Source organism: Rhodobacter sp. CZR27, assembly GCF_002407205.1.
In the GTDB taxonomy this organism is placed as follows: Bacteria; Pseudomonadota; Alphaproteobacteria; order Rhodobacterales; family Rhodobacteraceae; genus Cereibacter_A.
The window spans coordinates 3,212,427-3,266,374 of record NZ_CP023548.1 but is presented as its reverse complement, the minus strand read 5'-3'; the positions used below and the strand labels follow the sequence as shown (position 1 = coordinate 3,266,374).

General features: G+C 67.6%; 59 protein-coding genes (2 of these 59 cut by a window edge). 32 read left to right on the top strand and 27 right to left on the bottom strand.

Features of this window, described 5'->3' with window-relative positions:
• Positions 1 to 204 carry the 3' portion of a hypothetical protein gene (locus tag CK951_RS15860; protein WP_096787041.1) on the top strand. Its footprint begins 156 nt before the window's first position, so 204 of the gene's 360 nt are visible here — the last part of the coding sequence; the start codon falls outside the window, past its left edge; its stop codon occupies positions 202 to 204.
• 8 nt (positions 205 to 212) lie between these two features.
• On the opposite strand, the gene CK951_RS15855 is transcribed toward CK951_RS15860, so the two are convergent.
• Positions 213 to 1,022 carry a response regulator gene (locus CK951_RS15855; protein ID WP_096787040.1) on the bottom strand — a complete coding sequence of 270 codons (810 nt, stop codon included), beginning with the start codon at positions 1,020 to 1,022 and terminating at the stop codon, positions 213 to 215.
• A gap of 101 nt (positions 1,023 to 1,123) precedes the next feature.
• Here CK951_RS15855 and CK951_RS15850 point away from each other — a divergent pair, with 101 nt between their 5' ends.
• The 4 genes from CK951_RS15850 to CK951_RS15835 all read left to right on the top strand — a co-directional run bounded on the left by CK951_RS15850 (position 1,124) and on the right by CK951_RS15835 (position 4,011).
• Positions 1,124 to 1,330, top strand: coding sequence for a NepR family anti-sigma factor (locus tag CK951_RS15850; RefSeq protein WP_198402371.1), 207 nt, complete (start codon positions 1,124 to 1,126; stop codon positions 1,328 to 1,330).
• On the top strand, positions 1,327 to 1,911 hold the full coding sequence (locus CK951_RS15845; protein WP_096787039.1) for an RNA polymerase sigma factor: 585 nt from the start codon (positions 1,327 to 1,329) through the stop codon (positions 1,909 to 1,911). The genes CK951_RS15850 and CK951_RS15845 overlap by 4 nt, the downstream gene beginning before the upstream one ends.
• On the top strand, positions 1,908 to 3,701 hold the full coding sequence (locus CK951_RS15840; RefSeq protein WP_096787038.1) for a sensor histidine kinase: 1,794 nt from the start codon (positions 1,908 to 1,910) through the stop codon (positions 3,699 to 3,701). Before CK951_RS15845 ends, CK951_RS15840 begins: the two co-directional genes overlap by 4 nt.
• A 112-nt stretch (positions 3,702 to 3,813) precedes the next feature.
• The gene (locus CK951_RS15835) at positions 3,814 to 4,011 is read left to right on the top strand and encodes a CsbD family protein (RefSeq protein WP_096787037.1); all 198 of its coding nucleotides are present in this window, start codon (positions 3,814 to 3,816) and stop codon (positions 4,009 to 4,011) included.
• Positions 4,012 to 4,098: 87 nt separating this feature from the next.
• Here CK951_RS15835 and CK951_RS15830 read toward each other — a convergent pair whose 3' ends face one another.
• From CK951_RS15830 to CK951_RS15820, 3 genes are all read right to left on the bottom strand, one after another.
• A complete protein-coding gene (locus CK951_RS15830; RefSeq protein WP_096787036.1) occupies positions 4,099 to 4,557 on the bottom strand; it encodes a PA2169 family four-helix-bundle protein in 459 nt (152 codons plus the stop codon).
• Between the two features lie 44 nt (positions 4,558 to 4,601).
• Positions 4,602 to 4,805, bottom strand: a complete 204-nt coding sequence (locus CK951_RS15825; RefSeq protein WP_096787035.1) for a PLD nuclease N-terminal domain-containing protein — start codon at positions 4,803 to 4,805, stop codon at positions 4,602 to 4,604.
• 78 nt (positions 4,806 to 4,883) lie between these two features.
• Positions 4,884 to 5,822: an alpha/beta fold hydrolase gene (locus tag CK951_RS15820; RefSeq protein WP_096787034.1), complete on the bottom strand. Its 939-nt coding sequence runs from the start codon at positions 5,820 to 5,822 to the stop codon at positions 4,884 to 4,886.
• Positions 5,823 to 6,133: 311 nt separating this feature from the next.
• On the opposite strand from CK951_RS15820, the gene CK951_RS15815 reads away from it, so the two are divergent.
• From CK951_RS15815 to CK951_RS15785, 7 genes are all read left to right on the top strand, one after another.
• Positions 6,134 to 7,855 carry an alpha/beta hydrolase gene (locus CK951_RS15815; RefSeq protein ID WP_096787033.1) on the top strand — a complete coding sequence of 574 codons (1,722 nt, stop codon included), beginning with the start codon at positions 6,134 to 6,136 and terminating at the stop codon, positions 7,853 to 7,855.
• A 12-nt stretch (positions 7,856 to 7,867) separates the two neighbouring features.
• Positions 7,868 to 8,626: an enoyl-ACP reductase FabI gene (fabI, locus tag CK951_RS15810; protein WP_096787299.1), complete on the top strand. Its 759-nt coding sequence runs from the start codon at positions 7,868 to 7,870 to the stop codon at positions 8,624 to 8,626.
• Positions 8,613 to 10,034 (top strand): bifunctional enoyl-CoA hydratase/phosphate acetyltransferase, encoded by a 1,422-nt coding sequence (locus CK951_RS15805; protein ID WP_096787032.1) that lies wholly within the window; start codon positions 8,613 to 8,615, stop codon positions 10,032 to 10,034. Before fabI ends, CK951_RS15805 begins: the two co-directional genes overlap by 14 nt.
• Complete coding sequence (locus tag CK951_RS15800; RefSeq protein WP_096787031.1) at positions 10,031 to 11,221, top strand: acetate/propionate family kinase; 1,191 nt, start codon at positions 10,031 to 10,033, stop codon at positions 11,219 to 11,221. The genes CK951_RS15805 and CK951_RS15800 overlap by 4 nt, the downstream gene beginning before the upstream one ends.
• Before the next feature lie 117 nt (positions 11,222 to 11,338).
• The gene (locus CK951_RS15795; RefSeq protein ID WP_096787030.1) at positions 11,339 to 11,524 is read left to right on the top strand and encodes a hypothetical protein; all 186 of its coding nucleotides are present in this window, start codon (positions 11,339 to 11,341) and stop codon (positions 11,522 to 11,524) included.
• 163 nt (positions 11,525 to 11,687) lie between these two features.
• Positions 11,688 to 12,662, top strand: coding sequence for a nitronate monooxygenase family protein (locus tag CK951_RS15790; RefSeq protein ID WP_096787029.1), 975 nt, complete (start codon positions 11,688 to 11,690; stop codon positions 12,660 to 12,662).
• Positions 12,663 to 12,947: 285 nt separating this feature from the next.
• Positions 12,948 to 13,574, top strand: coding sequence for a response regulator transcription factor (locus CK951_RS15785; protein WP_096787028.1), 627 nt, complete (start codon positions 12,948 to 12,950; stop codon positions 13,572 to 13,574).
• A gap of 24 nt (positions 13,575 to 13,598) precedes the next feature.
• Here the strand turns inward: CK951_RS15785 and CK951_RS15780 are convergent, their stop codons facing one another.
• Both CK951_RS15780 and CK951_RS15775 read right to left on the bottom strand, forming a co-directional pair.
• Complete coding sequence (locus tag CK951_RS15780) at positions 13,599 to 13,889, bottom strand: H-NS family nucleoid-associated regulatory protein (protein WP_096787027.1); 291 nt, start codon at positions 13,887 to 13,889, stop codon at positions 13,599 to 13,601.
• Positions 13,890 to 14,238: 349 nt separating this feature from the next.
• On the bottom strand, positions 14,239 to 14,640 hold the full coding sequence (locus CK951_RS15775; RefSeq protein WP_096787026.1) for a hypothetical protein: 402 nt from the start codon (positions 14,638 to 14,640) through the stop codon (positions 14,239 to 14,241).
• A gap of 290 nt (positions 14,641 to 14,930) precedes the next feature.
• Here CK951_RS15775 and CK951_RS15770 point away from each other — a divergent pair, with 290 nt between their 5' ends.
• Positions 14,931 to 15,365, top strand: a complete 435-nt coding sequence (locus CK951_RS15770; protein WP_096787025.1) for a pseudoazurin — start codon at positions 14,931 to 14,933, stop codon at positions 15,363 to 15,365.
• 46 nt (positions 15,366 to 15,411) lie between these two features.
• Here CK951_RS15770 and CK951_RS15765 read toward each other — a convergent pair whose 3' ends face one another.
• Genes CK951_RS15765 through CK951_RS15745 form a run of 5 tightly spaced genes read right to left on the bottom strand, consistent with a single transcriptional unit; the run spans position 15,412 to position 21,076 of the window.
• Complete coding sequence (locus CK951_RS15765) at positions 15,412 to 16,371, bottom strand: ABC transporter substrate-binding protein (RefSeq protein ID WP_096787024.1); 960 nt, start codon at positions 16,369 to 16,371, stop codon at positions 15,412 to 15,414.
• Positions 16,372 to 16,390: 19 nt separating this feature from the next.
• Positions 16,391 to 17,383: an ABC transporter permease gene (locus tag CK951_RS15760; protein WP_096787023.1), complete on the bottom strand. Its 993-nt coding sequence runs from the start codon at positions 17,381 to 17,383 to the stop codon at positions 16,391 to 16,393.
• Entirely contained in the window at positions 17,380 to 18,879 is a 1,500-nt protein-coding gene (locus tag CK951_RS15755) for a sugar ABC transporter ATP-binding protein (RefSeq protein ID WP_096787022.1), read from the bottom strand. The genes CK951_RS15760 and CK951_RS15755 overlap by 4 nt, the downstream gene beginning before the upstream one ends.
• Positions 18,876 to 20,021 carry a Gfo/Idh/MocA family protein gene (locus CK951_RS15750; protein WP_096787021.1) on the bottom strand — a complete coding sequence of 382 codons (1,146 nt, stop codon included), beginning with the start codon at positions 20,019 to 20,021 and terminating at the stop codon, positions 18,876 to 18,878. The genes CK951_RS15755 and CK951_RS15750 overlap by 4 nt, the downstream gene beginning before the upstream one ends.
• Positions 20,018 to 21,076, bottom strand: a complete 1,059-nt coding sequence (locus tag CK951_RS15745) for a sugar phosphate isomerase/epimerase (protein WP_096787020.1) — start codon at positions 21,074 to 21,076, stop codon at positions 20,018 to 20,020. Before CK951_RS15745 ends, CK951_RS15750 begins: the two co-directional genes overlap by 4 nt.
• 160 nt (positions 21,077 to 21,236) lie before the next feature.
• On the opposite strand from CK951_RS15745, the gene CK951_RS15740 reads away from it, so the two are divergent.
• On the top strand, positions 21,237 to 22,253 hold the full coding sequence (locus CK951_RS15740; protein WP_096787019.1) for a LacI family DNA-binding transcriptional regulator: 1,017 nt from the start codon (positions 21,237 to 21,239) through the stop codon (positions 22,251 to 22,253).
• On the top strand, positions 22,250 to 22,663 hold the full coding sequence (locus CK951_RS15735; protein ID WP_096787018.1) for a VOC family protein: 414 nt from the start codon (positions 22,250 to 22,252) through the stop codon (positions 22,661 to 22,663). The genes CK951_RS15740 and CK951_RS15735 overlap by 4 nt, the downstream gene beginning before the upstream one ends.
• A gap of 24 nt (positions 22,664 to 22,687) precedes the next feature.
• Here the strand turns inward: CK951_RS15735 and CK951_RS15730 are convergent, their stop codons facing one another.
• Genes CK951_RS15730 through CK951_RS15720 form a run of 3 tightly spaced genes read right to left on the bottom strand, consistent with a single transcriptional unit; the run spans position 22,688 to position 24,975 of the window.
• A complete protein-coding gene (locus CK951_RS15730; protein WP_096787017.1) occupies positions 22,688 to 23,287 on the bottom strand; it encodes a Smr/MutS family protein in 600 nt (199 codons plus the stop codon).
• 3 nt (positions 23,288 to 23,290) lie between these two features.
• Positions 23,291 to 24,316 carry a murein transglycosylase A gene (locus CK951_RS15725; RefSeq protein ID WP_096787016.1) on the bottom strand — a complete coding sequence of 342 codons (1,026 nt, stop codon included), beginning with the start codon at positions 24,314 to 24,316 and terminating at the stop codon, positions 23,291 to 23,293.
• Positions 24,316 to 24,975, bottom strand: a complete 660-nt coding sequence (locus CK951_RS15720; RefSeq protein ID WP_096787015.1) for a Tim44/TimA family putative adaptor protein — start codon at positions 24,973 to 24,975, stop codon at positions 24,316 to 24,318. Before CK951_RS15720 ends, CK951_RS15725 begins: the two co-directional genes overlap by 1 nt.
• Positions 24,976 to 25,120: 145 nt before the next feature.
• Between CK951_RS15720 and CK951_RS15715 the strand changes: the two genes are divergently transcribed.
• On the top strand, positions 25,121 to 25,588 hold the full coding sequence (locus tag CK951_RS15715; RefSeq protein WP_096787014.1) for an FxsA family protein: 468 nt from the start codon (positions 25,121 to 25,123) through the stop codon (positions 25,586 to 25,588).
• A gap of 60 nt (positions 25,589 to 25,648) precedes the next feature.
• Positions 25,649 to 26,146 (top strand): protein-export chaperone SecB, encoded by a 498-nt coding sequence (gene secB, locus CK951_RS15710; RefSeq protein WP_096787013.1) that lies wholly within the window; start codon positions 25,649 to 25,651, stop codon positions 26,144 to 26,146.
• Here secB and dnaQ read toward each other — a convergent pair whose 3' ends face one another.
• From dnaQ to CK951_RS15690, 4 genes are read right to left on the bottom strand one after another with little or no spacing between them, the layout of a single operon-like run.
• Entirely contained in the window at positions 26,147 to 26,836 is a 690-nt protein-coding gene (gene dnaQ / locus CK951_RS15705; protein ID WP_096787012.1) for a DNA polymerase III subunit epsilon, read from the bottom strand.
• Entirely contained in the window at positions 26,829 to 27,422 is a 594-nt protein-coding gene (gene coaE, locus CK951_RS15700) for a dephospho-CoA kinase (RefSeq protein ID WP_096787011.1), read from the bottom strand. Before coaE ends, dnaQ begins: the two co-directional genes overlap by 8 nt.
• On the bottom strand, positions 27,419 to 28,258 hold the full coding sequence (locus CK951_RS15695; RefSeq protein ID WP_096787010.1) for a shikimate dehydrogenase: 840 nt from the start codon (positions 28,256 to 28,258) through the stop codon (positions 27,419 to 27,421). Before CK951_RS15695 ends, coaE begins: the two co-directional genes overlap by 4 nt.
• Positions 28,255 to 28,848: a nucleoside triphosphate pyrophosphatase gene (locus CK951_RS15690; protein ID WP_096787009.1), complete on the bottom strand. Its 594-nt coding sequence runs from the start codon at positions 28,846 to 28,848 to the stop codon at positions 28,255 to 28,257. Before CK951_RS15690 ends, CK951_RS15695 begins: the two co-directional genes overlap by 4 nt.
• 383 nt (positions 28,849 to 29,231) lie before the next feature.
• Between CK951_RS15690 and hemJ the strand changes: the two genes are divergently transcribed.
• The 7 genes from hemJ (at position 29,232) to CK951_RS15655 (ending at position 36,658) form a co-directional block, all read left to right on the top strand.
• Positions 29,232 to 29,729 carry a protoporphyrinogen oxidase HemJ gene (gene hemJ, locus CK951_RS15685; RefSeq protein ID WP_198402370.1) on the top strand — a complete coding sequence of 166 codons (498 nt, stop codon included), beginning with the start codon at positions 29,232 to 29,234 and terminating at the stop codon, positions 29,727 to 29,729.
• 126 nt (positions 29,730 to 29,855) lie between these two features.
• On the top strand, positions 29,856 to 31,124 hold the full coding sequence (rho, locus tag CK951_RS15680; RefSeq protein WP_096787008.1) for a transcription termination factor Rho: 1,269 nt from the start codon (positions 29,856 to 29,858) through the stop codon (positions 31,122 to 31,124).
• Positions 31,125 to 31,149: 25 nt separating this feature from the next.
• On the top strand, positions 31,150 to 32,436 hold the full coding sequence (gene mnmE / locus CK951_RS15675) for a tRNA uridine-5-carboxymethylaminomethyl(34) synthesis GTPase MnmE (RefSeq protein WP_096787007.1): 1,287 nt from the start codon (positions 31,150 to 31,152) through the stop codon (positions 32,434 to 32,436).
• A gap of 11 nt (positions 32,437 to 32,447) precedes the next feature.
• Positions 32,448 to 34,313: a tRNA uridine-5-carboxymethylaminomethyl(34) synthesis enzyme MnmG gene (gene mnmG, locus CK951_RS15670; protein ID WP_198402369.1), complete on the top strand. Its 1,866-nt coding sequence runs from the start codon at positions 32,448 to 32,450 to the stop codon at positions 34,311 to 34,313.
• A 2-nt stretch (positions 34,314 to 34,315) separates the two neighbouring features.
• On the top strand, positions 34,316 to 34,936 hold the full coding sequence (gene rsmG / locus CK951_RS15665) for a 16S rRNA (guanine(527)-N(7))-methyltransferase RsmG (protein ID WP_198402463.1): 621 nt from the start codon (positions 34,316 to 34,318) through the stop codon (positions 34,934 to 34,936).
• Positions 34,929 to 35,753, top strand: coding sequence for a ParA family protein (locus tag CK951_RS15660; RefSeq protein ID WP_096787004.1), 825 nt, complete (start codon positions 34,929 to 34,931; stop codon positions 35,751 to 35,753). The genes rsmG and CK951_RS15660 overlap by 8 nt, the downstream gene beginning before the upstream one ends.
• Entirely contained in the window at positions 35,753 to 36,658 is a 906-nt protein-coding gene (locus CK951_RS15655; protein ID WP_198402368.1) for a ParB/RepB/Spo0J family partition protein, read from the top strand. Before CK951_RS15660 ends, CK951_RS15655 begins: the two co-directional genes overlap by 1 nt.
• On the opposite strand, the gene CK951_RS15650 is transcribed toward CK951_RS15655, so the two are convergent.
• The 5 genes from CK951_RS15650 to rph are packed head-to-tail and all read right to left on the bottom strand — an operon-like array spanning position 36,633 to position 39,840.
• Positions 36,633 to 36,986, bottom strand: coding sequence for a YbaN family protein (locus tag CK951_RS15650; RefSeq protein ID WP_096787003.1), 354 nt, complete (start codon positions 36,984 to 36,986; stop codon positions 36,633 to 36,635). The two genes, CK951_RS15655 and CK951_RS15650, sit on opposite strands and share 26 nt — an antisense overlap.
• 1 nt (position 36,987) lies before the next feature.
• Complete coding sequence (hemW, locus tag CK951_RS15645) at positions 36,988 to 38,145, bottom strand: radical SAM family heme chaperone HemW (protein ID WP_096787002.1); 1,158 nt, start codon at positions 38,143 to 38,145, stop codon at positions 36,988 to 36,990.
• Positions 38,146 to 38,147: 2 nt separating this feature from the next.
• Positions 38,148 to 38,522 (bottom strand): RidA family protein, encoded by a 375-nt coding sequence (locus CK951_RS15640; protein ID WP_096787001.1) that lies wholly within the window; start codon positions 38,520 to 38,522, stop codon positions 38,148 to 38,150.
• Complete coding sequence (gene rdgB / locus CK951_RS15635) at positions 38,519 to 39,130, bottom strand: RdgB/HAM1 family non-canonical purine NTP pyrophosphatase (protein ID WP_096787000.1); 612 nt, start codon at positions 39,128 to 39,130, stop codon at positions 38,519 to 38,521. The genes CK951_RS15640 and rdgB overlap by 4 nt, the downstream gene beginning before the upstream one ends.
• Positions 39,127 to 39,840 carry a ribonuclease PH gene (gene rph / locus CK951_RS15630; RefSeq protein ID WP_096786999.1) on the bottom strand — a complete coding sequence of 238 codons (714 nt, stop codon included), beginning with the start codon at positions 39,838 to 39,840 and terminating at the stop codon, positions 39,127 to 39,129. The genes rdgB and rph overlap by 4 nt, the downstream gene beginning before the upstream one ends.
• A gap of 133 nt (positions 39,841 to 39,973) precedes the next feature.
• On the opposite strand from rph, the gene hrcA reads away from it, so the two are divergent.
• On the top strand, positions 39,974 to 41,044 hold the full coding sequence (gene hrcA / locus CK951_RS15625) for a heat-inducible transcriptional repressor HrcA (RefSeq protein WP_096786998.1): 1,071 nt from the start codon (positions 39,974 to 39,976) through the stop codon (positions 41,042 to 41,044).
• A gap of 5 nt (positions 41,045 to 41,049) precedes the next feature.
• Positions 41,050 to 41,619 (top strand): nucleotide exchange factor GrpE, encoded by a 570-nt coding sequence (locus tag CK951_RS15620; protein WP_198402367.1) that lies wholly within the window; start codon positions 41,050 to 41,052, stop codon positions 41,617 to 41,619.
• A 48-nt stretch (positions 41,620 to 41,667) separates the two neighbouring features.
• Here the strand turns inward: CK951_RS15620 and mutS are convergent, their stop codons facing one another.
• Entirely contained in the window at positions 41,668 to 44,313 is a 2,646-nt protein-coding gene (gene mutS / locus CK951_RS15615; protein ID WP_096786997.1) for a DNA mismatch repair protein MutS, read from the bottom strand.
• 129 nt (positions 44,314 to 44,442) lie between these two features.
• Between mutS and CK951_RS15610 the strand changes: the two genes are divergently transcribed.
• The 4 genes from CK951_RS15610 (at position 44,443) to CK951_RS15595 (ending at position 49,238) form a co-directional block, all read left to right on the top strand.
• On the top strand, positions 44,443 to 46,698 hold the full coding sequence (locus CK951_RS15610) for an NADP-dependent malic enzyme (RefSeq protein ID WP_096786996.1): 2,256 nt from the start codon (positions 44,443 to 44,445) through the stop codon (positions 46,696 to 46,698).
• Complete coding sequence (locus tag CK951_RS15605) at positions 46,698 to 47,552, top strand: ribokinase (RefSeq protein ID WP_096786995.1); 855 nt, start codon at positions 46,698 to 46,700, stop codon at positions 47,550 to 47,552. The genes CK951_RS15610 and CK951_RS15605 overlap by 1 nt, the downstream gene beginning before the upstream one ends.
• A gap of 67 nt (positions 47,553 to 47,619) precedes the next feature.
• Positions 47,620 to 48,519, top strand: a complete 900-nt coding sequence (locus CK951_RS15600) for a D-amino acid aminotransferase (protein ID WP_096786994.1) — start codon at positions 47,620 to 47,622, stop codon at positions 48,517 to 48,519.
• Positions 48,520 to 48,527: 8 nt separating this feature from the next.
• Positions 48,528 to 49,238, top strand: coding sequence for an HAD family hydrolase (locus tag CK951_RS15595; protein ID WP_198402461.1), 711 nt, complete (start codon positions 48,528 to 48,530; stop codon positions 49,236 to 49,238).
• Here CK951_RS15595 and CK951_RS15590 read toward each other — a convergent pair.
• Together CK951_RS15590 and CK951_RS15585 are read right to left on the bottom strand one after the other, a co-directional pair.
• Positions 49,228 to 49,914, bottom strand: a complete 687-nt coding sequence (locus CK951_RS15590) for a tellurite resistance TerB family protein (protein ID WP_096786992.1) — start codon at positions 49,912 to 49,914, stop codon at positions 49,228 to 49,230. The genes CK951_RS15595 and CK951_RS15590 overlap by 11 nt on opposite strands.
• Positions 49,915 to 49,984: 70 nt before the next feature.
• The gene (locus CK951_RS15585) at positions 49,985 to 51,211 is read right to left on the bottom strand and encodes an argininosuccinate synthase (protein ID WP_096786991.1); all 1,227 of its coding nucleotides are present in this window, start codon (positions 51,209 to 51,211) and stop codon (positions 49,985 to 49,987) included.
• A 108-nt stretch (positions 51,212 to 51,319) separates the two neighbouring features.
• Here CK951_RS15585 and ilvA point away from each other — a divergent pair, with 108 nt between their 5' ends.
• A complete protein-coding gene (ilvA, locus tag CK951_RS15580) occupies positions 51,320 to 52,567 on the top strand; it encodes a threonine ammonia-lyase IlvA (RefSeq protein ID WP_096786990.1) in 1,248 nt (415 codons plus the stop codon).
• A gap of 54 nt (positions 52,568 to 52,621) precedes the next feature.
• Here ilvA and CK951_RS15575 read toward each other — a convergent pair whose 3' ends face one another.
• Positions 52,622 to 52,954 (bottom strand): Hpt domain-containing protein, encoded by a 333-nt coding sequence (locus tag CK951_RS15575; protein ID WP_096786989.1) that lies wholly within the window; start codon positions 52,952 to 52,954, stop codon positions 52,622 to 52,624.
• A gap of 216 nt (positions 52,955 to 53,170) precedes the next feature.
• Between CK951_RS15575 and CK951_RS15570 the strand changes: the two genes are divergently transcribed.
• Positions 53,171 to 53,948: the 5' portion of a PP2C family protein-serine/threonine phosphatase gene (locus tag CK951_RS15570; RefSeq protein WP_232520641.1), read on the top strand. It continues 446 nt past the right edge of the window; only the first 778 of its 1,224 coding nucleotides appear in the window; the start codon lies at positions 53,171 to 53,173; its stop codon lies off the right edge, out of view.

The following is a 53,948-nucleotide window of genomic DNA, read 5'->3' as shown; positions in this document are numbered from 1 at the left end:
CTGTCGCCTGCCGAGGCCGGGCGCCTGCCAGCCGTGCAGGATCTTCTGGCACGCGGAACCCGCCTCGTGCTGATCGGCGACGAGGCGGAGGATGCCGGCGAAGGAAGGTTCTGGTGGGTGCTGCCGCGCCCCTTCACCAGCGACGCGGTTCTGGCCCTGCTGGTCCGGGCTGCGGAAGAGCGCGGGAGCCAGGCAGCGGAGTGACCGCCGCCTCAGGCGCTGAGCGTCTCGGTCGACGAGAAGAACATCGCCTGACTGACGGCCGAGCGAACCTGATCCTCGGAATAGGGCTTGGTGATCAGGAAGGCCGGCTCGGGCCGCGTGCCCGTCAGCAGACGCTCGGGGAAGGCCGTGACGAAGATCACGGGGATGTCCTCGAACTGCTTCAGGATGTCGTTGACCGCGTCGATGCCCGAGGAGTTGTCGGCCAGCTGGATGTCGGCGAGGATCAGGTCCGGCCGCTCCTTCGAGGCGAGCGCCACGGCCTCGGTCCGGGTCCGGGCGATGCCGGTGACGCCGTGGCCCATCTCGCGGACGATGGCGACGATGTCCATGGCGATGATCGCCTCGTCCTCGATCACCATGATCCGTCCGGCCACGGAATTCGCCATCTCGCGCTGCGCGATGTCGATCAGCTCGGCCGCCTCGGAGGCATCGACCTGCATGATCGCGCCGATCTCGTCCTGCCGGAAGCCTTCGATGGCGTGCAGAAGCAGCGCCTCGCGCGTGTTGGGGGTCAGGCCCGCCATGTGATCCTGCGCGCGCCGCGACAGGCGGCTGTCCGGCTCGCCCAGCGGCGCCCCGGCACTGGCCCAGACGAGATGGAAGGCATGGAACAGGGCCACCTTGGGACTTTCGGCGACGTCGAAGATGTGTGTATCCTCCAGAATGGCTTCCAGGGTGGCGGCGGCGTAGCGATCGCCGGTCTCCTGACTGCCGGTCAGCGCGCGAGCGTAGCGACGCAGATACGGCAGGTTGCTCCCGATCACACTGGCGAGGTCGGGCGTCGTGTCGGAGGTCATATACAAGGTCCCCTGTCTCAACATTCTCGGGAACCGAACGCGACCCGAGGCGTTCGGTTCCCGGGATCGTTCCAACTTTTATCAAGGGCGTGACAGTTTCAATGGCGCAATCGACGGAACCGAAGGCATCGCCCGAGCGGGCGAAGGTCAACGTGAGGGACAAGGCGAAGGAGAAAGGCAGGAAAGCCATTCAGCAGCAGATCGATGAAAACCTCAGGCGCGTGTATGAGGAGGCCTTGGTGCAGGAAATTCCGGACAGGTTCGCCCAGTTGCTCGAGCAGTTGCGTCTGAAGGAAACCGAAGGATGAACCAGTCCGAGACCCCGCCGCCGGCGCACCGCGATCCCCGTGACGAGCTTCCCGAGCACCTCCCGGCGCTTCGCGCCTTTGCGATCAGCCTCACGCGGAACGTCGCCGTTGCGGACGACCTCGTGCAGGACACGATCGTGAAGGCCTGGACCAATTTCGACAAGTTCACCGAAGGGACGAACCTGAGGGCATGGCTTTTCACCATCCTGCGCAACACGTTCTATTCGGACAAGCGCAAGCATCGCCGCGAGGTGCCCGACCCCGAGGGCATTCATGCTGCGACGCTTTACGTGAAGCCCGCGCATGACGGATTTCTCGCCTTCTCGGACTTCAGCGCGGCCTTCGACCAGCTGTCGCCCGAACACCGCGAGGTGCTCATCCTCGTGGGCGCTTCCGGCTTTGCCTACGAGGATGCCGCGCAGATGATGGGCGTGGCGGTCGGCACCGTGAAGAGCCGCGCAAACCGCGCGAGGGCGCGGCTGGCCGAGTTGCTCGGGCTCGAGAAGGGTGAGGAGATCTTCTCGGGGGTGGATGGTCAGACCCTGGCCGTGATGTCGCGATCGGGGATGACCGCTGCATGATGCCCATTTTCGGAGGGCGGCCCCGCTTCGCGGACAGGATCGGCTCTAGATTGGCCTTCCTGCTCGCGATGGCGCTGCTCCCGCTGGGCGTGATCTCGGTCGTGCAGTCGCATGCCGTGCTGCGCGAGGCCGAGGCGCGGTCGGAAGCCGCGCTGACCGGCGAGACGATGCGCGCCTCGGACCACGCCGTCCGGCTGATCCAGCGCGGCCAGGGCGCGGCGGCGGCGCTGGCCGAGGTGGTGCGCCCGCTTCTTGCGGACACGGCCGCCTGCTCGGCCGCCTTGCGGGAAGTGGCCGCCGGGTCGCAGATCTATTCGGTGGTCGGCTTCCTGGAGAACGACCTGCGGATGAACTGCTCGTCGCTCGACGAGCCGATCGACCTGTCGGATACCGCGACGGCACAGGCGGCGATCAAGGCCGGCAAGCCGCTGCTGCAGGTGAGCCGGAAGGGACGCGTGTCCGGCACCTCGGTGGTGCTTGCGTCGCATCCGGTGCTGGATGACGATGGGCGGCAGCTTGGCGTTCTGGCCATCTCGCTGCTGCACAGTGCGCTGGCAAGCCCGCAGGCCGAGATATCGGGCGGCCGCCTGCCCGTTCTGATGACATTCAACGGCAACGGCGACGTGCTGACCTCCTCGGTCGGACTGGCGAACGCCGAGACGATGCTGCCACGCGATCGCGCGCTGAAGGCGCTGGCGGGCCACGACCGCAGCCTCGCCTTCACGGCCCTGACCCAGTCGGGCACCATGCGGGTGTTCTCGGTCGTGCCGATCATTCCCGAGACCCTCTACACGCTGGGCTCCTGGCCGGCCGGCAGCGAGACTGGCCTGTGGATCAGGGCGCTGCCGTCCTTCGCGCTGCCCTCGCTGATGTGGCTCGCCTGCCTGATCGTGACGTGGTTCGCGGCAGAGCACCTGATGACCCGGCACATCCGCAGCCTGCGCAGGGCGATCACCTCCTTCGCCAAGGGCAGCCGGGCGGTCGATACCCTGGACATCTCCACCGCCCCGCGCGAGATCCGGGAACTGGCCGAAGCCTTCGCCCGGATGACCGATACCATCCTGCACGACGAGGCCGAACTCGAGGACATGGTCCACCAGAAGGAAGTCCTGCTGCGCGAGGTGCACCACCGGGTGAAGAACAACCTCCAGCTCATCGCCTCGATCATGAACATGCAGATGCGGCAGGCCCGCACCCCCGAGGCCAAGGGGCTGATGAAGGGTCTGCAGGACCGCGTGATGAGTCTCGCCACCATTCACCGGGGACTTTACCAGACCACCGGTCTGACCGACATCCGGGCCGACGAGCTGCTGTCGGACATCGTGCGGCAGGTGGTCAATCTGGCGACCGGCCCGGGGCGGCGCATTTCGGTGCACACCGATTTTGGCGACATCCGGCTGACGCCCGACCAGGCGGTGCCGCTGGCCCTGCTGATGACCGAGGCGCTGACCAACGTCATGAAATACGCGGGCGCGCCGCAGGGGATGGTGCCCCGGCTCGACGTCTCGCTGACGCGCGACGGGGCGACCATGGCCGTGCTGGAAGTGAGCAACACGGTCGGCACGCAGCCCCCGTCGGCGGAGACTCTGGCCATGGGCACGGGCCTTGGCGCGCAGCTTCTGGCGGGCTTTGCGCAGCAGATCGGCGGCGAGGTGCGGATCGAGGAGACCGAAACCCTGCACATCCTGCGCGTCCGGTTCGAGATCCGGCCGCTTGCCGATGCCGAGGCGCGGAACGAAGCCGCGCAGGCGCCTGCCGACACCCCCGCGGCTGCGGCCGCAAGCGCCTGACCGCCTGCGGACCCTGCGTCACCGCGCGCTTCCGTGACCCGGCGCGAGGAACCAGCCCCCATCCCGGGACGTTTTCCCCGTGAGAAGGCCGTAGTTGTAAAGGAGCAAGTACATGAACTGGGATCAGATCGCAGGTCGTTGGAAGCAGTTCCAGGGTCAGGCCCGCGCCAAGTGGGGCGAGCTGACCGATGACGAGCTTGAGCAGGTCGCTGGCGACCGCGACCGCATGGTGGGCCTCATCCAGCAGAAGTACGGTGACAACAAGGCCGATGCCGAGCGCAAGGTCGATGACTGGATGCGCGGCCTCTGAGCCTGTCGGATGTCATGCGAAAGGCCCGCCACGGCGGGCCTTTCGTCATTCCGGACAGGGCCCACATCGGCTCGAAGAAGGTGGCGACTATCGCCCGGTCGCGGCGGCCTGGGTTTCGAACAGCAGCAGCGACAGCTCGCGCCGCATCGAGCGCAGCCGGGCCGTCACGTCGATGGGCTGCCCCGCCCCCAGCGCGTCGTCGAAGGCGTCGATGACATGCTGCTCGCCGTCCTGGATCTGGTCGAGGATGCTGCCGTCGATCCCGTTGATCATCGAGCGCAGCGAAACGACCGCCCGGTTCACCGTCGACATCAGGCTGCCGTCAACCTCCGGCTCGCGGCCGAAGCGCGCGATCATCGCTGCCAGTTCCTCGGCCTGCTCGCGATGGAGGTCACGGAACCGTTCGGCCACAGGCCGGAACTCGGGCTCTGCCCGGCCCACCATCGTCTCGAAGCCGGCGAGCACGTCAATGCTGCGCAGATGCAGCGTCTCGAGCGCCTTCAACGCCGCGGGCTCCGGCGCTCCATAGGACCGTATCCCCCTCATCCACTCGTCCTCCATCCGATCGAACGTGGCGGTCGGGGAGCGGGTCAGATCCCGCGCGAGGCGGAGCGCGGTCCGAAGATCAGCCACAGGATGAAGCCGACCACCGGCAACAGGATCACGATCAGCGCCCAGAGCACCTTGCTCCCCGTCGATGCGGAGGAGCCAAAGATGGATACCAGCGCCCAGAGATCCAGCGCAAGGATGATCAGGCCGCCGACGCCCCGAAGCTGAAACATATTCATTTCCATCTGCGCAAATCCTTCGCTCCTGCACCGTTCCACGAGCAGAACGCGCGGCCTCCGGCAGAGTTCCGGGGCGCAGGCGCGTCAGGTGCGCAGGAAGGCCACGACCGGCACGAGGGATTGTGCCGGGCGCTCCTCCTGCGGGACGTGGCCCATGTCCGGCAGAAGAACGGTATGCGCGTCCGGCAGCGCCCGGGCATAGGACTGGGCGTTCGCGACGGGAATGACCGCGTCCTCCTCGCCCCAGAGCAGCAGCGTGGGCGCCCTCACCCGGGCCAGCAGCGTCTCGGGCGGGACCAGCACGGTCTGGCGCATCCGCTCCATCAGCGCCTCGCGCACGCCGGGCGCGCGGATCAGGTCATAGTAGCGGCTGACGATCTGGTCGGTCATCACGCCGGGGTCGGCATAGGCCATGCCGAGCGACAGGCGCAGCAGCGGCTTCGGCAGCCAGAACCGCACCGCCTCGGCCAGCAGCGGAACCTCGGGCGCCTCGCCATAGGTGAAGCCCGGGCTCTCGTACCCGTCGGGCGACACCAGCACGAGCTTCCTCACGCGCTCGGGGTGGCTTGCGGCGAAGGTGAAGGCGATCCGGCCGCCGATCGAATTGCCCACCAGATCGGCCTGGTCCAGCCCCAGCCGGTCCATGATTGCCAGCACGATCCGGGTGACCCGCTCGTCCGAATAGTCGCCCGTGGCATCGGGCGGCGATAGGCCGAGCCCCGGCAGATCGAAGCTGATCACCCGCCGGTCCACCGCCAGCCGGTCCTGCCACGCCGCCCAGGTATGCAGGCTGGAGCCGAAGCCGTGGATCAGGATGACGGCCGGCGCCTCCCTCGGTCCGCGGTCGCGCATGTGGATGGTGGTGCCGGCGATGCTGACCAGATCGCCCGGACGCGCCAGATAGCGCGCCTCGAGCTCGGCCCGCGGCAGGTCCGGCGTCCAGAGCACCAGTCCCGCCCCGAGCACAACTGCCGCCATCAGGTTGCCGAGGAAGATCAGACGGAAGTGACGAAGCCTGTTCATGGACCACCACACGGAACCCGCCGACCCCCGCGCCGTTGCCCGAACGGCGCTCGAAGAATCGGCACACACCCCGATTCGGCGAGGTAGGTCGGAATCCATTCAGGTCAATGCTTCACGTTGTCGCGGGACGTTTTGTCGCTTCTTTCGTGGCAAGCCCTTGTGCCGCAACGCAGCATTCCAGCCTGTGCCTCATTTCAGGGCAGGTCAAGAACTTGATCCTGCTCAAAGGGATAATGCTGCGCCTGCATTACATCGTTTTCATGAAGCTGGAGTAGAGTTGATCCCCGGGGCACGGGATACGGAAAGACAGAATGTCCGAGACGAACTGGAATACGACGGGAATGCAGGCCTACGGGCAGGCGATGGACCGGGCCGCAAGGGCCACGATCGCCGGCATGACGCGGGGGCTTGCCCCTTCGGTGCTGGCGACGGCGACGCTGGACTGGATGATGCATCTGGCCAGCGCGCCGGGCAAACAGGCGGAGCTTTACGAAAAGGCGGTGACGGCCGCCTCAACGATGATGTCGGGGGCGTTTGCGGCGCATGACTCGCCGGTGAAGGACCGCCGGTTTGCTGCCGAGCAATGGAGCCGGCAGCCCTTCGCGGCGTTTCGCGACGCTTTCCTGCTGACCGAGGACTGGTGGCAGTCGGCCACGACGGGCCTGCGCGGCATGGACCGGGCGCACGAGGCGGCGCTCAGCTTCTCGGTGCGGCAGGCGCTCGACGTGTTCTCGCCGTCGAACGTGCCGTTCTTCAACCCCGAGGTGCTGAGCCGCACCGCCGAGACCGGCGGGGCGAACCTGCTGCAGGGCGCGATGAACTTCGCCTCGGACATGGCGCAGTTCGCCAGCGGCGCCACGGTCAACGGCACCGAGTTCCGGGTGGGCGAGACGCTGGCAGCCACGCCCGGAAAGGTCGTGGCCCGCACCCATCTGATGGAGCTGATTCAGTACGCGCCGACCACCGCCACGGTCCACGCCGAGCCGGTGCTGATCGTGCCGGCCTGGATCATGAAATACTACATCCTCGACCTCTCGCAGCAGAATTCCCTGGTGCGCTGGCTGGTGGCGCAGGGCCACACGGTCTTCATGATCTCGTGGCGGAACCCGGATTCCTCGGATCGCGACCTTGGCCTGGTGGATTACCTCGACCAGGGGCCGCGGGCGGCACTGAAGGCGATCCAGGCGATCACCGGCGCGCCGAGGATCCATGCCGCGGGCTACTGCCTTGGCGGGACGCTCCTGTCGATCATGGCGGCGCAGATGGCGCACGACCATGACGAGCGGCTGGCCTCGATGACCCTCTTTGCCGCGCAGGTCGATTTCTCGGAAGCCGGGGAACTCGCGCTCTTCATCTCGGAGGCGCAGGTCGCGCTGCTCGAGGACATGATGTGGCACCAGGGCTATCTGGACAGCGACCAGATGAGCGGGGCGTTCACGCTGCTGCGCTCGAACGATCTGGTCTGGTCGCGGATGATCCATGAATACCTGATGGGCGAGCGTCCGCATGCCAACGACCTGATGACGTGGAACGCCGATGCGACGCGGATGCCCTACCGGATGCATTCGGAATACCTGCGCGAGCTGTTCCTGGAGAACCGCTTCGCCGAGGGCAAGTTCGAGCTCGAGGGGCACAAGCTGGCGCTGAAGGACCTGCGCCTGCCGATCCTTGCCGTGGGGACCGAGTCCGACCACGTCGCGCCCTGGCGGTCTGTGTTCAAGATCCAGCGCCTGTCGGATGCCGAGGTGACGTTCATCCTCACCTCGGGCGGCCACAACGCCGGGATCGTGTCGGAACCCGGCCACAAGCGCCGGCACTACCGCATCGCCACCGCGCGCCACGGCGACACCTATCAGGACGCCGACGAATGGTTCGCTGCCAACAAGCCGGTGGAAGGCTCGTGGTGGCCGGCCTGGGCCACGTGGCTCGCGGCGCATTCGGCGCCGCACGGCAAGCTGCCGCCGATGGGAAATGCCGGGGCAGGCTATCCCGCGCTCTGCGATGCCCCCGGCACCTACGTCCTCCAACGCTGAGAAATCATGATGATGCTCAAGGGAAAATACGGCCTCGTGGTCGGCGTGGCGAACGGCCAGTCGATCGCCGCAGGCTGCGCGCGTGCCTTCGCGGCCGCCGGCGCCGATCTCGCGCTGACCTATCTCAACGAACGCGCCCTGCCCCATGTCCAGCCGGTGGCGGAGGAAGTCGGCGCGTCGATGCTGCTGCCGCTCGACCTGTCCGCTCCGGGCGCGCTGGAAGCGGTGATCGAGGAGGTGCGAACCCGCTGGGGGCAGCTCGATTTCCTGCTCCACTCCGTCGCCTTTTGCCCGAAGGAGGACCTGCACGGCCGCGTGACCGACTGTTCGGCCAAGGGCTTCGCGCAGGCCATGGACATCTCGTGCCACTCGTTCCTGCGCATGGCGCGACTGGTGGAGCCGCTGATGGCGGCCGGCGGCAGCCTGATGACCGTCAGCTACTACGGCGCCGAGAAGGTGGTGGACAACTACAACATCATGGGCCCGGTGAAGGCCGCGCTCGAGGCCTGCACCCGGCATGTCGCGGCGGAACTCGGGCCGCAGGGCATCCGGGCCAACGTGCTGTCGCCCGGCCCCATCGCCACGCGCGCGGCCAGCGGCATCGATCACTTCGACGCGCTCATCGAGGACGCCAAGACCCGCTCGCCCGAGCGGCGGCTGGTCACCATCGACGAGGTGGGTGCCGTCGCGGCCTTCCTCGCCTCGGACGCCGCCTCGGGCGTCACCGGAACCGTGACCCACATCGACGGAGGACGTCATGTTCGGATGTGACCCCTCGATCACCACGGTCGAGAACCGCACGCTGGAAGAGCTTCACATCGGCGACAGCGCCGAGGTCGACCGCGTGCTGACGCCCGAGGACATCGAGCTGTTCGCCGTCATGTCGGGCGACGTGAACCCGGCCCACCTCGACGCGACTTATGCGGCCGAGACCGGCTTTCACCACGTCATCGCCCACGGCATGTGGGGCGGCGCGCTGATCTCGGCCGTGCTCGGCACCCGCCTGCCCGGCCCCGGCACGATTTACCTCGGCCAGTCGCTGCGCTTCCGCCGGCCGGTCTCTCCCGGCGACCGGATCACCGTCCGCGTGACGGTGCGCGAGAAGGACATGGCAAGCGCCAAGGTCACGCTCGATTGCGTCTGCCTGAATCAGAACGACGAGATGGTGATCTCGGGCGAGGCGCTGGTGCTTGCCCCGCGCGAAAAGGTGCGCCGGCCGGTCTCGCACCTGCCCGAGGTGCGGCTGCACAATCCGGGCGCCCGCTTCGCCTCGCTGATCCAGGCTGCGCGCGCCCTGCCCCCGATGCCGACCGCGATCGTCCATCCCTGCGACGACCTGAGCCTTCTGGGCGCGGTCCAGGCCGAGGCCGCGGGCATCATCACGGCGCTCTGGGTCGGGCCGCGGGACAAGATCCTCGCCACGGCGGCGGCTGCCAACGTGGTGCTGGACGAAAGCCGCATCGTGGATGCCCCGCACAGCCACGCCGCGGCCGAGATCTCGGTCGACCTCGTGCGCGAGGGGCGCGCCGCAGCGCTGATGAAGGGCAAGCTGCACACCGACGAGCTTCTGTCGGCGGTGCTCTGCCGCGCCAAGGGCCTGCGGACCGAGCGGCGGCTGAGCCATGTCTTCGCGCTCGACGTGCCGGACGTGGACCGGCTGCTGTTCATCACCGACGCCGCGATCAACATCGCGCCGGATCTGGAGACGATGAAGGACATCGTGCAGAACGCCATCGACCTCGTCATGGCGCTTGGGGTCGAGTGCCCGCGGACGGCCTTGCTGTCCGCGGTCGAGACGCTGACCGCGAAGATCCCTTCGACCCTGCTGGCGGCCTCGATCTGCAAGATGCACGACCGCGGCCAGATCCTCGGCGGGCTGATCGACGGACCGCTGGCCTATGACAACGCGATCTCGGCCGAGGCTGCGGTGGCCAAGGGGATTGTCTCGGACGTGGCGGGGCGCGCCGACATCCTCGTCGCGCCGAACCTCGAAGGCGGGAACATGATCGCCAAGCAGCTCATCCACCTCGGCGGCGCCGAGGCGGCGGGACTGGTGATCGGCGCCCGGGTGCCGGTGATCCTGACCAGCCGCGCCGACAGCCCGAGCGCGCGGCTGACGTCGGCCGCGCTGGCGAGGCTTCACGCCGAGGCGCGCCCTGCCAAGCCGGTGATCGAATGAAACCGGTCTGGCTCGTCCTCAACATCGGCTCCTCCACGGTCAAGTTCGGCCTTTTCGACGTGGAGGATGCGCGGCCCCTCGTGCGCGGTCTTGTCGAAGGCATCGGCCTGACGCCCCGGCTGAAGGCCAGCCTGCCCGACGGCACGTTGGAGCTGCGCGCCCCCGGCGACGCCCGCGACGCGAAGGAGCTGACGCTCTGGCTGCTCGGGCTGCTGGAGGGCCGGCTCGGGCCGCTCCACCTGCACGCCGCGGGGCATCGGGTGGTGCATGGCGGGCCGGAGTTCAATGCGCCGGTCCTGCTGACGCCGGAGGTTCTGGAGCAACTCGAAAGCTTCTGCCCGCTCGCTCCGTCGCACCAGCCCTACAACCTCGCCGGCATCCGCGCCGTCGAGGCGCGCTGGCCCGGCGTGCCGCAGATCGCCTGCTTCGACACCGCGTTCCATCACGACCGGCCGCGGCTTGCCCGGCTTTATGCCCTGCCGCGCGAGATGGCCGATCAGGGCATCCTGCGCTATGGCTTCCACGGCCTGTCCTATGACCATATTGCGCAGCGCCTGCCCGAGGTGCTGGGCGAGACCGGGCGCGGCCGGGTGATCGTCGCCCATCTTGGCAGCGGGGCCAGCCTCTGCGCGCTGGAAAACCTCCGGAGCGTGGACACCACGATGGGCTTCAGCGCGCTGGACGGGCTGATGATGGGCACCCGCTGCGGGCAGCTCGATCCCGGGGTGATCCTGCACCTCCTGCGGCAGGGCATGACCGGCCCCGAGATCGAATCCGTTCTTGGCCGCAAGAGCGGGCTTGTCGGCGTCTCGGGTCTCAGCCCCGACATGCGCGACCTGCTGGAGAGCGACCGCCCCGAGGCCGCCGAGGCGGTGGAACTGTTCGTCCGCAGCATCATCCGTCAGGTGGGCGCGCTCGCCGCCGGGATGGGCGGGCTTGACGCGCTGGTCTTCACCGCGGGCATAGGGCAGCACGCGCCGCAGATCCGCGGCCGCGTGATGGCGGGCCTCGGCTGGCTCGGCCTCGAGGCCGACGAGGAGGCCAATGCGGCCGGGCGCACGATCCTTTCGCGGCCCGGCAGCCGGATCGCCGCGGCGGTGATCCCGACCGACGAGGAGGCGGTGATCCTGCGCGCCCTGCATCGCGGCGAGGCAAGCCACTTCGCCCCGCGCGGCGCCCTCGCCTGATCCGCGATTTTCCGCCAGATGCCCATCGCCACTGGAACGTCCTGTGGCGCCGGGCATTTCATTGCGCAAGGATCCGGATAGATTGTCTGCCCGGACAAGGCACGGAGGATTGCTTTCATGACGCTTCCCAGATTCCTGCTTCCGGCCCTTGCGGCCAGCCTCGTCATCGCCGCCTGCGGCGAGACCCGCACGCAGCGTGCGGCCACCGGCGCCCTTGGCGGCGCCATCGCCGGCGAAGTGATCGCGGACGATCCGGTGACGGGCGCCGTGGTCGGCGGCGTGGGCGGCGCGGTCCTGCCCTGATCGGCCCCCGGCGGCTCGGCCGCCTGCTGCAGGCAGCGGGGCGGGCCGTCGTCGTCGAGGCACCCTGCCCCGGCCGGCACCGCATCCCCGCCCGGACGCAGCGGAACCATTGACCGGGCCTGCCACGGGTTCCACCTTCGCCTGAGCGAAAGGAGGAACCGCCATGCCGATCCCCGAGGCCCTTCGCGGGCGCCTGTCGGCGCCGATCATCGCGGCCCCGATGTTCCTGACCTCCGGTCCCGATCTGGTCGTTGAAACCTGCAACGCGGGCCTTCTCGGCACCTTCCCCGCCCTGAACCAGCGATCAAGCTCTGGTTTTCGCGACTGGCTGCAGGAGATCCGCGGCCGCCTTCGGCCCGGGGCGGCGCCGTTCGGAGTGAATCTGATCGTCCATCGGTCGAACCCGAGGCTCGAGGCGGATCTGGCGATCTGCGTCGAGGAACGCGTGCCGGTGATCATCACGTCGCTGGGCGCAGTGCCCGAACTGGTGGCGGCGGTCCATGGCTATGGCGGGATGGTCTTCCACGACGTGGTGAACATCCGCCATGCCCGAAAGGCCGCCGCCGCGGGAGTTGACGGGATCATCGCCGTCGCAGCGGGCGCCGGAGGACATGCCGGCACGCTCAGCCCCTTCGCCCTCGTCGCGGAGATCCGGGCGATCTTTTCCGGCGCGATCATCCTGTCGGGCGCGATGAATACCGGGCAGCAGGTGGCGGCGGCGCGGATGATGGGGGCAGATCTCGCCTATCTCGGAACCCGTTTCCTGGCCACGGCCGAGGCGATGGTTTCCGAGGCGCAGAAGCACATGGTCACCGACAGCACGGCCGCCGACATCGTCTATACGCCGGGCGTGAGCGGCGTGCCGGCGAACTTCCTGCGCCAGAGCCTGCTGGCCGCGGGGATCGATGTGGAAAGCGGCGCTGTTCCCCATCTCGACATGCAGTCCGAGGCGAGGGTCTGGAAGGACGTCTGGTCGGCGGGACAGGGCGTTGGGGGTATCGCCGACATCCCGCGGGCCGCCGATCTCTGCCGCCGCCTCGTGGCGGAGTTCCGCGAAGCGGTCACCTCCTGCGAGGCCGAGGTGCGATCCGAGGGCTGGCTGGCGGCCGCGAGCCTGCCCCGAGCCGCCGAAAGCTGAACCTTCAGGCCCCGGTTGCCGCCTCGGACCGCGCAGGACCCATCTGCTGCGTCCGCAGGGCATGATCGAGGACGCGGCCGGTTCAAGCGGCAGAGGGCAGGCGCCGCGGCCTCGCCGGCTGCCGGGGATGTCTCGGATGCCCTCGCGGCCATCCTTCCGGACTGCCGCCGGGCGAATGCGTATCGACCGCCTTTAACCGGACTCTGCTTCGGGGCTAGCAGGCGTCCGAGCCTCGCCCGCAGCGGCCGGGGACCAGCAGGGACCGCGATCGACAGGCGGAAGGACATGCCCGAGACAGCTTCCACCCGCATCCTGATCGCCGATGACCACCAGCTCGTGCGCGATCTTGTCGCCGAGCATCTCGCGGGGCTGGGCCGGGTGGAGACCGCGAAGGCCGCCTGCCTCGACGAGGCTCTGGGGCTGATCGCGGAGCAAGGACCCTTCGATCTCGTGCTGCTGGACCTCGACATGCCCGGAATGTCGGGGCTGGGCAGCATCAGCACGATGCTGGACGCCAATGCGCCGGGCCGCGTGCTGATCTTCTCGGGCAATGCGCCGCGCAATCTGATCCTGAGCGCGGTGGAATGCGGAGCCTCCGGCTTCATCCCGAAGAACCTGCCGGCGCGATCACTGCTCAGCGCGCTGCGCTTCGTCCTGTCGGGCGAGACCTATCTTCCGATGCAGTTCGTCGCCGATACCTCATCCAGACCGGAAGAGCCCGCCAACCTGACCGCGCGCGAGATCGAGGTGCTCAAGGCGATCCGCAGCGGGCTGATGAACAAGGAGATCGCCCTGCGCATGAATGTCAGCGAGGTCGCGGTCAAGATGCACGTCCGCTCGATCTGCGCCAAGCTGAATGCCCGCAACCGCACCCATGCCGCGATGCTGGCGACGGCCCTGAGCCTGCACTGAAAGCCCCGCGCGGTGCCGGCGGGTTCAGGCGACGGAAAGCTCTTCCGGCGTCCGCCCCTGCGCCATGGCAAGCTTGAACCAGTTGGGGCAGCGCCCGCGTCCGTTCCAGGTGACCGCGCGGTTCACCGGGTTGAAGTAGCGGTGCCGGGCAGGCTCGGCCATCCTGTCGGGCTTGGCCTCGGGCCCCTTGTTGCCGGCGCCTTCGGTCGGCGCCTCGGCAGCGATACGCCTTTCGAAGGCATCAAGGACTGTGGAGATGCGCCCGTAAAGCTCCACCAGTTCGTCAAGGGTCAACCGCTCGATTTGGACCGCCATGCCACGCCCTCTACCTCGGGCGGGTTGAATTTTCGGAGTATCCGGAGCCCTGCCCTGTTTTTTTTCTCTTTCTAGCAGCTTTCTTCCGCGCGCCATGCGTCTCTTTGGTACATAAGGAGTATATACCAAAGTATGGGATGGCCGGCGGACCGGGCTGGCCGAGGGGGGCAGAGGCAGCGAAGGATGCGCAGCAAGCGGAAGCTCGGCACTGATCGCCATCATCCGGCAGGAGGCGGCGATCCCCTGCAGGGCTGGACCCGGCGTGACCAGTTCAGGTCGTCGGAGCTGCGCCGGAAGATGCGGGGGGCACCGATGCGCCCCCGGAACAGGATGCTTCCTTGCGAGCGGGTCAGGCCGCGCGGCGGATCGGCGCGGCCGGCTTCTCCAGCGACTTCGCGGTTTGCGGCACCACATGGGCGCTGCAGGCAAGCATGAGGTCATAGGGGCTCTTGAAGTCGGCCGCCGTCCGCTCGAGCATGCCGGCATACCACTCCTGCATCGAGCCATAGGTCGTGGTGTCGGCCAGACCCTTGTCCATGACCTTCTGCGCCGTTGCCACAAGGCTCGTGACAGCCTCCTGACGGCGGTCGAGCCAGTCGTGCGCGGCCTGATTGACCTCGCCGGCGATGCCTTTCTGCATTTCCAGAGCCTGCCGGGCCAGCATCGAGCCGACGGGGGCCGCGGACATCGTGGAAAGAATGCCGGTCATCGCGTCGAGAAAGCTGCGGGAAGTATCCGCCGGTTTGGTCATGGTCGTCCTCCAGATCGGTCGTTCCAACTGCGACTGGCTGCCGCGCTGCGGAAGGTGCGGGAGGGCAGGGCCGCGCGTCAACGAAAAACTGCACCGCAGCAAGAAAACCGTGCAGCTGCAGCATGCACAATCGGTTGCGCGAAGGGGGCAGGGGACGGGCACCCTGACGACCGCGTCCGGGCGGGCGGCATCGGCTCGAATCAGATCGACCGCGCGGGAGGTTGCGGCAGCACAACATGACCCACAGGGCCGGCTGCTAGAGGACTGGCATGCAACCGGAAGGATCAAAAATGCTCAAACCGATCTTCACGGCGACAGCCGTCTCGCTCTTCCTCGCGTCGGCCGCTGGCGCCGCAACCCACGAGGTGACAATGCTCAACAAGGGCGCGGATGGCGCGATGGTGTTCGAGCCCGCCTTCGTCGCGGCCCAGCCGGGCGACACGATCACCTTCAAGGCGACCGACAAGGGTCACAACGCCGAAACCATCAAGGGCATGCTTCCCGAGACCGCCGAAGCCTTCAAGGGCAAGATGGGCAAGGATTTCTCGGTGACGCTGAATGAGGAAGGGCTTTACGGCGTGAAATGCGCCCCGCATTTCTCGATGGGGATGGTGGCGCTGATCCAGGTCGGCAAGCCGGTGAACCGCGAGGCGATCGCGGCGGCGCCGATGAAGGGCCAGGCCAAGGCGCGCTTCGAGCCGCTGCTGGCCCAGGTCGCCGAGTAAGGCGGCCGGACGGAGCGCGGCGTGGGGGCGCCGCGCTCCGACTTTCTCAGAATGGGCTTTCCGGGAAATAGAACTGCTCGGCGTTCTCCGGCGTGATGAGCTGCGAGCCGATGATGAAGCGGCCCGACACCGGCGTCGAGGAGACCAGCCGCAGCGCCGTCAGTTCGATCGCGGTCGAGATCTGCGCCGGCGGGTAGGTCACGTTCGCCGGAAGCTGCGGATCCTTGTCCGCGATGCGCTTGATGATCTCCTTCATCCCGGCGCCGCCCATCACCCACATCTCCTCGGTGCGGCCGGCCTGCGCGATTGCCTCCATCACGCCGATGGCCATGTCGTCGTCGGCGGCCCAGACGGCGTCGATCTGCGGATATTTCGACAGGAAGTCCTGCATCACGTTGAAGGCGTCGTCGCGGTTCCAGTTGCCGTGCTGCATGTCGAGCACCTCGATGCCTGAGCCCTCGATGGCTTGGGTGAAGGCCTCCACCCGCTCGTTGTCGAGCGTGGTCGGGATGCCGCGCAGCACCACGATCTTTTGCCCGGACTTGAGGTTGGCCTTGAAGTATTCGCCCGCCACCCGGCCGAAGCCCGGGTTGTCGCCGGCAACGTAGAGATCCTCGATCCCCGGCACCGACAGGCCACGGTCGACGACCGTCACCCAGATGCCCGCCTCCTTCACGGCCTGAACCGGAGAGGTCAGCGGCTCGCTCTCGAAGGGCAGGACGACAAGCGCGTTGATCGCGCGCGTCGCCACCATGTCCTCGATGTCGTTCACCATCTTGCCGGCGTTGCCGGCGGTGGCGAGGACGAAGGTCAGTTGGGGATAGACAGTCTCCAGACGCTTGATCGTGTCCTGTGCGTGGAAGTTCAGCCCGCCCATGAAGCCATGCGTTGCCGACGGAATGGCAACGCCGATGGTGGCGGTCTTCTCCTGCGCGCGGGCAGGGACACCGGCGCCGGCGGCGACCCCGGCAAAGGCGGCAGTGGTCAGGAATGCTCTGCGTTTCATGACTTTCCTCCCAAGGATTTTACCGCGCGTCGGCAGCCTTCTTTTCCCGCTGCAGCACCACAGCGAGGATCACGATGACGCCCTGGATCGTGCCGTTGAGGTAGGGGCTGACGATCGAGGCGAGGTTCAGGATGTTGTCGATGAGGCTGAGGATCAGCACGCCCACGACCGTGCCCCAGACGCGGCCATAGCCGCCCTTCAGCACGGTGCCGCCGATGATGACGGCAGCGATGGCCTCGAGCTCCCACAGCACGCCGGTGGAGCCCGAGGCCGAGCCGAGCCGCGGCACATACATGATGGTGGCCAGCCCCACGAGCAGGCCGAGCAGCGCGTAGGTCGCGATCCGCACCCGCGCCACGTTCACGGCCGAGTAGCGCGCCACCTGTTCGTTTGCGCCGATGGCGGCGACGTGGCGACCGAAGGCGGTCTGGCGCATGACGATCTCGCCCAGGATGGCGACGAGGGCGAAGACGATGATCGGCCAGGCGACGCCGAGGATGCCTCCGTAATAGACCGGCCGGTAGAGGCCACGCAGGCCGAAGTCGAGCGAGAGCGTTCCGCCGTCCGCAAGCCAGGTGACCAGCGAGCGGTAGATGCCCATTGTGCCGAGCGTGACGATGAAGGGCTCGATCCCGACCTTGGCGATCAGGAACCCGTTGAGCCAGCCCGCGGTGAGCCCCGCCGTGGCCGCGACCAGCATGCCCACGAGGATCACCGGCACGCCTTCGCCCATCCCGGGCAACAGCCCGTTCATGGCGAGGATCATCAGCCCCGCGATGAAGGCAGCCATCGAGCCGACCGAGAGGTCGATCCCGCCCGAGGTGATGACGAAGGTCATCCCGACCGCGATGATGCCGATGAAGGCCGAGCGCGCCAGCACGTTGGTGACGTTGCCGTAGCTCAGAAAATTCGGGTTCAGCCAGGCGCCAAGCGCGATCAGCACGAACAGCGCCAGCAGCGGCCCGAGGACGTAAAGCTGGAAGCGGGGGCGGGGAACGGTGACGGCGGTCATGCACTGGCCTTCCGGTGGTCGAGCCCCATGGCGAGGCGGACGATGGTTTCTTCGGTCAGGGCCTCGCCCTCGACCTCGCCGGCGATGCGGCCGGCGCTCATCACCACGACACGCGAGGCAAGGCCGATCACCTCGGGCAGTTCGGACGAGACGACGATCACGCTCTTGCCGCTGGCGGCGAGGTTGGCGATGAAACCGTAGATCTGCTGCTTGGTGCCGACGTCGATCCCGCGGGTCGGCTCGTCGATGATGACGATGTCGGGCTCGGCCAGCATGGTCTTCGCCAGCAGAAGCTTCTGCTGGTTGCCGCCCGACAGGCTGCCCGCCGAGATGCGGCGGTCGCCGACGCGGATGTCGAACTCGGTGATCGCTTGGTCCAGCGCGCGCTCTTCCGCTGCCTTGTCGATCAGCCCGCGGGTGAAGCGGCCCAACGCCAGAAGGGTCAGGTTCTCGGCCAGCGGTTTGCCGAGCAGCAGGCCCTTTTCCTTGCGATCCTCGGTCAGGTAGACCAGCCCTGCCTCGCGCGCCGCCGTGACCGAGCGATGGGGCAGGGTGCGGCCCTTGACCCGCACCTCGCCCGTGGCATCGCGCAGGCCCACGATCCCCTCCATCAACTCGGTGCGGCCCGAGCCGACGAGCCCGGCAAAGCCCAGCACCTCGCCGCGTCGGAGCGTGAACGAGGCGTCGCGGACGAAGCCGGGGACGGCGAGCGACTTCACCTCCAGCACGATTTCGGCCGAGGGCGCGACCTTGGCGGGATAGAGGCCCGAGAGCGTCCGGCCCACCATCGCCTCGGCCATGCGGTCCTGGCTCAGCTCCTCGGCAGGCGCGGTCAGCACACGCCGCCCGTCGCGCAGGACGGTCACGCGGTCGGCGATCCGCGCCACCTCGTCCAGCTTGTGCGAGGTATAGAGGATCGCGGTCCCGGCGGCGCGCAGCCGGTCGACCTGCTCCAGCAGCGTGTCCGTCTCGCGGTGGGTCAGCACGGCCGTCGGCTCGTCCATGATGAGGACGCGGGCGTTCAGCCCGAGCGCCTTGGCAATCTCGACCATCTGCCGGTTCGGCACCGACAGCGCAGAGACCCTCTGGCGCGGGTCGATGGAGCAGTGCAGCCGTTCCAGCAGCCGCCGGCTCTCGTCTTGCATCGCGCGGTGGTCGAGAAAGGGCCCGCGCTTCACCTCGCGGCCGAGGAAGATGTTCTCCTCGACCGTCAGCTGGGCGGCGAGATTGAATTCCTGGTGGATCATCACGATCCCCGCCGCCTCGGCCGCGCGCGAGGACGGGAAGTGGACGGGCGCGCCATCCAGCAGCACCTCGCCAGCCGAGGGTTCCAGATAGCCGGCAAGGATCTTCATCGTGGTGGACTTGCCGGCCCCGTTCTCGCCGATCAGGGCATGGACCTCGCCGGAGCGAAGGTCGAAATCGACGTCGAACAGCACCTGCACCGGCCCGAACAGGCGCGAGACGCCCCGGATCGCCAGCACGGGCGCCGTCATGGCGTGACCCAGGCAGCGTTGCGCCGCGAGGAGCGGATGCAGGCGTCGATGAAGGCCATCCCCTCCATCCCGTCGGCAAGCGTCGGGAAGATCACGCCCTCTGGTGCCGGCTTGCCCTCGCGGTGGGCGAGGATCGCGGCGGCGGCCTCGGAATAGATGTTGGCGAAGGCCTCGAGGAAGCCTTCGGGATGGCCCGAGGGGGTGCGGCTGACTCGTGCCGCCTCCGGTCCCGCCCCGGCGCCCATCCGGGTGATGAGACGCTTCGGCTCGCCCAGCGGCGTGAACCACAGCTCCGTCGGGTTCTCCTGCGCCCATTCCAGCGCGCACTTTTCCCCGTAGGCGCGCAGGCGAAGCGAGTTCTCGTGCCCCACGGCCACCTGGCTGCACCAGAGCGTGCCGCGCGCCCCACCCTCGAAGCGCAGCAGGACATGGGCGTTGTCGTCGTTCTGCCGCCCCTCGACGAAGGCCGAGAGGTCTGCCGCCAGCGCCTCCACCTTGAGGCCGGTGACGAAGCGGACGAGGTTGTAGGCGTGGGTGCCGATGTCTCCCGTCGCGCCGCCGGCGCCGCTGCGGGCCGGGTCGTTGCGCCACTCGGCCTGCTTGTTCGCGACGGGCGTGGCCATCCAGCCCTGCGGATACTCCACCTGCACCACCCGCAGCGCCCCGAGGTCGCCCGCCTGCACCATGGCCCGGGCCTGCCGGACCATCGGGTAGCCCGTATAGTTGTGGGTGAGGATGAACAGCGCCTCGGCCCGCTCGGCCGCCTGCTGCAGCCGCTTCGCCTCGGCGAGCGTCGCCGTCAGGGGCTTGTCGCAGATGACGTGGATGCCGCGCTTCAGGAACTCGCGTGCGACGGGGCCGTGCATGTGGTTCGGCGTTACGATCGCCACCGCCTCGATCCCGTCCTTCCGCCGCGCCTCGGCCTTTGCCATGTCGATGAAGCTGTCGTAGCTGCGCTGAAGACCCAGCGCGGCGGCGCTGTCCCGCGCCCGTTCCGGGGTGGAGGAGAGCGCGCCAGCGACCAGCTGGAACTTGCCGTCCAGCCTTGCCGCGATCCGGTGGACCGCCCCGATGAAGGCGCCGCTGCCGCCCCCCACCATGCCGAGGCGGATCGGCCCCTCGCGTCCTGCAAAGCGGCTCATCTCGACAGCCCCAGCATCGCGCGGTTGGCAGCCTCGTCGGTGCCGGCACCGGCGAAATCGTCGAAGGCATTGGGGGTCACGCGGATGATGTGGTTCCGCACGAACTCCGCCCCCTCGCGGGCGCCATCCTCGGGATGCTTCAACGCGCATTCCCACTCGACCACCGCCCAGCCGTCGAAGTCGAGCGCGGTCAGCTTCGAGAAGATCGCGCCGAAATCCACCTGCCCGTCGCCAAGGCTGCGGAAGCGGCCCGCCCGGTTCACCCAGCTCTGGTAGCCGCCATAGACGCCCTGACGGCCCGTCGGGTTCAGTTCGGCGTCCTTCACATGGAACATGCGGATGCGGCTGCCGTAGATGTCGATATGGTCGAGGTAGTCGAGCGCCTGAAGCACATAGTGCGAGGGATCGTAGAGCATGCAGGCGCGCGGGTGGTTGCTCACACGCTCAAGGAACATCTCGTAGGTGATCCCGTCGTGCAGGTCCTCGCCGGGGTGGATCTCGTAGCATAGGTCCACGCCGCAGTCCTCGGCATGGTCGAGGATCGGCCGCCAGCGCTTCGCCAGTTCCTCGAAGGCGGTTTCTACAAGTCCCGCGGGCCGCTGCGGAAAGGGATAGAGATAGGGCCAGGCGAGCGCACCCGAAAAGGTCGCCATCGCCTTGAGGCCGAGGTTCCTCGACGCGGTCAGCCCCTTCAGCACCCGGTCCACCGCCCATTCCTGCCGGGCCGGGGGATTTCCGCGGACGCTTGGATCGGCAAAGCCGTCGAGCATCGCGTCATAGGCCGGGTGGGCGGCGACAAGCTGGCCGTGAAGGTGGCTGGCGAGTTCCGTTACCTCGATGCCGGCCTCGGCGGCCTCGCCCTTGAAGGTGTCGCACCAGTCCTTCGACTCCGCCGCGCGGTCGAGGTCGAACAGGCGCGCGTCCCAGGTCGGCACCTGGACACCCACATAGCCGCAATCGGCAGCCCACCGGGTGATCGATTTCCACGAGTTGAAGGGCGCAGCGTCGCCCGCGAACTGCGCCAGAAACAGCGCAGGTCCCTTGATCGTCCTCACGCGCCTTCCCTCCCTCCGGTCGCCACCGGGGCAAATCCTTCCACCTGCGACCGCTTGTTGTGCGTCCTTGATGTAATCGTTTGCAGTTCCACTATAGGCACGCAACAATCGTTTACAACGATTCTCCTGCGGCGCAGGATGCACGCAAGAAGGGCGTGGGATGCGGCAGAAAACGGCGACGATACAGGATGTTGCGCGGATCTCGGGCGTGTCCACCGCGACCGTGAGCCGGACCCTCTCGCATCCGGATCGCGTGGCCGAGGCGACGCGCGAGATGGTGCTGCAGGCGGTGCGGCAGACCGGATATGTCGCGAACCACATGGCGCGCAACCTGCGGCGAAGGCGGACCGGCAGCATCCTTGCCCTGGTGCCGAACCTCGCCAACCCGTTCTTTTCCGAGATCCTATCGGGGCTGGCGTCGATCCTGACGCCCGCCGGCTACGGCCTTCTGATCGCCGACACGCACACCGACCCGGAAGGGCGGCTCGCCTACTATCTGGAGAGCGGGATCGCCGACGGGCTGGTGGTCTTCGACGGCACGCTGCCGGCGGCGGCGCTGGCGGGGCGGCAACGGCCTCCGGTGCTGCTGGCCTGCGAGTGGATGGACGACAGCCTGCCCTCGGTCCGGGTCGACAATGCCGAAGGGGCGGCGATCGCCATCCGGCACCTCTACGGGATGGGGCACCGGACCATCGGTCATGTCACGGGGCCGGCCGGCAACGTTCTGACCGAGAGCCGACTCATGGGGATGCGCGGCGCGATGGCCGACCTCGGCCTGCCGATGCGCGAGGACTGGATCTTCCGCGGCGATTTCGGGCTGGCCTCGGGTTCGGCTGCGGCGATGGCTTGGCTCGGCCTGAAGGACCGACCGACGGCGGTGTTCTGCGCCTCGGACGAAATGGCCTGCGGCTTCATCGGCGCGCTTCAGCACGCGGGCGTATCGGTGCCGGCCGAGGTCTCGGTGGTGGGCTTCGACGACATCGAGGTCGTGGCGCACCTGACCCCGGCGCTGACCACGATCCGCCAGCCGCGCCAGCTGATCGGGCGGCGGGCGGCCGAGATGCTGGCCGCGATGATCGACGCGCGCAGCCTCTCCGGGCCCTCGGACCTGCTGCCGGTCGAACTGATCCGCCGGCAAAGCGTCACTTCGCCCCCAACCAGAGGAGACGTCGCATGACCCATCCCCCGATCCTTGGCACGCTGGAAACCGCGCTCTATGCCGGCGACATCGACGCGGCCGAAGCGTTCTATGGCGGGCTGATCGGCCTGCCGGTGGTGGCGCGCGCCGGCAACCGGCACATCTTCTTCCGCGTGGGCGAGGGCGTGCTTCTGATCTTCAATCCCGAGGAGACCGTGAAACCCCCGGGCAATCTCGCCCTCCCGGTTCCGCCGCATGGAACACTCGGGCCAGGGCATTACTGCTTCGCGGTGCCGCCCGAGGCCATTGACCTGTGGAAGCACCGGATGGAAGAGGCGGGCGTGACGATCGAGGCCGATTTCCACTGGCCGAGCGGCGCGCGCTCGATCTATGTCCGCGACCCGGCGGGCAATTCGGTCGAGTTCGCGGACCCGGCGATCTGGGGTTGACCGTTCGCGAAGCGCGAATGGCGCCTAGCGGCTGCGTCGCAGATAGACGTAATAGGCGCCCTCGCCGCCATGCTTCAGATGGGCCACCGCGACCTGAAGCACCACCGAGCCCAGCGGCGGCAGGCGCAGCCAGTGCGGCACCTGATGGCGCAGCACGCCCTGCCGTTGCGGGATCGGCCCGTGATCCTCGGTCCGCCGGCTGCCCTTGCCGGTGATGACCAGCACGAGGCGCAGGCCGTCCGCATGGGCGTTCAGCACGAAGCGGATCAGTTCGGGATGCGCCTCGGTCAGCGTCATGCCGTGCAGGTCGATCCGCGCCTCGGGCGCCAGCTTGCCGCGCGCCATGCGGGCGTAGTTCTTCGCATCCATCCGCAGTGGCTGCGCCGCCAGATGGTCGCGCATCGTGGGCGCTAGGTCGTGCCCCGGCGAGTGGCGGACCTTCTCGCCCAAGTTGAAATGAGGAAACGGGGGATGGGCGGGCGGGCGCGGCTCCGGCGGTTGCGGCGCAGGGTCGTCCTTCGGAAGATGGCTCCGCACCCGGCCGGGATGGAGCGGCTGGGCCGTGCGGGCGACCGCCTGCCACAGCTCCTCCTCCTCGGGGCGCAAGGTGCGGCGGCGGGCCATGGCTCAGTTTTCGGGCAGCGTCGCGAAGGCGAGATCGATGGGCAGCAGCACCATCATCCGGCCTCCGTCCTTCACCTCGCCCGCGACCTCGCCGGCACGGTGGCCAGTGCCATAGAAGATGTCGGCGCGCTGCATCCCCTTGATCGCCCCGCCGGTATCCTGCGCGACGAACAGCCGCCGCAGCGGGCGGTAGCCATCCTTCTCGACCCAGACGGGCGCGCCGAGCGGGGTGAAGAGCGGATCGACGGCGATGCTGCGGAGCGTGGTGATCGAGCGGCCCATGGCGCCGATCGGCCCCTTGTCGGCGGCAAGCGAGGGCAGCTTGCGGAAGAACACGTAGGAGGGGTTCAGGCTCAACAGCGCCTGCCCCTGCGCGGGGTTCATCCGGACCCAGGCGCGGATCGCCTGGGCCGAGGCTTCCTCAAGCCGCAGCAGTCCCCGCCGGACCATCTCCTTGCCCACGCTGACGTAGGGATGGCCGTTCTTGCCGGCATAGCCCACGCGCAGCACGCGCCCGTCGGGCATCCGGATCCGCCCCGATCCCTGCACCTGCAGGAAGAAGACCTCGACCGGATCATCGAGCCAGGCGATCTCGAGCCCGCGCCCTGAAAGAAGGCCCGAGTCGATCTCTGACCGGGTCAGCCACGGCGTCCCGTCCGGAAGCTCGGGCGGGCGGGCATAGATCGGCCAGGCGAAGCGCGGGGTGCGGAAGGGCGAGCCTTCCAGTTCCGGCTCGTAATAGCCGGTAAACAGCGCGGGGGGATCGCCCACCTGCACGGGCTTGAAGAAGATCTCGAAGAACTCGCGTGCCGCCTCGGGACTGCCATCCGCCTCGGCTGCGACCTTGCAGAGCGGCTTCCACTCCGGGTCCTTCAGCAGGTCGCAGGTCTGGCGGAAGACCGCCAGTGCCTCGAGGTGATCATCGTCGGTCCAGCCGTCCAGCGCCTCGAAATCGAGAACCTGCGCAGGCGCACCGCCGGCCGCCACCGTCACGGCACAGACCGCCAGCGCGCGAAGGAGCGCACGCATCACTCCCCGGTGGCGACGAGTTGCCAGTTCGGGTCGGTCGACCCCATGCGCCGCTCGAACGTCCAGATGTCGCGCTGGCGCTTCACCTCGGTCGGGCTGCCCTCGACGATTTGCCCGGCACGGTCGCGCACCACGGAGGTCAGTTCGCCCACGAAGCGGACGGCGATCTGGCCGATCCGCCCCTCGCGCTCGAAGGTAGCGTCGTGGATGTCGATCTCGCGCAGGCCGACGAAATTGGCCTCGACGCTCAGACCCTCGGCCTCGCGGGCTTGAACGGCCGCCTCGAAGCTCTCGTAGACCTCAGGCGACAGGAACGGCCGGATCTGGTCAAGCTCGCCCTTCTCGAAGGCCATCACGATCATTTCATAAGCGCCGCGCGCGCCCTGAAGGAATTCGCTGACCGAAAAGCCGGGCTCGGCCATCTTCATGGCGGCAAGCGCCTTGGCTGGCGGACTGCCATCCGCCACGTGATCGATGATGTCTCGGTCCGGCCCGCCCTCGATCACCTCGAACTCTCGCCGCGGACGCGGGCGGGGATCCTCGAGGGGAACGGGTGGCTTTTCAAAGCCCTCGCGCGTGCCAAGCACACTCTTCAGCTTGATGATCAGGAAAACGGCGATCCCGGCCAGCACCAGCAGTTGGATCAGGGACGAACTCATTTTTAACCTCGGTCGGGGGCGTCGTGGCGGAGGACCCGCGTCATATCGGGGTTGGTAAGCATAACGGTTCCTTCCTATGTAGGGGAGGGGCCGGCGCAAGTCTACCGCCCCGCCGGATAAGTCGCGTTGCAAAAGGAGGCTCGCCATGTGGCCAGTCGCGGTTCTGTTCGCCCTGCCGATCGTGGAGATCGCCCTGTTCGTCACCATCGGCGGCGCGATCGGGCTTCTGGCAACGATGCTGGTGATCTTCGGCACGGCCGCGCTCGGGGTTTACCTGCTGCGCCGGCAGGGGGTCGAGATGCAGTCCGCGCTGCAGATGTCCCGACGCCTCGACCCGCTGGTCCTGCTGGCGGACGGGGCGGTGGTCTCGGTCGCGGCGCTGCTGCTGATCCTGCCGGGGTTCCTGACCGACACGCTGGGCCTTCTGCTGCTGATCCCGCCGCTGCGCCGCGCGCTGATCCGGCGGCTGGGACGGAACGTCCAGGTGCACGCGACGACGTGGCGCGGCCCGGTCGCCGACGACCGGCCGATCGAGGCCGAGTATTACGAGATCGATCCGGAGCCGCGCGATTCGCTCAACCCGCCGGGACGGTCCGGCTGGACGCGGCATTGAGGCGCGGGTTGCGACCTGCTAAACCGGCCCGGAATGGCCCGTGACCCAGGGAGTGACACGATGACCGATGCCAACGGAGCGCCCGCCGAGGCCCCACAGATCCGGATGCAGGTGCTTGCGCAATACGTGCGGGACCTGTCGTTCGAGAACATGGTGGCCCAGAAGGGCCTGCAGGGCGGCGACGTGCAGCCCGACATCCAGGTTCAGGTAAGCCTCGACGCGCGCAAGCGCACGACCGAGCACCAGTTCGAGGTGATCACGAAGTTCAAGGTGACCTCGAAGAACAAGTCCAATGGCGAGATGCTGTTCCTGCTGGAACTGGACTATGGCGGGATCTTCCACATCGAGAACGTGCCGGAAGATCAGATGCATCCGTTCCTGCTGATCGAATGCCCGCGGCTGCTGTTCCCCTTCGTGCGCCGGATCATCTCGGACGTGACGCGCGACGGCGGCTTCCCGCCGCTGAACGTCGATACGGTCGATTTCCTCGCGCTCTACCGCATGGAACTTGCCCGCCGCGCCGAGGCGCAGAAGGCGGCGCAGCAAGCGGTCAACTGATCAGACCCGCTTGAGCCAGATCGCGCCGTCGCCCAGCTTCGCCACGAAGGCGGCATGGGCGGCGGCCTCGGCTTCCGTGATGCGCGGCGGCAGCGGATTGGGTCGGGGGCGCGGGCGCCACTCGCCCTCGGCATTGCCGGACCGGGCGTCGGCCGTCGTGGCAAGGCCGAAGTCCGGCTGCCGCCCGCCGATCAATTCCAGATAGACCTCGGCCAGGATCTCGCTGTCGAGCAGCGCGCCGTGCTTCTCGCGCGCCGAGTTGTCGACGCCGAACCGCCGGCAGAGCGCGTCGAGCGTGGCCGGCGCGCCGGGAAACTTCTGCCGCGCCAGCGCGAGCGTATCCAGCGCGCGGTCGAAGGGCAGGGTGGGAAAGGACGCACGGGTCAGTTCGAAGTTCAGGAATTTCATGTCGAAGGCGGCGTTGTGGATCACCAGCCGCGCATCGCCGACGAAATCCAGAAACTCCCGCGCGATCTGCGCGAACAGCGGCTTGTCGCGCAGGAAGTCGTCGCCAAGGCCATGCACCTCGAAGGCCTCCATCGGCATCGGCCGCTGCGGGTTGATATACTTGTGGAACGTCCGCCGCGTCGGCATGTGGTTCAGAAGCTCCACCGCGCCGATCTCGACGATCCGGTGGCCCTCCGAGGGCTCGAAGCCAGTGGTTTCCGTGTCGAGGACGATCTCACGCATCGGCGTGCTCCCGGATATAGGCGACAAGGGCGAGGACGCCGGCGCGGGCGGCCTCCAGCCCCAGCGTCTCGATGATGTGGGTGGCGCGCGCCCGTTTCTCGCGGTCGGGCAGTTGGCGGGCAAGGATCGCCTCGAACTGCGCCTCGGTCATGGTGCCGCGGGAAAGGACCCGGGCACGCTGCAGGGCAGGGGGCGCGGTGACGAGAAGCGTGGCGTCCATCTCGCTTTCATGGCCCGTCTCGAACAGCAACGGGATGTCGAGCACCACGATGTCCGAGGCCGCCGCCGCGACGAAGGCGGCGCGATCCTCGGCCACGGCGGGATGAACCACGGCTTCCAGCCGCGCGAGCGCCGCCGGATCGGCCGAGATCCAGCCGCGCAGGGCCGCGCGATCCACGGCACCATCCGCCACGGCGGCCGGGCAAAGGGCTGCGACGGGCGCGACGAGCGCCCCGCCGCGGGCATAGAGGCGATGCACGGCGGCATCGGCATCCCAGACCGGCACCCCGGCTTCGGCAAAGAAGCCGGCCGTGGTCGACTTGCCCATGCCGATCGAGCCGGTCAGGCCCAGCCGGAACGGTCTCATGGTTGAAGCACGGCGGCGCGGGTCGCGTCGTCCACCTCGGGACGGACGCCGAACCAGCGCTCGAACCCTGGCGCCGCCTGATGCAGAAGCATGCCCAAGCCGTCGACCACCCTGCAGCCGGCCTGCTCCGCCTCGATCAGCAGCCGGGTCTTCAGCGGCGTGTAGACCAGATCCGTCACCACGGCCTTCGGGTTCAGCGCATCGAGCGGCACGCGGAAGTCCGGCTTTCCGACCATGCCGAGCGAGGTGGTGTTCACCACCGTCATCGCATCCTCCAGGATGTTGCCGGCCTGAACCCAGTCGTGGACGGTGATCTTCGCGCCGAAATCCGACCGCAGGGCATCGGCCCGTGCGCGGCTGCGGTTGGCCAGCCGGATCTCGGGGACGCCGACCTCGATGAGCGCGGCGATCACCGCGCGGCACGCGCCTCCCGCCCCCCAGACCACCGCCGGCCCCGCCTGCGGCACCCAGTCCGGCGCGTTCTGGCGCAGGTTGGCGATGAAGCCCGCGCCGTCGGTGTTGTCGGCATGGATCTTGCCATCCTTGCGGAAGATCAGCGTGTTGGCAGCGCCAATCAGGGCGGCGCGGTCGGTGACGATGTCGGCCAGACCGATCACCGACTCCTTGTGCGGAATGGTGACGTTGCACCCCACAAAGCCCAGCCGTGGCAGCATCGCCAGCGCGTCGCGCAGGTCGGCCTGCGCCACCTCCATCGGAATGTAGAAACCCTTCAGCCCGTAGCGCCTCAGCCAGTAGCCATGCAGCGCCGGCGAGCGGCTGTGGGCGATGGGCGATCCGATCACCCCCGCGAGCGGGATGCGCGTGAGTTCCGTCATGTCGGGATGAAGCCTCTTTGAGCCAGATAATTCAACAGCGGCAGGAGGGGCAGGCCGAGCACGGTGAAATAGTCGCCCTCGACGGCCGAGAACAGCCGGACGCCCTCGCCCTCCAGATGATAGCCGCCGACGGAATGGCGGACGGCCCCCCAGTTGCGCGCGATGTAGCCGTCGAGCCAGTCGTCGGAAAACTCGCGCATCGTGAGCCGCACCTCGCCCGCGTGACGCCAGACCGGCCGGTTCGCCTCGAAGAGCACCACGGCCGAGATCAGCCGGTGCGTCTGCCCCCGCAACCGCAGGAGCTGCGCGCGCAGCTCGGCGGTGTCGCGTGCCTTGCCCCAGACCTCGCGCCGGAAGGCGAGCACCTGGTCGCAGCCGATCACCAGCGCGTCGCGGTTCCGCTCGGCAAGCTTCCGCGCCTTCATCTCGGCCAGCGCATCGGCCACGTCGAGCGGCGAGGCGCCCTCGGCCTCGAGCGCGGCGCGGATGCCCTCCTCATCCACACGCGCAGGGATGGCCTCGACCTCCAGCCCCGCGGCCCGAAGGAGCGCGAGCCGCGTTTCCGAGGCAGAGGCGAGGAGCAGGCGCATGGGGAGGAGGCTGTGGATAGTCCGCTTCTGTTCCTGACGGCGAATCCGGCACAAGAAGGGGCTCCGGGGCCGGATCGGCCGTCAAGACGCTATCTTATCGGGCAAAGCGCCCGACTTGTCCACTCGTGCACAATCCTCCGGCGGGTGCGGGGAGAACCGGCCTGTCCCGATGGGGTGGATCGTCGGGCGGAAAACCGTCCACAGGGTGCGGATCCGGCAATGGATTGATTTCGAAAGCCTCTTCGCTCCGGACTAGAGACATTCCACATCGATACACACCATTGCCCCCAGCGGGCCGCCTGTGGACAAGAGCGGGAACAAGCCGCGCAATCCAGTTATCCCTGCGCCCTACTGCATCATTCCTTTCTCTATCTTCTTTTCTTATGAGGATGGCCGAGCGCTTCGAGGAGATGACGATGGGCACGTTCCTGGCCGACTACTACCTGTGGACCAAGTCGCTGCATGTGATTTCGGTGCTGGCCTGGATGGCGGGTCTGTTCTACCTGCCGCGGCTGTTCGTCTATCATGCCGAGGTCGTGAAGACCGGCACGGAGACCGATAGCCTGTTCCAGACCATGGAACGGCGGCTTCTGCGGGCGATCATGAACCCGGCGGCGATCGCGACGTGGATCTTCGGGCTGGCGCTCGTCTTCACGCCAGGGATCGTGGACTGGTCGATGCTCTGGCCCTGGACCAAGGCGGGCTCGGTGATCGCGATGACCGGCTTTCACATGTGGCTCGCCGCGCGGCGCAAGGACTTTGCCGCCGGAACCAACACGCGCGCCGGCCGCACCTACCGGATGATGAACGAGCTTCCGACCCTTCTGATGCTGGTGATCGTGTTCTCGGCCGTGGCGAAGTGGAACTACTGGGACTTCTAAGCCGATTGACTCATGGCGACGCTGCGCCTATGTGCGGCCTTGCAGGACCGTCCGGTCCAATGCAATTCCCGACCAGATCGCAGCAGGCCGCCCGCGGGCGGCGCCCTTGATGAACGGCAGAGCGCCATGACCGAACGCCTCAATCTTGCGGACCTGAAGGCCAAGACCCCGGCCGACCTTCTGGCGATGGCCGAGGAATGGGAGATCGAGAACGCCCCCTCCATGCGGAAGGGCGAGATGATGTTCTCGATCCTGAAGGAGCATGCCGAGGAAGGTTACGAGATCGGCGGCGACGGTGTGCTCGAGGTGCTGCAGGACGGCTTCGGCTTCCTGCGCTCGCCCGAGGCGAACTACCTGCCCGGCCCGGACGACATCTACGTCTCGCCCGAGATCCTGCGCCAGTTCTCGCTGCGCACCGGCGACACCATCGAGGGCGTGATCGTCGCCCCGCGCGAGAACGAGCGCTATTTCAGCCTGACGCGGGTCACGCGGATCAACTTCGACGATCCCGAGCGCGCCCGCCACAAGGTGCATTTCGACAACCTGACGCCGCTCTATCCCGACGAGCGGCTGAAGATGGAAGTGGACGATCCGACAATCAAGGACCGCTCCGCCCGGATCATCGACCTGGTGGCGCCGATCGGGAAGGGGCAGCGTGGTCTGATCGTGGCGCCGCCGCGCACCGGCAAGACGGTGCTGTTGCAGAACATCGCTCATTCCATCGCGACCAACCACCCCGAGTGCTACCTGATCGTGCTGCTGATCGACGAGCGGCCCGAGGAGGTGACGGACATGCAGCGCTCGGTGAAGGGCGAGGTCGTGTCCTCGACCTTCGACGAGCCGGCGACGCGGCACGTGGCGGTGGCCGAGATGGTGATCGAGAAGGCCAAGCGCCTCGTCGAGCACAAGCGCGACGTGGTGATCCTGCTCGACTCGATCACCCGTCTGGGACGGGCGTTCAACACCGTGGTGCCGTCGTCGGGCAAGGTGTTGACCGGCGGCGTCGATGCCAATGCGCTGCAACGTCCGAAAAGGTTTTTCGGCGCTGCGCGGAACATCGAGGAGGGTGGGTCGCTGACCATCATCGCGACCGCGCTGATCGATACCGGCAGCCGGATGGACGAAGTGATCTTCGAGGAGTTCAAGGGGACCGGCAACTCGGAGATCGTGCTGGACCGCAAGGTGGCGGACAAGCGGGTCTTCCCGGCGATGGACATCCTCAAGTCCGGCACCCGGAAGGAGGATCTGCTGGTCGACAAGTCGGACCTGCAGAAGACCTACGTCCTGCGCCGCATCCTGAACCCGATGGGCACAACGGACGCAATCGAATTCCTGATCTCGAAGCTGCGGCAGACCAAGAGCAATGCCGAGTTCTTCGACTCGATGAATACCTGAGACGCCTGACCTGCGGGAAACCGGAATGGAGACGATCTACGCCTTGGCCAGCGCGCGCGGCAAGGCCGGGGTGGCGGTTTTGCGTCTCTCCGGACCGCGCGCTCACGAGGCGGTGGCCGCCTTCGGTGTGGCCTTGCCCGAGCCTCGGCGGGCGGCACTCCGGCGGCTGAAGTGGCAGGGCGAAGTCCTCGATGAGGCGCTGGTGCTGCTGTTCGCCGAAGGTGCGAGTTTTACCGGCGAGGCGGCGGCGGAGCTTCATCTGCACGGCAGTCCCGCCGCCGTCTCCGCGGTTCTGAGGGCGCTGTCCGAACAGCCCGACCTGCGCCCCGCAGAAGCTGGCGAGTTCACGCGGCGCGCGCTGGAGAACGGTCGGCTGGATCTTGCGCAGGTCGAGGGTCTGGCGGATCTGATCGACGCCGAGACCGAGGCGCAGAGGCGGCAGGCCATGAAGGTCTTTTCCGGGTCGATCGGCGAACGGGCCGAAGCCTGGCGCCGGGACCTGATCCGGGCTGCGGCGCTTCTGGAGGCGACCATCGATTTCGCCGATGAGGATGTGCCGGTTGACGTGTCTCCGGAGGTGCTCTCGCTTGTGGACGGCCTGCTGGCGGACCTTCGCAGGGAAGCGGAGGGGTCTCGAGTAGCGGAGCGCATCCGGGACGGCTTCGAAGTCGCCATTGTCGGGGCCCCCAACGCGGGCAAATCGACGCTGCTCAATGCGCTGGCCCGTCGTGAGGCGGCGCTCACGTCCGAGATCGCGGGAACCACAAGGGACGTGATCGAGGTCCGGATGGATCTGGATGGCCTGCCCGTGACGCTGCTCGACACGGCTGGTCTGCGCCAGACGGATGATCCGGTGGAGAGCCTCGGGATCGATCGCGCGGTGTCGCGGGCCAATGCGGCCGATCTTCGGGTTTTTCTGGTGGACGAGGCCGGCCCGCTTCCGGGGGTTGAACGGCGCGAGGGCGATCTGATCGTTCAGGGCAAGGCGGATCTTCGCCCGGGCGACGGGATGCGTGTTTCCGGTCGCACGGGGGAGGGGTTGACGGACCTGGTGGCGGCAATCAGCCTGCAGCTTCGCGATCGGACGGCGGCCGCCGGCAGCTTGACGCGCGAGCGGCACAGGATTGCGATCGAGCGGGCAATCGTCGCTATGGAATCGATGCGGGCTGAGGTATTGAGGGGCACGCAGCGGACGGAAGTGGCGGCGGAGAATCTGCGGCAAGCGATTCGTGCTCTCGATTCGCTGGTGGGGCGGGTGGATGTCGAGTCACTTCTCGGAGAGATCTTCGCCAGCTTTTGCATCGGGAAGTGAGGGTGTTTCACGTGAAACATTTCGACGTCATCGTGATCGGCGGAGGCCATGCGGGATGCGAAGCGGCCGCTGTCGCTGCGCGCATGGGAGCGTCGACGGCGCTCGTGACGCTGTCACTTGGCGGCATAGGGATCATGTCCTGCAATCCCGCCATTGGCGGCCTCGGAAAAGGCCATCTCGTGCGCGAGATCGACGCGATGGATGGAGTGATGGGGCGGGTTGCCGATGAGGCCGGGATCCAGTTCCGCCTGTTGAACCGGAAGAAGGGGCCTGCGGTGCAGGGTCCTCGGGCCCAGGCCGATCGCAAGCTCTACCGTCAGGGAATGCAGGCGGTCCTTGCCGCGCAGCCCGGGCTTCGGATTGTGGAAGGCGAGGTTGTCGACCTTTGCGTCGAGGGTACGCGGGTCTCGGGCGTCGTTCTAGCTGAGGGCAGTGTGCTGTCGGCGCATGCGGTCCTTCTGACGTCCGGGACCTTCCTGAACGGCGTGATTCACATCGGGGATGTGCGGCAGCGCGGGGGACGGATCGGAGATCCGGCGTCGGAGCGGCTGGCCGCGAGGTTGGCCGATCTGGACCTTGCACGGGGCCGCCTGAAGACTGGTACGCCACCGCGGCTGGACGGTCGGACCATCGACTGGAGTGGCCTGGAAATGCAGCCGGGAGACGACGATCCCGTGCTCTTCTCCTTCCTGAACACGGTTCCGAAGGCCCGTCAGATCGCCTGTGGGATCACGCATACCAATGAGCGCACCCACCAGATCGTGCGGGACAACCTGTCGCGTTCCGCAATGTATGGGGGGCACATTGAAGGCGTAGGCCCGCGCTACTGCCCCTCCATCGAGGACAAGGTCGTGCGCTTTGCCGACAAGTCCGAGCATCAGGTGTTTCTTGAGCCGGAGGGTCTGGACGATCCCACCGTCTATCCGAACGGCATCTCCACCTCGCTGCCGGCGGAAGTGCAGGAAGCTTATGTCCGCTCGATCCGTGGGCTGGAGAATGTGCAGATCCTGCAGCCTGGCTACGCGATCGAATACGACTACTTCGACCCGCGCGAGCTTCGTCCGACCCTTGAGCTCAAGGCGCTGCAGGGCCTCTACTTTGCCGGTCAGATCAACGGCACGACCGGTTACGAGGAAGCTGCGGCGCAAGGGATGGTTGCCGGACTGAATGCCGCCTTGGCCGCGCAGGGCAGGGAGCCTGTGCACTTCGGTCGAGCCGACAGCTACATCGGGGTCATGATCGACGACCTCACCAGCCGCGGCGTGACGGAACCGTATCGGATGTTCACGTCGCGCGCCGAGTTCCGTCTGTCGCTAAGGGCAGACAATGCGGATCAACGCCTGACACCGCTCGGGATCGACGTTGGCTGTGTCGGCGAGAACCGTCGGCGCGCCTTTTCCGAGAAGATGGAGCAGCTTTCGCGCGGCCGGCGGGCGCTCGAGGAGTGTATCCTGACCAGCTCTGCCGTTGCTGATCTCGGATTGCGCATCAGTCAGGACGGGGCGCGCCGCAGCGCCTTCTCCATCCTGGCCTTTGGTCCGGAGGCTGCAGAGGCGCTGGAGTCGGTCGTCCCGGACTACGCGGAGCTGCCGCCTTCCATTCGCGATCAGATCTCCAGGGACGCGCTTTATGCGCAGTTCATTGATCGCCAGGCATCGGAAGCCGCGGCGCTGAAGCGAGACGAAGCCGTTCGCATTCCGGAGGGGTTCGATTACGGCGCATTGTCCGGCTTGTCGTCGGAGTTGAAGGGCAAATTGTCGCGAGCCCAGCCGGCATCCATTGCGCAGGCAGCGCGGATCGAGGGCATGACCCCGTCCGCCCTGACGCTCATTCTGGCGCGCCTGCGCAAGTCCTATCGCGATGCAGCAGCGGGATGAACGTGATGTCACACCCGATGCCGGCGGGACTGGATGTTTCACGTGAAACACTCGATCGGCTCAACCGCTTCGTTGCCCTCGTCGAGAAGTGGACACCCGCGATCAACCTGATCGCGAAGTCCACGCTGCCGGATATCTGGCACCGTCATGTTCTCGACTCGGCGCAGCTCTTCCCTCTCGCTCTCCGGGAGCCGGGCCTGTGGATGGATCTTGGTAGCGGTGCCGGCTTCCCCGGGATCGTGCTGGCCGCGATAGCGGCTGAGCGGTCGCCGGAAACTCGGTTCATCCTTGTTGAATCCGACCTGCGCAAGGCAACCTTCCTGCGCACCGCCATTCGCGACCTGAACCTGAAGGCCGAGGTTCTGGCCGAGCGCATTGAGGCTCTGCATCCCATGCGGGCGGATGTTGTCAGCGCGCGGGCCCTGGCACCTCTCGATGTGCTGTGCGGCCTGGCGGCGCCTCATCTTTCGGCAGAGTCCGTCTGCCTGTTTCCCAAGGGCGCCGCCCATGCGGGAGAGATTGCGCAGGCACGGAAGACGTGGACAATGGATCTCGAGGTCCACCCGAGCATGACAGATTCCGAAGCCGTCATCCTGAAGCTGAAAGCCTTGGCTCATGTCTGACAAGAACCACGCCCGAACCACCCGCATCATGGCCATCGCCAACCAGAAGGGCGGGGTGGGGAAGACGACCACGGCGATCAATCTTGCCGCTGGCCTTGCCGAGCTGGGGGCGCGAATTCTCGTGGTCGATCTCGACCCGCAGGGCAACGCCTCGACCGGCCTGGGGATCGAGGCCGGCGATCGCAAGCTGACAACCTATGATCTGCTGCTCGACCGGCCCGACCTGTCCGACGTGATCCTGCCGACAAAGACCGAGACGCTGTTCATCTGCCCGGCAAATGCCGATCTCGCCTCGGCGGATGTGGAGCTTGCGGTGAACGAAAGGCGCAGCCAGCTGCTGCGCGAGGCTCTTCGTCAACCGGACATGGGGAAATTCGGCTTCGACTACATCCTGATCGATTGCCCGCCCTCCCTGAGCCTTCTCACCGTCAACGCCCTGATCGCCTGCGACTCCGTCCTGGTCCCGCTTCAAAGCGAGTTCTTCGCACTGGAGGGTCTGTCGCAGCTCATGCTGACGATCCGCGAGATCCGCACCACTGCCAACCCTGCGCTGCGGATCGAAGGCGTGCTGCTGACGATGTATGACCGCCGCAACAATCTGTCGCAACTCGTCGAGGGCGACGCGCGGCAGAACCTCGGCGACTTGGTGTTCCGAACCATGATCCCGCGCAACGTGCGCGTGAGCGAGGCACCGTCCTATGCCGTTCCGGTCCTGACCTATGATCCGAATTCGAAAGGCAGCGAAGCCTATCGTGCGCTGTCGCAGGAGATCGTCAGCCGGCACGGCTTCGCTCCGCAACCGGAACCTGCGCTGTGATGGAGAAGAAGATGGAACGTCGGGGGCTCGGACGCGGCCTGTCCGCGCTGATGGCGGACATTCAGGTAGAGGTGGACACGACAGGGCAGGGCGGCGTGCGCCGCCCCGACCTGCTGGTGCCGGTCGAGAAGCTGGTGCCCAACCCCAACCAGCCGCGCCGCGATTTCAGCCCCGAGGCGCTGGAGGATCTGGCGGCGTCGATCCGCCAGAAGGGCGTGATCCAGCCGCTGCTGGTCCGCCCGATCCCGCAATCCGACCGCTTCGAGATCGTTGCCGGCGAGCGTCGCTGGCGGGCCTCGCAACTCGCGCAGGTGCACGAGCTTCCGGTGATTGTCCGGGAGTTCGACGACACCGAGGTGCTCGAGGTCGCGATCATCGAGAACATCCAGCGCGCCGACCTGAATGCGATCGAAGAGGCGATGGGCTACCGGCAACTGATGGACCGCTTCGGGCACACTCAGGAAAAGGTGGCCGAGGCGCTGTCGAAAAGCCGGTCCCACATCGCTAACCTATTGAGATTACTCAACCTTCCTGAGGATGTGCAAGGCTGGCTGCGCGAGGGCAAGCTGACGGCGGGCCATGCGCGGGCGCTCATCACCACGCCGAACCCGTCGGAGCTTGCGCGGCAGGTCATCACCCGCAACCTCTCGGTCCGCGAGACCGAGCGGCTCGCAAAGGGCGGGGCGGAGAAGAAGAAGTCCAGCGGTCCCCGTGCCTTTCGCGACAAGGATGCCGACACGCGGGCACTCGAGGCCGATCTTTCGGCGAACCTGAAGATGGCTGTCACGATCGACCACGAGCCCGGCGGCGAAAGCGGGCGGCTCACGATCCGCTACAACACGCTCGACGATCTCGACACGCTCTGCCGCACCCTGTCGGTCATGCCGAGGGACGGGTCCATATGAAGAGGCCGGTGGCACAGAGCACCGCCGCCTGAACCGCCAGGATTGCCGGTGGAAGTTCAAGGCCGACCGACACTCCGAACACCACCAGCATCGAGACGGTCGCCATCTGCTTGCCACGGCGGGAGATGGCTCCCGAACGTTCCCAGTCCTGGATCGGCGGCCCCAGGACAGGATGGCTGACAAGCCAGCCGTGCAGCCGCTCGGACGATCGTGCGAAGCAGAAGGCTGCGAGCAGCAGGAAGGGCACCGTCGGCAGCAGCGGCAGGAAGATCCCGATCAGGCCGAGGGCCAGCGAGGTCAGGCCGGCCGATAGCCAGAGCACGTGCATCTCACTCTCCCGCGAGCGAAGAAATGACCGAGTTGAGCACCATGCGCCCCTCCGTCGTGGCCCGCACCCGTCCGTCAGCCGTCTCGACCATGCCGATCTCCACCAGATCCTCCAGCCGCCGCGCATCGAGCGGGGCGCCGGACAGGGCAGCGTGGCGCCCCGTGTCCACGCCTTCGCGTAGCCGCAGCGCCATCATCAGATATTCCAGCGCCTGCTCGTCCCGGTCCAGCCTCACACGCGGGATCTCGCCATTTCCGTCGCGTTCCACGCGCGTCAGCCAGTCGCCCGGCGCCTTGGGCGCCTCGGTGGCCCAGCGGGCGCCCTTCAGCGTCAGTCGGCCATGGGCTCCGGGTCCGATTCCTGCATAGTCGCCGGCGCGCCAGTAGATCAGGTTGTGCCGCGATTCCGATCCGGGACGGGCATGGTTCGACACCTCGTAGGCCGGCAGCCCCGCTGCGTCACACAACTCCTGCGTCAGCGCATACATGTCGGCCGACAACTCCTCTTTCGGCAGGCCGCCAAGCCTGCCCCGGCGGAGACGGTCGCCGAAAGCCGTGCCATCTTCAACTGTAAGTTGATACATCGACAGGTGATCGGCAGCGAAGGACAGCGCCTCGGACAGTTCCGCCCGCCAGTCTGCCAGCGACTGGTCCTGCCGCGCGTAGATCAGGTCGAAGCTGACGCGGTCGAAGGTGGCGCGCGCCACCTCGAGCGCCGCGCGCGCCTCGGCCACCGAGTGCAGGCGCCCGAGCTTGCGCAGGTCCGCGTCGTTCAGCGCCTGGATCCCCATCGAGATGCGGTTCACTCCGGCCTCGCGATAGCCGCGGAAGCGGCCTGCCTCGACCGAGCCCGGATTGGCCTCCAGCGTCACCTCGAGGTCGTTCGCCAGCGGCCATGAGCCGCGCACCGCGTCGAGGATCGCCGCCACCAGGTCCGGCTGCATCAGCGAGGGCGTGCCGCCACCGAAGAACACCGAGTTCAGCACGCGCCCCCCGGTCTCGGCCGCGATCCGGCGGATTTCCGAGACATAGGCGCGCTGCCAGCGCCCCTGATCGATGCTGGCCGCCACATGGGAGTTGAAGTCGCAATAGGGGCATTTCGACTGACAGAACGGCCAGTGCAGGTAAAGCCCGAAGCCGCCGTTGCGCCAGTCGTCCATCGCTACCCCTTGAAGGCCGTCACCTCGATCTCGACCAGCATCTCGGGGCGGATCAGCCCGGCGATGACCATGGTCGCGGCGGGTCGGATCTCGCCCAGCACCTCGCCCAGAACAGGGATCAGCGCCTCGACCTGGTCCGCGTCGGTCACCGTATACTGCACGCGGACGATGTCGGCCATGACGAAGCCGGCTTCCTCAAGAACCTGTGCAATGGTGGTGAAGGCGTTGCGGGCCTGTTCGGCGATGCCGTCAGGCATCGCCATCGTGGCATAATCATAGCCGGTGACGCCGGAAACGAAGCACCAGCCGCCCTTCACCACGGCGCGGGAAAAGCCCATCGTGGCCTCGAACGGCGATCCGGTCGAGATCCGCCTCATTTGAAGCAGCCGTGCATGAGGTTGCGGAAGGCCCTCGCGCGGTGGCTGATCTCGTTCTTCTCCCAGCGGTCCATCTCGCCGAAGGTCAGGTCGCTGCCGTCGGGCTGGAAGATCGGATCGTAGCCATGCCCCTGGTCGCCACGCATCGGCCAGACCACCTGACCGGCCATGACGCCTTCGAAGACCTCGTCGTGTCCGTCCGGCCAGGCCAGCACCAGCGTGCAGCGGAACTGCGCCTTCCGCGGGAAGGGTGCCTTTGCCGCTTCCAGCTTCTCCCATGTCTTCGTCATCGCCATGTTGAAGTCGCGACCCTCGGGCGTCATGGCCCAGTCGGCGGTATAGACCCCCGGCGCGCCATCGAGCGCGTCGATGGTGATGCCCGAATCGTCGGCCAGCGCCGGCATGTTCGCGGCCTTCGCCGCGGCATGGGCCTTGATGCGCGCATTGCCGACAAAGGTCGTCTCGGTTTCCTCGGGCTCGGGCAGGCCGAGATCGCCGGCCGAGATCACCTCGATCCCGAAGGGCTCGAAGAGATGGGCCATCTCCTCGAGCTTGCCCCGGTTGTGCGTGGCGACCAGCAGCCGGTCGCCCATGAACTTCCGGCTCATGGCAGGGCGGCCTTCTGCGCGGCGACCAGCTCGGCGATGCCGGCTTCGGCAAGATCCAGCAGGTGGCCCATCTCGTCGCGCGAGAAGCTTGCCCCTTCGGCCGACATCTGCACTTCCACCAGCCGCCCGCGCCCGGTGAGGATGAAGTTGCCGTCCGTCCCGGCAGTCGAATCCTCGGCATAGTCGAGGTCCAGCACCGGCTGCCCGGCATAGATCCCGCAGGAGATCGCCGCCACATGGTCCACGATCGGATCCGAGACGATGATCCCCGCCTTCAGGAGCTTGTTGACCGCCAGCCTGAGCGCGACCCAGCCCCCGGTGATCGAGGCGCAGCGCGTGCCGCCGTCCGCCTGGATCACGTCGCAGTCGATCACGATCTGCCGTTCCCCAAGGGCCGAACGGTCGACGCCCGCGCGCAGGGCCCGGCCGATCAGGCGCTGGATTTCCTGCGTCCGGCCGCTCTGCTTGCCCGAGGCCGCCTCGCGCCGGTTGCGCGAGGTGGTGGCGCGCGGCAGCATCCCGTATTCGGCCGTGACCCAGCCTAGGCCCGTGTTCTTCAGGAACGGCGGCGGCTTGTCCTCGATCGAGGCCGAGCAGAGCACATGCGTGTCGCCCATCCGGATCAGGCACGAGCCCTCGGCATGTTTCATCACGCCGGGCTCGATCGAAACCGGCCTCATCTGGTTGAGCTTTCTGCCGGAAGGACGCATGGGAAACCTCTTGTCTGGAACGGCGCCAGATAGGCCCCGCGCGGCCCCGGATGCAACCCTGATTGACTGCAACGCTGATTGACGGCGGCCAAGGGCGCTCGCTAAAGTCGGCAGTCGCTTGGAAGGCAGCACGATGAACGAAGGGAACAGGATCCTTTCCGAGATGAACGACCGCTCGCGCGAGGTGTTTCGCCGGGTGGTCGAGGGCTACCTTGCCTCGGGCGATCCCGTGGGCTCGCGCACCCTGACACGCCACATGACCGAGAAGGTCAGCGCCGCGACGATCCGCAACGTGATGCAGGATCTGGAGTTCCTCGGGCTGCTGGACAGCCCGCATGTCTCGGCCGGGCGCATCCCGACCCAGCTTGGCCTGCGCATGTTCGTAGATGGCCTGCTGGAAGTGGGCACCGTCTCGGACGAGGATCGCTCCCGGATCGACGCCACCATGGGCGGCAACGAGCATGACGTGGTCTCGCTGCTCGACCGGGTGGGGGCGACGCTCTCGTCCATCACCCATGGCGCAAGCCTCGTGCTCGCGCCGAAGCAGGAAGCGCCGATCCGGCACATCGAATTCGTGAGCCTTGGGGCGGATCGTGCGCTGGTCGTGCTGGTCTTTGCCAATGGCCATGTCGAGAACCGCGTGTTCCGCCCGCCGCCGGGCCAGACCGCCTCGTCCATGCGCGAGGCCGCCAATTTCCTCAATGCGCTGGTCGAGGGGCTGACGCTGGCCGACCTGCGCCAGACGGTGGGTCAGGAGATCGCCCAGCGTCGTCAGGAAATCGACGCCCTTGCGCATGAACTGGTGCAGAGCGGGCTGGCCGTGTGGGAGAACCCGGGCGAGCAGTCCGAGCGGCTGATCGTGCGCGGGCGGGCGAACCTGCTCGAAGGCGGGACCGAGGCGGCCGATTTCGAGCGCATCCGCAGCCTTTTTGATGATCTCGAACGCAAGCGTGACATCGCCGAGTTTCTGGAACTGGCGGAATCCGGCGAAGGCGTGCGCATTTTCATCGGTTCTGAAAACAAGCTTTTCTCACTTTCGGGTTCCTCTCTGGTGGTCTCTCCCTATATGAACGCGGATCGGAAGATCATCGGCGCCATCGGCGTGATCGGACCGACGCGGCTGAACTACGGTCGCATCGTGCCGATCGTCGACTACACGGCGCAGCTGGTGGGTCGGCTGGTGTCCGACCGCGGCAAGGGATGACGGGTATGACGAACGCGAGGAAAGACGACATGGCCGAGGATCAGGCACCCCGGGATGAGATGGATCGGGTCGAGGCGACCCCCGAACCGGCCGCTGCGCCGGACCTCGGCGAATTCGAGGCGCTGCGCGCGGAACGCGACGAGCTGCGCGACCGGTTCATGCGGGCGCTGGCCGATGCCGAGAACAGCCGCAAGCGCGCCGAGCGCGACCGGCGCGAGGCCGAGCAGTATGGCGGCACGCGACTCGCCCGCGACCTGCTGCCGGTCTATGACAACCTGAGCCGCGCGCTCGACGTGGCGACCGACGAACAGCGGGCGGCCGCCTCGGCGCTGCTCGAAGGCGTGGAACTCACGCTGCGCGAATTGCTGAACGTGATGACGAAGCATGGCGTGCGGCCGATCAGCCCGCAGGTCGGCGACGCCTTCGATCCCCAGCAGCATCAGGCCATGTTCGAGGCCCCCGTGCCGGGCACCAAGGCCGGCCAGATCATCCAGGTGATGACCGAGGGCTTCATGATCCACGACCGCCTGCTGCGCCCCGCGCAGGTGGGTGTCTCCTCCAACACCGGCGCCTGAGCAGGCCAGATCCGCCGGGGCCTGCAGGCGCCCCGGCCGGGTCTATCGCTATGACCTGTCGTCTCCGGTCTGAAGCGCCTTCAATTCGTAAAGCAGGTGCAGCGCCTCGCGCGGGCTCAGCTCGTCGGGGTGGACCTGCTTCAGGCGTTCCTCCACGGCCGAGGGTTTCGCCGGTGCAGCCGGCGGCGGAGGCGGCGCGGCGCGGAACAGCGGCAGGTCGTCGATCAGCGACTGACGGCGCGTGCCGCTTTCGCGTTCCCCGGATTCCAGCGCGTCGAGAACCGCACGCGCCCGTTCGATCACCGGCGCGGGCAATCCGGCCAGACGGGCGACCTGCACCCCATAGGAGCGATCGGCGGCGCCTTTGCGCACCTCGTGCAGGAAGATCACGTCGCCTTCCCATTCCTTCACGCTGACGGTCGCATTCTCGACGCCCTTCAGCTTGCCGGCCAGCGCGGTCATCTCGTGGTAATGCGTGGCGAAAAGCGCGCGGCAGCGGTTCTGGTCGTGCAGATGCTCAAGCGTCGCCCAGGCAATCGAGAGACCGTCCCAGGTGGCGGTGCCGCGGCCGATCTCGTCCAGGATCACCAGCGCCCGGTCGTCGGCCTGGTTCAGGATGGCGGCGGTTTCCACCATCTCGACCATGAAGGTGGACCGCCCGCGGGCGAGGTCGTCGGCGGCGCCCACCCGGCTGAACAGCTGGCTCACCAGCCCGACATGCGCTCGCCCCGCCGGCACGAAGCTGCCGGCCTGCGCCAGCAGCGCGATCAGCGCGTTCTGGCGCAGGAAGGTGGACTTGCCCGCCATGTTCGGGCCGGTGATCAGCCAGATAGCCGGTGTCTCGGCTGCGGAAAGCGCGCAGTCGTTGGCCACGAAGGGCGTGCCGCTGCGCCGAAGCGCGCGTTCCACGACCGGATGGCGTCCACCCTCGATCAGGAAGGCGCGGCTGTCGTCCACCTGCGGCTCGGTCCAGTTCTCGGTCACGGCCAGATCCGCGAGTGCCGCCGCCAGATCGATCTCGGCCAGCGCGCGGGCGGCCGAGCCGATGGGGCCGGCGGCATCGAGGATCGCCGTCCGCAGGGCCGCGAAATGCATCCGCTCCAGCTCCAGCGCGTGATTGCCGGCGTTCAGGATGCGCGTCTCCAGCGCCGAAAGCTCCACCGTGGTGAAGCGGACCTGACCGGCGGTGGTCTGGCGGTGGATGAAGGTCTCGCTCAGCGGCGGCGAGAGCATCCGGTCGGCATGGGTCGAGGTGACCTCGATGAAATAGCCCAGCACGTTGTTGTGCTTGATCTTCAGGCTGGCGATGCCGGTCTGCTCGACGAAGCCCGCCTGCATCGAGGCGATGACGCCGCGGCCCTCGTCCCTCAGCCGTCGGGTCTCGTCCAGTTCCTCGTCAAAGCCCGCGGCGATGAAGCCGCCGTCGCGCACCAGCAGCGGCGGCTCGGCCACCAGCGCCTGATCGAGAAGGTCGGTCAGCGCCTCGTGGCCCTTCAGCGCCGCGGCTGAGGCGGCCAGAAGCGCCGGCGCCTCGGGCGGCAGGCGCGTCGCGAGGATCTCGGCCTGCGTCAGCCCGACGCGGATCGCCGCCATGTCCCGCGGTCCTGCCCGGTCCAGCGCGAGGCGCGACAGGGCGCGGTCAATGTCCGGCACCCGGCGCAGGCTGTCGCGCAGATCCTCGCGCAGGCGGGGGTCTTCGGTCAGGAAGCGGATGGTCTCCAGCCGGGCGTGGATGGTGGCCAGATCGCGCGAGGGGCTGGACAGCCGCCGCTCCAGCAGGCGGGCGCCGGGCGCGGTCACGGTGCGGTCCACGGCGGCCAGCAGCGAACCCTCGCGCCCGCCCGAGAGCGCGGTGGTGATCTCGAGGTTCCGCCGGGTGGAGGCGTCGATCTGGACCGAGCCGCCCGCCGCCTCGCGCACCGGCGGGCGCAGCAGCGGCAGCTTCCCGCGCTGCGTCAGGTCAAGGTAATCGACCAGCGCGCCCATCGCGGCGGTCTCGGCGCGGCCGAAGCTGCCGAAACTGTCCAGTGTGCCGACCGCGAACAGGGCGCAGAGCCGCTTTTCGGCCGAGCCGCTGTCGAAGCTCGCGCGGGCAAGCGGGGTGAGGGCGCAGCCGATCTCCTGCACGAGGGCGTCGAGGTCGCGCCCTTCGCTGACCAGCAGTTCCCGTGGCGCGAGACGCGCGAGTTCCGGCAACAGGCGGGGAAGCGGGCAGGGCGTGACGCGCAGCTCGCCCGTCGAGATGTCGGCCCAGGCCAGCGCCGCCTCGTCGCGGATCTCGGCTAAGGCCGCAAGGAAGTTGTGGCGCCGTGCCTCCAGCAGGCTGTCCTCGGTCAGGGTGCCGGGCGTGACGAGGCGCACCACCTCGCGCCGCACGACGGCCTTGTAGCCGCGCTTCCTTGCCTCGGCCGGGTCCTCCATCTGCTCGGCGATGGCGACGCGGAACCCCTTGCGGATCAGCGTCAGCAGATAGCCCTCGGCCGCATGGATCGGCACGCCGCACATGGCGATGTCTTCACCGCGATGCTTGCCGCGCTTGGTCAGCGCGATGTCCAGCGCCTCGGCCGCCAGCGCCGCATCCTGGAAGAACATCTCGTAGAAGTCGCCCATCCGGTAGAACAGGATCGCATCGGGGTGCTGCGCCTTGATCTCCAGATATTGCGCCATCATCGGCGTGACGGTGTCGTCGCTCACGCTGCCCCTCCCATTCCGAGGCGCGACCCTAGCGGAGCCCCTCTGCGGGGAAAAGCCGCAAATCCTTGGTGATTGTTGCGAGGGCGGGGCGGCGCTAGAAGGGCCGTGCTTGCACAGGATGGCCCCCTCATGACCAAGACCAAGATCACGCCCGAAGAGGCGCTTCTCTACCATCTCGAACCGAAGCCCGGCAAATACGAGATCACCGCCTCGACGCCGATGGCGACGCAGCGCGACCTGAGCCTTGCCTATTCGCCGGGGGTGGCCGTCCCGGTGCAGGCGATCGCCGACGCGCCCGAGACGGTCTACGACTATACGGTCAAGGGCAACATGGTGGCGGTGATCTCGAACGGCACCGCGATCCTCGGCATGGGCAACCTCGGCGCCATGGCCTCGAAGCCGGTGATGGAGGGCAAGGCGGTGCTCTTCAAGCGCTTTGCCGACGTGAACGCCATCGACATCGAGCTGGACACCGAGAACCCGGACGAGATCATCCAGGCGGTCCGGCTGATGGGGCCGACCTTCGGCGGCATCAACCTCGAGGACATCAAGGCGCCCGAGTGCTTCATCATCGAGCAGCGGCTGAAGGAACTCATGGACATCCCGGTGTTCCATGACGACCAGCACGGGACGGCGGTGATCTGCGCGGCCGGTCTGATCAACGCGCTGGAACTGTCGGGCAAGAAGATCGAGGACGTCCGCATCGTGCTGAACGGCGCGGGGGCCGCGGGCATCGCCTGTCTCGAGCTTCTGAAGACCATGGGCGCGAAGCACGACAACTGCATCATGTGCGACACCAAGGGCGTCATCTACCAGGGCCGCACCGAGGGCATGAACCAGTGGAAGTCGGCCCATGCGGCAAAGACCGACCTTCGGACGCTGGAAGAGGCCATGGTGGGCGCCGACGTCTTCCTCGGCGTCTCGGCCAAGGGCGCGGTGACGCCGGCGATGGTGGCCAGCATGGCCGAGAACCCGGTGATCTTCGCCATGGCGAACCCGGACCCCGAGATCACGCCCGAAGAGGCGCATGCCGTCCGCGCCGATGCGATCGTGGCGACGGGCCGGTCGGACTACCCCAATCAGGTGAACAACGTCCTGGGCTTCCCCTACCTTTTCCGCGGTGCGCTGGACATCCACGCCCGTGCGATCAACGACGAGATGAAGATCGCCTGTGCCAAGGCGCTTGCGAAGCTGGCGCGCGAGGATGTGCCGGACGAGGTGGCGATGGCCTATGGCCGGAAGCTCTCGTTCGGGCGCGACTACATCATTCCCACGCCCTTCGACCCGCGGCTGATCTATACCATCCCGCCGGCGGTGGCGAAGGCGGGCATGGATACGGGCGTCGCACGGCGGCCGATCATCGACCTGCACGGCTACGAACTCGCGCTGAAGTCGCGGATGGACCCGACCGCCTCGATCCTGCAGGGCATCCACGCCCGCGCCAAGGCGGCACAGGCCCGGATGATCTTCGCCGAGGGCGACGACCTGCGCGTGTTGCGCGCCGCCGTCGCCTATCAGCGCGCCGGGATGGGAAAGGCCTTGGTCGTGGGCCGCGAGCATGACGTGCGCGAGAAGCTGGAAACCGCGGGCCTCGGCGATGCGGTGCGCGAACTCGAGGTGGTGAACTCCTCGAACTCGCGCCACATGGAGGCCTACCAGAATTTCCTCTACCAGCGGCTCCAGCGTGGCGGCTTCGACAGCTATGACATCCACCGGCTGGCGACGCGCGACCGGCACGTCTTCTCGGCGCTGATGCTGGCCCACGGGCATGGTGACGCGCTGGTGACCGGCGCCACTCGGAAATCCTCGTATGTGATGCAGCTCATCAACCATGTCTTCGACGCCAAGGCGTCCGATGGCGCGGTGGGCGTGACGGCGATCCTGCACAAGGGGCGGATCGTGCTGATGGCCGACACGCTGGTGCACGAATGGCCCGAGCCGCAGGATCTGGCCAACATCGCGGTCAAGTCGGCGCGCGTGGCGCGCAACCTCGGCCTTGACCCGCGCGTGGCCTTCGTCTCCTACTCGACCTTCGGTTATCCGGTGTCCGAGCGCGCCTCGAAGATGGGCGCTGCGACCAAGGTGCTCGACGGGATGAAGGTCGATTTCGAGTATGAGGGCGAGATGTCGGTCGATGTGGCGCTGAATCCCACGGCGATGGCGCAATATCCGTTCTGCCGCCTCACCGGGCCGGCCAATATCCTCGTCGTTCCGGCGCGGCATTCGGCCTCGATCTCGATCAAGCTGATGCAGGAGATGGCGGGCGCGACGGTCATCGGCCCGATCCTCACCGGCGTATCGAAACCGATCCAGCTTTGCTCGGTGAATGCGACGGTCAATGATATCCTCAACATGGCGGTGATGGCGGCCTGCAAGGTGGGGTGATGCTTCTCAATCTCGGATCGATCAACATCGACCACGTCTACCGGGTGCCGCATCTGCCGGCGCCCGGCGAGACGCTGCAGGCCACGCAGCATGCCATGGGACTGGGCGGGAAAGGGGCGAACCAGTCGGTTGCCGCCGCACGGGCTGGCGCGCGGGTGCTACATGTCGGTGGCGTCGGACCGGAGGGGATCTGGGCGCGCGACGCGCTGGCCGCCGAGGGCATCGATGTGGGCCATGTCAGGGTCGGGGCCGAGCCGACCGGCCACGCCATCATCGCCGTCGATCCGGAGGGCGAGAACGCGATCATCATCCATCCGGGCGCGAACCGCAGGCTGGATGCGGCACAGGTCGAGGCCGCGCTGGCATGCGCCGGCCCGGGCGACACGCTGCTCCTGCAGAACGAGACCTCGGCGCAGGTCGAGGCCGCACACCGCGCATCGTCCCTGGGCCTGCGCGTCATCTATTCAGCCGCCCCGTTCGACGTGGAGGCCGTGCAGGCGGTGCTTCCGGTCGTGAGCCTCCTCGTGATGAACGAGGGCGAGGCCGCGGCCCTGAAGGCGTCGCTTGGCGCCTTGCCCGGGGTGGACATGATCGTGACGCGCGGCGCGAAGGGCGCCGAGTGGCACTCGGCAAGGGCGCAGCCGCTCTTCGTGCCCGCCGTTCAGGTCGTGCCGGTGGATACCGTGGGCGCGGGCGATTGTTTCACGGGAAACCTTGCCGCAGCGCTGGATGCCGGCCTTCCGCGCGAGGCCGCGATGCGTCGTGCGGCCGCGGCCGCGGCGGTGCAGGTGACGCGGCAGGGCGCGGCCGCCGCCATGCCGACGGCGGCAGAGGTGGATGCCCTGCTGCGCTGAGACCGGGGTGCCGCCCCTTGGCGACGGCACCCCGCCGGTCTAGCGTGACCCGAACAGGAGTTGCCGCATGACCGACCACGTCACGACCCATCAGGCCGAGGAAGACGCCCGGAACGAGACCATCCGCATCTGGCTGAACGGCCGGATCGTGCCGAAGGCCCAAGCGCTGGTCTCTGTCTATGACTCCGGCTTCATGCTGGGGGATGGCGTGTGGGAGGGGATCCGCCTCTATGATGGGCGCTGGGCCTTTCTGGACGAGCATCTCGAGCGGCTGTTCGAGGCGGCGAAGGCCATCGACCTCGACATCGCGATGCGGCCCGATCAGGTCGCGCAGGCGATCCTAGACACCCAGGCGGCCAACGGGATGACCACGGACGCGCATGCCCGCCTGATGGTGACGCGGGGCGTGAAGACGCGGCCGTTCCAGCATCCCTCGCTCTCGCGGCAGGGGCCGACTGTCGCGATCATCATGGAACATAGCCGCCCGAAGATCCCGCGGCCGATCCGGCTCGCCACGGTGCCGCATGTCCGCGGCCTGCCGATGAGCCAGGATCCGAAGCTCAATTCCCATTCCAAGCTGAACTGCATCCTTGCCTGCATCGCCGCCGAGAAGGCCGGCGCGGACGAGGCGCTGATGCTGGACGTGCATGGCTTCGTCAACACGACGAACGCCTGCAACTTCTTCATCGTGAGAAAGGGCGAGGTCTGGACCTCGACCGGGGACTACTGCATGAACGGCATCACCCGCCGCAAGGTCATCGGGATCTGCCGCGCCAACGGCATCCCGGTCTTCGAGCGGAACTTCTCGCTGGTCGACACCTATTCCGCCGACGAGGCGTTCCTCACCGGCACCTTCGGAGCGCAGACGCCGGTCGGAATGATCGACGGCCGCGTGATCGGCAGCGGCGGAATGGGGCCGATGACCGAGCGTCTCCGCGCGCTCTACAAGCGGCTGGTGATGGCGTGAGGATCGCGATGTGGTCCGGGCCGCGGAACCTGTCCACGGCGATGATGTATGCCTTCGCCGCCCGTGGCGACTGCGCGGTCTGGGATGAGCCGTTCTATGCCGCCTATCTGAGGGCCACCGGGATCGATCATCCGATGCGCGACGAGATCATTGCCGCGAACGAGACCGACCCCGACCGCATCGCCGCGCGCTGCGCGGGCGAGGCGCCGTTCGGCGAGCCGCTGTTCTACCAGAAGCACATGACGGTCCACATGATCCCCGGCTTTGACCGGAGCTTCATGGCGAGTTGCGAAAATGTTTTCCTGATCCGGCATCCCGCGCGGGTCGTGGCGAGCTACGCAAGGAAGCGGGAAGGGCCCACGCTGGCCGACATCGGCTTCGTGCAGCAGGCCCACCTGTTCGACGAGGTGGCCGACCGGCTGGGCCGTCCGCCCCTCGTGATCGACAGCGCCGACATCCGCGACAATCCGAAGGCGGCGCTGTCGGCGCTCTGCGCCGCGCTGGGCCTCGGTTTCACCGAGGCGATGCTGCACTGGCCCGCCGGTGGCCACCCCTCCGACGGGATCTGGGCGGCGCACTGGTATGGCGCCGTCCATCGCTCCACCGGCTTCGAGGATCCGGAAGGTCCGCTGCCCGACCTGCCACCGCACTATGCCGATCTGGCCGAGCGGGCGCTGCCGCACTACCGGCGGCTGGCCGCGCACCGCATCAGGACGTGAGATCCTCGACCTCGCGCACCTCGGCATCGGACAGGTTCAACCGGCCCCTCAGCGTGCAGAGATAGGCGCGATTCGCGCTCATGCCGGGATCGACGGCCGCCCGCGACGCCAGATAGAACTGCTCGGCGGTCTCCTGGTCGCGCACCTGTTCCAGCAGCCGGTCCAGTGGCTGCGGGCGGGCGATCTCCCGCTCGACCAGCCGGCGATCCGCCTCGTCGGCTCCGCCTTCGTCGAGCTGGTCAAGGATGCGCTGGCGCTCCTCGGCCGACATCGTGCCGTCGGCCCAGGCCGCGGCCACCATCGCCTGAAGCAGCAGCAGCGCCTTGGCGTCCGAGATCAGGTCTTCCGGCACCTGGCTCATCCGCTCGTCCCGCTGGACAGGCTGCGCCTGACCGCCGGCGGGGCCGAAGCCGCCCTGCTGCCCGTTCAGGCTATCCATCACGCTGCCGATCATCCCGCCGATCCCGCCGCCGGTCGACGCGCTGCCGCGCACCGTCCCGCCGCGGGACTGCTGATCCTGCCACGCGCGATAGGCCATGTAGGCAAGCGCGGCCATGCCCGCCTTCCGACCGGCGCCGGACCCGAGGACGGCGGCAGTGCCCAGCCCTCCCATCCGTCCACCGCGCCCGGCCATGCGCGAGGCAAGCATCAGCCCGAGGACTTTCTTGAGGCTCATCTGGATTCTCCTCTCCCTTGGGAAAGGAGGTCAACCGGCGCGGTCGTGCGCCGGTTCCGGCCAACGGCTCTCAGCCCTTCACGCGCGCGTTACGAGTGGCGATCAGCTTCAGCCGCAGGGCGTTCAGCCGGATGAAGCCCGCCGCGTCCTTCTGGTCATAGGCGCCGGCGTCGTCCTCGAAGGTGACGTGCTTCTCGGAATAGAGCGAATGCTCCGACCAGCGCGCCACGGTCCGGGCGAAGCCCTTGTAAAGCTTGACGCGAACGGTGCCCGACACATGCTCCTGCGACTTGTCGATCAGCGCCTGCAGCATCTCGCGCTCGGGCGAGTACCAGAAGCCGTTGTAGATCAGCTCCGCATAGCGCGGCATGATCGAATCCTTCAGATGGCCGGCGCCGCTGTCCAGCGTGATCTGCTCGATCCCGCGATGGGCCTCGAGCAGGATCGTGCCCCCGGGGGTCTCGTAGATGCCGCGCGACTTCATGCCGACGAAACGGTTTTCCACCAGATCCAGCCGGCCGACGCCGTGCTTTCCGCCCAGTTCGTTCAGCCGGGTCAGGATGGCGGCCGGCGACATCGCCTCGCCGTTGATCGCGACGGCATCGCCCTTCTCGAAGGTGATCTCGACCATCTCGGGCGTGTCGGGCGCCTTCTCGGGGTCGACGGTGCGCTGGTAGACGTAGTCGGGCGCCTCGTCGCCCGGGTTCTCCAGCGCGCGACCCTCGGACGAGGTGTGCAGTAGGTTCGCATCGACCGAGAAGGGCGCCTCGCCGCGCTTGTTCTTGGCAATCGGGATCTGGTTCTGCTCGGCGAACTCGATCAGCTTGGTGCGCGAGGTCAGGTCCCACTCGCGCCACGGGGCGATCACCTTGATCGAGGGGTTCAGCGCATAGGCCGTCAGCTCGAACCGGACCTGGTCGTTCCCCTTGCCGGTCGCGCCATGCGCCACCGCATCGGCGCCGGTCATGGCGGCGATCTCGACCAGGCGCTTGGCGATCAGCGGGCGGGCGATCGAGGTGCCCAGAAGATAGAGCCCCTCATAAAGAGCATTCGCCCGGAACATCGGGAAGACGAAGTCGCGCACGAACTCCTCTCGCACGTCTTCAATGAAGATGTTTTCCGGCTTGATACCGAGCATCTCGGCCTTCTGGCGCGCCGGCTCGAGCTCCTCGCCCTGGCCAAGGTCGGCGGTGAAGGTCACGACCTCGCAGCCGTATTCGGTCTGCAGCCACTTCAGGATGATCGAGGTGTCGAGCCCGCCGGAATAGGCAAGGACGACTTTCTTCGGGGCGGACATGGGCACGGCTCCATCGCGGAAAACTTCGCGTGCCGGTCTAGTGAAGTTTGCCGTTTCGAACAAGGGCGCACCGTGGCGCCGGTCGGAGGATCGGGGTAGGGTGCGCCCATGACCCAGTTCGCCGACAACGCCCGTTCCGCCACCCGCGCTCTGCGCGACCTGTTCCCCGAGACGCCCCTGCAGCGCAACGACCATCTCTCGGCCCGCTACGGCGCCGAGATCTGGCTGAAGCGCGAGGATCTGACGCCGGTGCGCAGCTACAAGCTGCGCGGCGCCTTCACGGCGATGCGCAAGGTGCGCGTCGCCCATCCCGACCAGCGCCAGTTCGTCTGCGCCTCGGCGGGCAATCATGCGCAGGGCGTGGCCTATGCCTGCCGCCATTTCGGCGTGCGCGGGACGATCTTCATGCCGGTGACCACGCCGCAGCAGAAGATCGACAAGACCCGCACCTTTGGCGGGGACGCGGTCGAAATCGTGCTGACCGGCGACTATTTCGACCAGACGCTGGCCGCGGCCCAGGCCTGGTGTGCGGCGCAGGGCGCGCATTTCCTGGCGCCCTTCGACGATCCGGACGTGATCGAGGGGCAGGCGAGCGTCGGCGTCGAGCTGCTGGAGCAGCTTGGCCGGGCGCCGGATCTGGTCGTGCTGCCGGTGGGTGGCGGGGGTCTCGCATCCGGTGTCACGACCTATCTCAGGGCGGCGGCGCCGCTGACCGATTTCCGCTTTGTCGAGCCGCAGGGCGGGGCAAGCCTGCGCGCCGCGCTCGAGGCGAAGCGGCCGGTGGCGCTGCCGCGGGTCAACAGCTTCGTCGATGGCGCGGCGGTGGCAAAGCTGGGCGACCTGCCCTTCGCGATGCTCGACTGGGTGGCTCCGGCCAAGGTGCATCTGGCACCCGAGGATCGGATCTGCATCACCATGCTCGAGATGCTGAACGTCGAAGGCATCGTGCTCGAACCCGCGGGCGCGCTTGCGGTGGACGTCCTGCCCGAGCTGGCGGAGGAGATCCGCGGCAAGACGGTGGTCTGCGTCACCTCCGGCGGCAACTTCGACTTCGAGCGCCTGCCCGAGGTGAAGGAACGGGCGCAGCGCTACTCGGGCCTCAAGAAATACTTCATCCTGCGGATGCCGCAGCGGCCCGGCGCGCTGCGCGAGTTCCTGATGATGCTCGGCCCCGACGACGACATCGCCCGCTTCGAATACCTGAAGAAGTCGGCGCGCAACTTCGGCTCGGTCCTGATCGGCATCGAGACGAAGCGGGCGGAGAACTTCCCCCGGCTGATGGAGGTGATGGACGGTGCCGGCCTCAAGTATCGCGACATCACGGGCGACGAGGCGCTGGCGGAGTTCCTGATCTGACCTGCCCAGCGGGGCGCGCCGGAGAATCCCGCAGGCCCTTTTCGCGCGGCCGGTTCAGATCGGTGGAAGCTGCCTCAGGCCGAGAAGGAATTCGTGGCGGGTGTTGCGGTAGCTGTCGGTCAGCTGGACGAGGTCGACTTCGGAACCGCGTCCGGCCGCGGCAAGTCGCTCACCCTCCTGGCACAGGCGGGACACCGTGGTGAAGCCGAGGTTGAGGGCCGAGCCCTTCAGGAAGTGCAGCAGTTCCTCGAGGCCAGCATCCTCTCGCCGGCCGTTGAGACGGCGGATCGTCTCGTCGGTTTCCTCCATGAACATGGTGACGACCTCGTCGAAGCCCTCCGTCCCGACCTCGCCGCGCAGATCCGCGACCCTTGCCCAATCTATCATCGCGACCTTCCGTCCCGCCGACGCCAATGGCCGCAGGCTGGGGCTTTCGGCTTAACAGGGCGTAACGCCGCCGCGGCTCAGCGTGCCGAATTTTATGTTTCACGCTCTCTTAATGCGCGGGAGGGTAGTGTCCCCGAAAGGACATTGCCGAGAGTTCGCCCATTGCATGCCAGATCCTTCCTGCTCGCAGAGTCGGCCGGCTTCCGCCGAAGGGCCGTGCAGCGGCATGTGCTGATCGTGGATGACAGCCGGGCGCAGCGACGCGTCCTCGCCCTGTCGCTCCAGCGTTGGGGCTACCGGGTCAGCGAGGCGGGCAGCGCGACCGAGGCGCTGGAGATGTGCCGCGAGCCGGGCATCGACATCGTGCTGAGCGACTGGATGATGCCGGGCATGTCCGGGCTGGAGTTCTGCCGGCGGCTCCGCGCCCTCCCGCGCGAGGGGTATTGCTACTTCATCCTTCTCACTTCGCGCTCCGGCACGGGGGAGGTGGTCGACGGGCTCGACGGCGGGGCCGACGACTATCTCGTGAAGCCCGTGGCGCCCGACGAGCTGCGCGCCCGGCTTCGCGCCGGCGAACGCGTGCTCGGCATGCAGACGGAGCTGGTCGAGAAGAACCAGCTGCTCGAAGGTGCGCTCGACGAGCTGCGCAAGATCTACGATTCGCTGGACAGCGACCTGATCGAGGCGCGGAAGCTGCAGCAGACGCTGGTCCGCGAGCGTCACCGCCGCTTCGGGAACTCGACGGCCACGCTTCTGATGCGGCAGTCCGGCCATGTCGGCGGCGATCTCGTCGGCTGCTTCGAGATCGCGAGCCGGCGGCTTGCGCTTTATTCGGTGGACGTGTCGGGCCATGGCGTCGCCTCGGCGATCATGACGGCGCGGCTGGCCGGGCTGCTGTCCGGCGCCTCGCCCGACCAGAACTTCGCGCTGACCGGTGGAAACTGCTATCGCTGCAAGGGGCGGCAGACCTGGGCGCCGGAACAGGTGGCCACGC

Bases quoted from the DNA above. Each gene is read 5' to 3' on its own strand.
- CK951_RS15855 (WP_096787040.1), bottom strand. From the start codon at position 1,022: ATGACCTCCGACACGACGCCCGACCTCGCCAGTGTGATCGGGAGCAAC.
- CK951_RS15850 (WP_198402371.1), top strand. From the start codon at position 1,124: ATGGCGCAATCGACGGAACCGAAGGCATCGCCCGAGCGGGCGAAGGTC.
- CK951_RS15845 (WP_096787039.1), top strand. From the start codon at position 1,327: ATGAACCAGTCCGAGACCCCGCCGCCGGCGCACCGCGATCCCCGTGAC.
- CK951_RS15840 (WP_096787038.1), top strand. From the start codon at position 1,908: ATGATGCCCATTTTCGGAGGGCGGCCCCGCTTCGCGGACAGGATCGGC.
- CK951_RS15835 (WP_096787037.1), top strand. From the start codon at position 3,814: ATGAACTGGGATCAGATCGCAGGTCGTTGGAAGCAGTTCCAGGGTCAG.
- CK951_RS15830 (WP_096787036.1), bottom strand. From the start codon at position 4,557: ATGAGGGGGATACGGTCCTATGGAGCGCCGGAGCCCGCGGCGTTGAAG.
- CK951_RS15825 (WP_096787035.1), bottom strand. From the start codon at position 4,805: ATGGAAATGAATATGTTTCAGCTTCGGGGCGTCGGCGGCCTGATCATC.
- CK951_RS15820 (WP_096787034.1), bottom strand. From the start codon at position 5,822: ATGAACAGGCTTCGTCACTTCCGTCTGATCTTCCTCGGCAACCTGATG.
- CK951_RS15815 (WP_096787033.1), top strand. From the start codon at position 6,134: ATGTCCGAGACGAACTGGAATACGACGGGAATGCAGGCCTACGGGCAG.
- fabI (WP_096787299.1), top strand. From the start codon at position 7,868: ATGCTCAAGGGAAAATACGGCCTCGTGGTCGGCGTGGCGAACGGCCAG.
- CK951_RS15805 (WP_096787032.1), top strand. From the start codon at position 8,613: ATGTTCGGATGTGACCCCTCGATCACCACGGTCGAGAACCGCACGCTG.
- CK951_RS15800 (WP_096787031.1), top strand. From the start codon at position 10,031: ATGAAACCGGTCTGGCTCGTCCTCAACATCGGCTCCTCCACGGTCAAG.
- CK951_RS15795 (WP_096787030.1), top strand. From the start codon at position 11,339: ATGACGCTTCCCAGATTCCTGCTTCCGGCCCTTGCGGCCAGCCTCGTC.
- CK951_RS15790 (WP_096787029.1), top strand. From the start codon at position 11,688: ATGCCGATCCCCGAGGCCCTTCGCGGGCGCCTGTCGGCGCCGATCATC.
- CK951_RS15785 (WP_096787028.1), top strand. From the start codon at position 12,948: ATGCCCGAGACAGCTTCCACCCGCATCCTGATCGCCGATGACCACCAG.
- CK951_RS15780 (WP_096787027.1), bottom strand. From the start codon at position 13,889: ATGGCGGTCCAAATCGAGCGGTTGACCCTTGACGAACTGGTGGAGCTT.
- CK951_RS15775 (WP_096787026.1), bottom strand. From the start codon at position 14,640: ATGACCAAACCGGCGGATACTTCCCGCAGCTTTCTCGACGCGATGACC.
- CK951_RS15770 (WP_096787025.1), top strand. From the start codon at position 14,931: ATGCTCAAACCGATCTTCACGGCGACAGCCGTCTCGCTCTTCCTCGCG.
- CK951_RS15765 (WP_096787024.1), bottom strand. From the start codon at position 16,371: ATGAAACGCAGAGCATTCCTGACCACTGCCGCCTTTGCCGGGGTCGCC.
- CK951_RS15760 (WP_096787023.1), bottom strand. From the start codon at position 17,383: ATGACCGCCGTCACCGTTCCCCGCCCCCGCTTCCAGCTTTACGTCCTC.
- CK951_RS15755 (WP_096787022.1), bottom strand. From the start codon at position 18,879: ATGACGGCGCCCGTGCTGGCGATCCGGGGCGTCTCGCGCCTGTTCGGG.
- CK951_RS15750 (WP_096787021.1), bottom strand. From the start codon at position 20,021: ATGAGCCGCTTTGCAGGACGCGAGGGGCCGATCCGCCTCGGCATGGTG.
- CK951_RS15740 (WP_096787019.1), top strand. From the start codon at position 21,237: ATGCGGCAGAAAACGGCGACGATACAGGATGTTGCGCGGATCTCGGGC.
- CK951_RS15735 (WP_096787018.1), top strand. From the start codon at position 22,250: ATGACCCATCCCCCGATCCTTGGCACGCTGGAAACCGCGCTCTATGCC.
- CK951_RS15730 (WP_096787017.1), bottom strand. From the start codon at position 23,287: ATGGCCCGCCGCCGCACCTTGCGCCCCGAGGAGGAGGAGCTGTGGCAG.
- CK951_RS15725 (WP_096787016.1), bottom strand. From the start codon at position 24,316: ATGCGTGCGCTCCTTCGCGCGCTGGCGGTCTGTGCCGTGACGGTGGCG.
- CK951_RS15720 (WP_096787015.1), bottom strand. From the start codon at position 24,975: ATGAGTTCGTCCCTGATCCAACTGCTGGTGCTGGCCGGGATCGCCGTT.
- CK951_RS15715 (WP_096787014.1), top strand. From the start codon at position 25,121: ATGTGGCCAGTCGCGGTTCTGTTCGCCCTGCCGATCGTGGAGATCGCC.
- secB (WP_096787013.1), top strand. From the start codon at position 25,649: ATGACCGATGCCAACGGAGCGCCCGCCGAGGCCCCACAGATCCGGATG.
- dnaQ (WP_096787012.1), bottom strand. From the start codon at position 26,836: ATGCGTGAGATCGTCCTCGACACGGAAACCACTGGCTTCGAGCCCTCG.
- coaE (WP_096787011.1), bottom strand. From the start codon at position 27,422: ATGAGACCGTTCCGGCTGGGCCTGACCGGCTCGATCGGCATGGGCAAG.
- CK951_RS15695 (WP_096787010.1), bottom strand. From the start codon at position 28,258: ATGACGGAACTCACGCGCATCCCGCTCGCGGGGGTGATCGGATCGCCC.
- CK951_RS15690 (WP_096787009.1), bottom strand. From the start codon at position 28,848: ATGCGCCTGCTCCTCGCCTCTGCCTCGGAAACGCGGCTCGCGCTCCTT.
- hemJ (WP_198402370.1), top strand. From the start codon at position 29,232: ATGAGGATGGCCGAGCGCTTCGAGGAGATGACGATGGGCACGTTCCTG.
- rho (WP_096787008.1), top strand. From the start codon at position 29,856: ATGACCGAACGCCTCAATCTTGCGGACCTGAAGGCCAAGACCCCGGCC.
- mnmE (WP_096787007.1), top strand. From the start codon at position 31,150: ATGGAGACGATCTACGCCTTGGCCAGCGCGCGCGGCAAGGCCGGGGTG.
- CK951_RS15660 (WP_096787004.1), top strand. From the start codon at position 34,929: ATGTCTGACAAGAACCACGCCCGAACCACCCGCATCATGGCCATCGCC.
- CK951_RS15655 (WP_198402368.1), top strand. From the start codon at position 35,753: ATGGAGAAGAAGATGGAACGTCGGGGGCTCGGACGCGGCCTGTCCGCG.
- CK951_RS15650 (WP_096787003.1), bottom strand. From the start codon at position 36,986: ATGCACGTGCTCTGGCTATCGGCCGGCCTGACCTCGCTGGCCCTCGGC.
- hemW (WP_096787002.1), bottom strand. From the start codon at position 38,145: ATGGACGACTGGCGCAACGGCGGCTTCGGGCTTTACCTGCACTGGCCG.
- CK951_RS15640 (WP_096787001.1), bottom strand. From the start codon at position 38,522: ATGAGGCGGATCTCGACCGGATCGCCGTTCGAGGCCACGATGGGCTTT.
- rdgB (WP_096787000.1), bottom strand. From the start codon at position 39,130: ATGAGCCGGAAGTTCATGGGCGACCGGCTGCTGGTCGCCACGCACAAC.
- rph (WP_096786999.1), bottom strand. From the start codon at position 39,840: ATGCGTCCTTCCGGCAGAAAGCTCAACCAGATGAGGCCGGTTTCGATC.
- hrcA (WP_096786998.1), top strand. From the start codon at position 39,974: ATGAACGAAGGGAACAGGATCCTTTCCGAGATGAACGACCGCTCGCGC.
- CK951_RS15620 (WP_198402367.1), top strand. From the start codon at position 41,050: ATGACGAACGCGAGGAAAGACGACATGGCCGAGGATCAGGCACCCCGG.
- CK951_RS15610 (WP_096786996.1), top strand. From the start codon at position 44,443: ATGACCAAGACCAAGATCACGCCCGAAGAGGCGCTTCTCTACCATCTC.
- CK951_RS15605 (WP_096786995.1), top strand. From the start codon at position 46,698: ATGCTTCTCAATCTCGGATCGATCAACATCGACCACGTCTACCGGGTG.
- CK951_RS15600 (WP_096786994.1), top strand. From the start codon at position 47,620: ATGACCGACCACGTCACGACCCATCAGGCCGAGGAAGACGCCCGGAAC.
- CK951_RS15595 (WP_198402461.1), top strand. From the start codon at position 48,528: ATGTGGTCCGGGCCGCGGAACCTGTCCACGGCGATGATGTATGCCTTC.
- CK951_RS15590 (WP_096786992.1), bottom strand. From the start codon at position 49,914: ATGAGCCTCAAGAAAGTCCTCGGGCTGATGCTTGCCTCGCGCATGGCC.
- CK951_RS15585 (WP_096786991.1), bottom strand. From the start codon at position 51,211: ATGTCCGCCCCGAAGAAAGTCGTCCTTGCCTATTCCGGCGGGCTCGAC.
- ilvA (WP_096786990.1), top strand. From the start codon at position 51,320: ATGACCCAGTTCGCCGACAACGCCCGTTCCGCCACCCGCGCTCTGCGC.
- CK951_RS15575 (WP_096786989.1), bottom strand. From the start codon at position 52,954: ATGATAGATTGGGCAAGGGTCGCGGATCTGCGCGGCGAGGTCGGGACG.